The following is a 57671-nucleotide window of genomic DNA, read 5'->3' as shown; positions in this document are numbered from 1 at the left end:
TTTCTCCTTTTTAAAGCGCTTTGCGCCTGGTTCTACCGTGATCTTTACTTATGTGCATCAACAGGTGCTGGATGAACCAGCGGCCTTTTATGGAGGAGAGAAATTATTGAAGGATGTGGCCTCGTTGGAGGAGCGATGGACATTTGGTTTTGATCCCGCTGCATTACCTGAATGGTTGCGGGCCTTTGATTTTGTATTAACCGAAGACCTGGGAGCGGAAGACTACCGGCAACGTTACCTGCCGCAACGGGCTGAGAAGGGATATGAATTTTATAGGGTGGCCTGTGCCCGTCGTATGAGTACTAACGGCGAATAGCCAATAGTGCGGTTTGTTGCCAGGCTTTTTCCGTACTCCAGCCATACAATTCACGCCAGGTATGCCATTCTTCCACAAGAGAAAAACCGGTAAGGAAGGTGGTTACGCTCAACCATATACGACTGTGCAATAATATAGCAGGTAATGGCAGAAAGAAAAACAGTAAAGAAAGCAGCATATCGCCCATGCGTTCCCGTATGGCCACGTGGTTGCCATTGTTGAAAGGAAATAAAGTGGTATGACTGGTTGCCTGATGATAGATCAGGTGTAATATGGTCAGATAAATGGATAGCAGTGATAGTGTTGTTGTGAGCATCTGTACGCTGTTTGATACAAATGTAGCAGCGCTCTCAGGCCGTATGAAGAGGAGAGAGGCGGGCTGCCATGCTTTTCCGGTAAACACCCGGTAATAGTCGGTAAAGCAAAAAGCATAAAGCCGAAAGCAAAAAGCGATTGTAGCGTATTAATATTCGCTACAATCGCTTTTTGCTTTCGGCTTTATGCTTTCGGCTTAACGAACCTTTTATAAGCTTCGCGTGTTTTCCTGGTGGTGTAAGCAAAAAATAACTATTATGAAAGCAATCATCAACGCAGCGCTGATAGGCGCTTTATGCCTACTGGGTGCATGTGGTACCACCGTGAATATGACCGGTACCTGGAAAGCGCCGGAGGCTCCGGCAGACGGATTTCATAACATGTTGGTAGTGGCTGTAACGTCAAAGCTGGATGTGCAGCAAATGGTAGAAGGCAGGATGGTAGATGCCCTGAAAAGACATGGTGTGGTAGCCGCCAGCGGCCTGGGTTATTTCCCGCCGAAATTCGATCCCCGCAATGAAGCAGATAAAGCCGCTACCGCTGATAAGATGAGAGCCGCCGGATATACCTCCGTCTTAACGGTGTCATTGGTAAACAAAGAATCAGAGTCCAGGTATGTGCCAGGCAGCGTGTATGCGCCTTATCCGGCTTTCGGCTGGTATGGCCGCTTCTGGGGATACTATGGTTATATGTACAACTCCGTATATTCCCCTGGGTATTATACCACTGATAAAACCTATTTCTTGGAAAGTAATTTATATGATCTTTCACAGGATGGTAAACTGGTGTGGTCCGGACAATCAGAAACATATAATCCGAATAGCCTGGAGTCTTTCGCCAAAGCCTTTGCTGCAAAGGTTTCTACGGCACTCGATAACGCAGGATTGCTGAAAAGATAATCAGTGGCTGTTATCGTAGTAGGTATTGTCTCTTGTTATCTTACCGTCTTCCACTGTAAATACTGTGCAGATAGGGAGTTGCCATTTTTTGCCATCAGGCCCCGTGCCCGTCGATAAAAATTCAACAGTGATATGATTTTTATCGCCGTATATCGCCTGCACTTCATCATGTACATCCGGAAATATTTGCTGCAATTCGCGGTACTTCTGGATGGTTTGCGCATGGGTACGTTGCACCGGTTGCAGTCCGAGGGAAGGATCCAGGAAAGTGGCTGTATCTTTATAACAGGCGGCCATCCGGGACCAGTCGTGGTCGTTAAATGCTTCAAAGAGTTCCTTTACTACTACCGTATTGGCATTGGCAAGACTGATTTTGCCGCCGGGCTGCACACAGCTGGCAAAGGAGATAGCCAGTAGAGGGAACAGGTAATTTTTCATCCGGGATCTTTTTTTGTGCAGGTACAAAATACGAAGAAGCGTGCGAAAACCGATTTATAATTTAAATTCGTGCTTCAACTTAAATCAGCATTTATGGAGATGACACAGCCTGATCCGGCGTTATTGCAACAGTTGGTAGTGATGAAAATGCCTTTTGGAAAGTATAAAGATGTAGTGCTTTGCGACCTGCCGGTGAGTTACCTGGAATGGTTTCAGCGTAAAGGATTCCCACAGGGGAAGTTAGGCATGCTCCTGGAAACAATGCTGGTAATTAAAATGAATGGGTTATCTCAGTTACTCGATCCCCTGAAAAAGCCGCGGTATTAAACGGCGTTTTAAAGGGGGATAAACTAAATGATGAAGGGCTGTTTCTTTGATAGAAACAGCCCTTCTGATAAGATATCTGTTGGCAAGGCAGGGAGATCAGAACCAACTGGTGTTTTGTTCTTCTTCCTCCGGAGGTGCCGCTAATGCGGCAGGTGCAGCCGTTTTTACTTCTTCTGTATCGCCGGCAATGTGATGCGGTTCGTTTTTTGGTACAGGTGGTACATTTTTACGGATCGCGCCTTCTACTACCGCTCCTTCTTCAATCTCAAGTACCATCGCGTTCACGTCGCCTTTCACCAGCGCTTTGTTGCTGATATGGGCTTTGTTACTGATGTAAACATCGCCATACACTTTTCCGTGTACTACCAGGTCTGTAGCATAAATATGGCCACGTATACTTGCCGTTTCACTCACTACCAGCTTGCCGCTGGTTTTTACATCGCCCCGCACATGACCATCAATCCGTCCGGAAACAGAGGCGTCAATACTGCCATTTACGGATACGGTTTTAGGGATACGGAAAGCTCCGGGTACAATTATATTTCGGAAAAAATGTCTGACGTTGATCACGCGTTAGAGTTAGAGGGTGACAGGATTCGGGTTTATATTCGGATTAGGTGTGATAGTTGGGGCGTGTTGTACCTGATCATCAAAGGTAGAAATGATAGAGCTGGAGTTGCCCAGGTCTAATCCTACACTCCGTTGCGGCTTATTATCGGAAATCCTCAGTGAGTTGTAGAGATAGCCGATACTCATCAGTTTTTCCGGCTCGGGAGCTACCTCCACCGGGATGAAATCGCGGAACTCTTCTACAAATGCATCTGTCAGTTCACGATAGTGAGCGCCACCACCCATCAGGTAAATTTTTTCGCAGGTTTCAAAATCCAGGTCGGTGAAATAACTACGCATCAGCGGGGATACCACCTCTTTATAATATTGCGTCAGCACACCTTTACGCATGTCACGCAGATCAATGCGCTTGCGGTTGGTAAAGATGGAGCCTTTCATAAAGGCATCATCTACCTGGTGCTCGTTTTTCATTTCCAGGTAATGTTTCTGGTTCAACTCACGGGTAAGGTTGTTAATAGCATAACGAATACCATGCGAACTGAAACAGGTACGGTGAATCAAACCATCGCCGGTAGCCATGCCACCTTCAATGGTACCAAAGCCAAAGCTGATAGCGATGAAGTTATCCAGCTGAGGCTCATTAATGGTTTTCTTTAATCCAATAATACCACCCACAATTTCAGGGATCACTTCATACTTTTCAATATCAAACATGGCTTTTTTGAAAGAGCCTTTGGTATTGTATGTTTGTGTATCGTAGTCAATCAGGAAATGTCTTTTACTCAGGAACTGCTCGGCAGCCGTTTTGTAAATGTTGTAGGTAGAGAAAGGGAAGCCAACAGTTAATGCAATAGGTTGCTGTACTTTATCAATAGTATTCAACAAAGCCGCTTTGAATAATATTTCATAGTCCTCTTCCGACGGAGCCGCATTGGTGACCCTGCCCGGATTGATACCACCTCTTTTGGCCAGGTTGCCCACCAGGTACCAGGTATCGTCTTTTTTAATTTTTAATCCATTGAGAAGGTCCTTACTTGAGTTTTCTGTGTTTCCGAATGCGGTCTCAAAAACGCTTGGGAAGCTGGTTGTTGATACTTTCATAGTACTTTGTTGTTAGCCGTGACTCTCCTGCGGGAGGGTTTTCATCGGGATTGAAATAGCGGTTAAAGATAAAAAATAGTTAGAACAAGGGCATGACCACCTAACGAATTTAGGTTAAAAATAATACAGGGGCCTTGAATTTCAAAATAGAACGGCAGACATCTGCCTTCATCGGATATTCATCATAATAAAACCTCTTCCGCTACGTTATATCGGTGTCCCCTTTCCCTTGCCTATACTCACGCTCATACTTATTTGCATGAAGTACCTGGTACCGGCAGCCTGTGTTGTACTCCTGGCTTGTCATTCTTCCCAAAAGGTTTATACTGCCCCCGCTATAGGAGCAGAGGCACAATTTGACCGGGGACTACGGCCGGAGAAACATCCCAAATATCTCTTTGATAAAAAAACAATGAAAGATATGCAGCAACGGGGCAGCGTATCTGGCTATACCGCTAAACGACGTCATACCGGGCCCACTATTCCTATGCCTGGTAAAGACAGTCACGGCAACGACAGCACCGCCGTTCCGGCCGACAGCGGGCACGTGGTAACCGACTCCCTGAAAGTTCCGGCTGATACCACCCGGCAGCTCTTCTAGCCAACGCTCATATCTGTCGCGCACTTTCATACTTATTCCCTACATTTGAAGAGATTGCTTTTATTGAGTTTATGAGAAAATATTGTATTTTTTTGTTGCTGCTAATGGCGCAACAAACCTTCGCGCAAACCCCATTATATATGCCGCTGAGCACCAGGAAAGCATATGACCAGCAAACCAGATCGTATAGTGGTGCCCCTGGAAGCAAGTACTGGCAGAATAAAGCTGCCTACGATATCCGCGTCTCCTTCGACCCCACAAACAACCTGGTATCAGGCACCGAACAAATCAGTTATACCAACAATAGTCCCGATACGCTGAACATGGTTAACATAAAGCTGTTTTCCAACCTCTTTCAAAAGGGTGCTGTCAGAAGTATGGGCGTTGCCCCGGATGACCTCACCGATGGTGTCGTTATCAAAAATATGAAGGTGAATGGCACAGATAAACCTATGCCCGGTGTTCCCCGCGGTACCAATATGCCAATGAGCATCCCCGCCTTGTATCCCGGACAAACCGCCCGTTTCGACCTGGACTTTTCCTATACACTCAGTGAAAACACCCATATCAGAACAGGAGCGGTAGACAGCGGCGCTTATTTCATCGCCTACTTTTTCCCACGCATCGCGGTATATGATGATGTTAACGGTTGGGATATGATTCCTTATATCGGTACCCAGGAGTTTTATAACGATTTCAGCGATTTTCGTGTAGCCATCACCGTACCAGGCAATTACCAGGTGTGGGCTACCGGGGATCTTAAAAATACCAGCGAAGTATATAACGATAAATATGTACAACGCATTGCTACCGCTGAAAAAAGCAACGACATCATAGCGGTGATAGATAGCAATGATATCCGCGAGGGTAACATCTCCCGGAATAAAAACAGCCAGACCTGGCGCTATGAAGCTGCCAATGTCACTGACTTCGCCTTTGCTGTGAGCAATCACTACCTGTGGAACGCCACCAGCGTGGAAGTTGATGCCTCCACGAAAAGACGTACCCGCGTAGACGTTGCTTTTAATGCGGCCCACGCCGATTTCTTTGATGTGATACATTATGCCCGCGTTACGGTAGATAAAATAAGCCACTACTTCCCTAAATGGCCCTATCCGTATAACCATGAAACGGTGTTCGATGGCCTCGACCAGATGGAATATCCCATGATGGTGAACGATAATCCACTGGCTGATAAAGCCCAGGCTATTGAGCTCACTGACCATGAAATATTTCATACCATCTTCCCCTTTTATATGGGTACCAACGAAACACTATACGCCTGGATGGACGAAGGGTGGGCCACTATTGGAGAATGGATTATTTCGCCGTGTATAGACAGCACTATTGTAGATGACTATGGCATGGCCCCCTACAACTTTATCGCCGGTAAGGCCGCTGATCTGCCAATCATGACACCTTCCAATCAAACTACGGAAGCCTACGTCACAAATTCTTATCCTAAACCCGCTTTGGGGTACCTGTATGTAAAAGATATGCTGGGAGATAGTCTTTTTCTCAAAGCCCTGCATCACTATATCGCCCAGTGGCATGGAAAGCATCCGCAGCCTTACGACTTCTTCTATTGCATGAATACCGGTGCAGGCAGAAATATGGACTGGTTCTGGAAAAGCTGGTTCTTCGATAATGGCTATCCTGATCTGGGCATCAGCAAAGTAACGCAGAAGGGAAAACAGGCACTCATAGAAATTCGTTCTATAGGTAACAAACCCGTGCCTATTGATGTTACTGTTGTCTTCAACGACAATACCACCACTAAAATCCACCGGAGCATAGCGGCCTGGGAGAAAGGAAATAAAACAGTATCACTCGCATTTTCATCTCCCCAAAAAATAAAAAAAGTAATACTGGGTAGTACCTGGGTAGCGGATATTAATAAAAGAGACAATGTTTATGAAGTGAAATAATATAAGCAGAAAGCATAAAGCAAAAAGCATAAAGCTATTGAGCGAATGATCAAAGCGAATACTTATACGCTCCAATCATTCGCTCAAATAGCTTTATGCTTTATGCTTTCTGCTTTCTGCTTATTTATAACTTATCATAGTAAAGATAATACACCTTCTGGTAACTGCCACCTACTACACCCAATCCTCCCTGGGTATTGCTTCGCAATTGTATGGCCTGTATAAGGCTGTTAAGCCCTGGGTTACGCTTCACTTTTTCGTAGGTAAGCAGGAAATCATAATACTCTCTTGAAACGGATTTTACATATACCAGCACTCTTCCCACAGGAGCAATGGCTTCAGCCGGGTTGGTACTAAGGGCGGTAGCATTGATATAGAAATAGGTGGTGAGTGGTTTACCGGTTTGCGTAAAAAGGATACTGTTATAGTTCTCATTGAGTCCACCTACCTGGTTATTATCCGCATTCTCATCCTGTGTATAGCAAGGGATACGGAGGTAGTCGTTCATATAGAAACTGTCTTTCTTTATCGCAGCGCCGGGGAGGTTTTTGGCCAACTCATAGAGGTCGGGCTGTTCGCTTTTGCGATACCTTACGCCCTGGTAGGTAAACGAGGTATCTACGTCAACCGTTTGCTTCAAGGCTTCCATCACCAAATACTGTTTTACTCCCGGCAACGGATATACGGTAAAGTGAAAGCGTAATACCGGGCGGCCATTCAACAGCGACCGGAGAGTATCCAGCAGCTCCACCCGGAAGGGAGGCGGAATTGTAGCCATGGCAGTAATAGGTTTCAGTGTAGGGATATCTACCTGCAGTTTATAATTTTTACCCGCATCCAGCTTGGTTTTACCGGTATAAAGCCCCATCACATTGGAGGTATCCTTTACATATGACAGTATTTCCAGTTGTTGTCCGTTCTTGTCCAGGAGCTGCACTTTGGCATTTTCTACCAACTGAAAGCTGTTGTCGAGAAATGGTCCCGATACCGGTTTACTTTTGCCCACACGCACTTCCGGGGTACCATTGGCAACCAGTTCAGCGTAAACAACACCACGGGGAGCAGCTTTGACATGCGGCAATGGAAGTTCCTGCTCGCATCCCGGAAGTATCATACTCACCAACAACAATAATGGCAACAGGTACTTCATGATTAAAATTTGAAAGTATAACTCAGATAAGGTAATGCCCGGAACAAACTGTATTGGTATAACTGTAACGGGTATATGTCATCAAAAGCAAAATAAGAAAATTGGTCAAAGCTGACAATAAATGGATTACTACGATTATAGATGTTGTAAATGCCCCCTGAAATGACATGCTGAAAACGCTTTTCTCCTCCCAGGAGCAGCGTAGTACCTATATCCAGGTGATGTACCGGGTTTAAGCGGTAGTTATTCAGGCGGGCTATATATGGGAGATAGTTAACCTGGCTGGTAGAGAAGGGGGAATAGCGCTCATCCAGGTATCCTTTGATATTCCGGCTCCAGTCGAAGTCGGGGAATATTTGCACTGGCAGGGTAAAAGGAGCGCCAGACGCAAATTTATAAGTAGCAGAAACTGTCCACTTGGGATTAAACTGGTATTTAAGCGCCAGTGAAATATTATGTCTCCGGTCTTCTTTATAGGGGTACATCTTTCCACCGTTTATCCGGTCAAACTGCCGCCATGCCCAGGAAAGCGAATAGGAAAAGATCCCGGTGAATCGTCCCTGTGTTTTTTCCAGCAACAGTTCACTGCCGTAGTTATAGCCATTGCCGGCAATTACTTTTTTCTCCCACAAGTCCGAGTTATCAAAGATATTCAGTACCGTGTTGGTAGTCACAATATTTTTGAGTTGCTTATAATACAGGTTTACATTGAATCGCCAATTGCCCTGCCATTGACGCTGATAGGCCAGGCCATATGAAAAGGCATGTTCAGGTTTGATATTTTCCGTGCTGGGTACCCACAAATCAGTGGGTAAGTTAATGACGGGGGTGGTCAGTTGGTGTACAAACTGCGTCATTTTTGCAAACGACAATTGTATGTATTGGGATTTTGGCAATTGCCACCGCACCATTAAGCGTGGTTGTAAGCTGGTGTAGAAGGACGTTTTTTGCGCCAGCGCCCCAAGGTGTAGACCGGGTCGGATCACCAGCCGGTCGTTTAATAAACTCAGTTCATCCTCGCCATAAGCGGAAAATTCCGACATGTAATAAATGGGCGCCTTTCGCTGCATGGCTTCTCCGGCGGAAATATTGTTATGATAGGCGGTCGGTGCAAAGTTGTGATAAGTATAACTGCCTCCGAAAGAAATATGTTGCCAGTTGCTCACGTTGTATTCCGTTTCGTTTTTAATCGCCACGTCCCGCACCCTGGAAACACCTTTACCTTTTACAAATAACGAGTCGAAAAAGGAGAGAGGGATAATGGAGTTTTGTGTGAATACATTATAAAAACGGCTGTAGGTGGCAATGGTATTGGTGAATATTTTCGGACTAACCACCCGTGTCCATTTCGCTGCGGCAGTAATATTACTCCAGTCAAAATTGTAATCGTCGAACAGTTGTATTACAGGGTTCGTACTCTGGATGAACATTTTGTCCTGTCCTTTATAGAAACTGATGTACAACCGGTTCCTGTCATTAATGACCTGGTTCAGTTTGAAGTTAACGTCATAGAGATAATATTTGCCGTAGTCAGAAAGATACCTGCTACCATACAGGATATCTACCAGTGAGCGGCGAAGCGACAGGGAGGCGGAGCTTTTATCTTTTACGATAGGACCTTCCAGTAATATATTGCCGGACACGGGGCTGAGTTTAAAGCTGCCGTGCCAGTTTTTCATGTCTCCGTCTCTGGTACGGATGTCTACCACAGACGACAGGCGGCCGCCATAACGTGCCGGGAAGGCATCTTTATACAGTGATACATCTTTTATGGCATCGCCATTGAAAATAGAAAAGAGCCCAAACAGGTGACCGGTATGATAAAGCGGAACGCCGTCCAGCAGGTAAAGGTTCTGGTCAGCGCCACCGCCCCTGATCAGTAGGTTGGCGCTACTTTCCAGGGAGCTGCTGGTACCAGGGTACAGTTGCAGGGATTTCAATACATCCTTTTCTCCCAGCAAGGCGGGAAAGCCGGATACATAGCCCACGGGCATGTTGATATAGCTTTGCTGGGAGGCTACGTCTTCATGTTCTCCTTTTACCACCACGGTTTGCAGTGTACTGCGGGGCTCCAGGTGTATGTCCAGCTGTCCTTCGTCGGGCGGAGGGAGATGTTGAAACGCAGGCTGGTAGCCTACATGGGAAAACACAACACCCTGGCAGGAATCCGGTACCTGCAGGCTATAGAAACCGAATGCATTGGTTTCCGTGCCTTTGCGGGTAACAGGGTCATATACCGAAGCATTGATGATCAGTTCATTGCTGCTGGCTTCTTTTACAAAGCCACTGATGGTGTAATATTGTGTCTGGGAGTTTTCGCGCAGCAGGAATATTTTGCCATTTAACGCCGCTGCCTGGATACCGGTTCCCTGTAAAATGGTGTTTAAAATGGCGCCGGTAGTATGTTCTGTTCCATTTAACTGTACTTTTTTATTTAGGTGCAGAAAGCTGGAGCTGTAAGATATGTTGATCCCGGTACTTTTTTGAATGTGCTGTATGAAAAAAAGGATGGTACCTTGCCGGGAAGGGGGTGTATAGGCTTGTTGCAGCAAATCACTTTCATTGTTCTGTGCCTGTAGGGAAGTAGCACAGAACAATAAAACAAAACTCAGGAGGTATAAAAAACGACTAAAATTACTGGCTAATGACGATGGTATCGCCGTTTTGTTGGTATTTAAACCCAAGCAATAGTTGTAATTCATGCAAAACATCATCACAGGACTGATTCCGGAAGGTGATCGTAGCTTTTTGCTGCGAGGCTATTTCACGGTATTGATCGTCAATCCTGATTTCTTTTGCGTAAAAGTCGGCTAATTGTGGCAATATTTCAAGCAATGATTCATCATTAAATTGCAAAATGCCGGTTTTCCAGGCAATAAAATTTAAATTTTTATTATTACCGGCGTATAACTGGCCATTGCCCCAGGTTCCTTTTTGTCCGCTGCCCAGGATGAGGGCTGTTGTATCACCTTCTACGCCAAGCTTTACGCGCCCGGAAGCAACGATGACAGCGGTACTGTCTTTCCCCGTTTGCACAGTAAAAGAGGTACCCAATACTTCTATCACCGATTGATTAGGTGTTTTTACGAGGAAGGGGTGTCCGGGATCATTGGCGATTTCGAAAAATGCTTCTCCTTCCAGTTCCACCACGCGCTGATCGTGATGATAGCCGTTGATATACCGGATACGGGCGCCCTGACGCAGGGTTACTGTAGATTTATCAGGTAATTCCAGGCTTTTTATTTTACCGTCGTTAGCGGCCAGTTCATGTTTTTTCAGGGAAGAGCGACTTTCCAGCCACCATGCTCCTCCTGTTAAAAGTAATATGATAGCTGCTGCGGCAGCGTATTTGGTATAGAGTGTTTTAATCCGGGAAACAGGAGGTTGAATGGCCTGGCTGGTTTTGTTCCAGGCAGCCGTAGTATTGTATTGTCGCGAAGTGCCGGCGGCTTTGGAACTATCCTTCCAGATGGTGCTCAAAGCATTAAACTCCGCCTGGTTTTCAGGAGAGGCATCCAGCCATTTTTGTAATTCGGCAGATTCTGCGTCGGTACAATGACCAGCAAGCTTTTTAGCTATAAGTTCATATAGGTAGGTGTCTAAATGCTCCATAAGTTACATTACAGTGTGCTCTAATCAGATAACGCTCGTTAGTGTGACAACCCTCTATCAGGGCGTCAATATTTTTAATAAAAAAAGAATACTGACTGGTAAACCATATTGCAACAGGTATTTCCGCAGTAATTTAAGTGCCCGGCCCATATAGTTTTCGACCGTTTTGGCGGAAAGGCCAAGTTTGGTTGCTGCCTGTTGGTGAGTCATCCCATTGATCCTGCAACAGGTAAATACTTCACGGCATTGTGGCGGTAAGTTGGCAACGGCCTCATAGATCAGTTGCTCGTAATAAGGCCTGGCATTTTCTATCTCCCTGGCATCCGGGTCCTCCATGCTGTCACTAATCCATTCAAACCCTTTGTTACCTGCTTCTTCGGTGCCCAGCTTGCGTAATGCGGAAATAGAATTATTACGCACCGCCCTGAAAAGGTACGCTTTTATATTGGGTATACCGATCAGGTTCTGATGTTTTTCCCAGAGCCTGATAAACGTTTCCTGTACCACATCTTCTGCAGCCGCATCGTCTTTCAGAAAACTATAGGCATAGTTACATAAGTCATTATACTGTGAATGAAATAATTCTTTATATGCCTGGTAAGAAGGTGATGTAAGCATTAACCTTCACGATATTTTAATATATATGAAATGATCCTTGCGAAAGTAACTATCTTTTTGAAAAGAATAACCAATTAAGCAGTAGTAATTTATCACCTTTTTATAGATTTTTTTTTCTGAAGAAGGATAGGGGGATGAGCTTTTTTTTGCGTCATCAGGTATAACAGCCATGTATATATTTTTGTAGCAATGCTCTTTTTTTAGTTGTGTTTTTAAAACCAGGGGGTTGCATGCTGTTCTGTGCAACCCTTTTTTTATGCCGGTATCATTTTAACTAATCATGATATTGTTGTTGTATCTTTTGCAATCTATTGTAATGGCTGGTAATCCATCTCCTTTTTACCGCTGCCAAAAACAAAAAAATCAGTAGCATCAGCATAATCCGGGAAAAGACAAAATCCGTGTGAATCCGTATTTTTATACAAAACCATGCAATATGTCCGGAACCTTTTCCAAACTGAAAAACGCCTACCACCTGTTAAAGAGCATCGATTTCAATATGCTCGCCAAACTCTCTGAAAAAGTAGACCTCCCCAGGGTAATGGCCTCAGTAGCACAGATGGACGACACCCAACTGAATGGCCTGATGAAAATGCTGACCAGTCGTGGTGCCAAAAAAGCACTGCCTCCGATTGAGGGCGACTTTTACGACCTCGGCAGCAAGCTCAATGCAGACGACCGGGCGCTGCAGTTGAAAGTGCGGGCATTCATGGAAAAGGAAATACAACCGCTGGTAAATGAGCACTGGCTAAAAGCCACTTTCCCGTTTGAAATCATTTCGAAGTTCAGGGAACTCAATATTTGTGGCGTTACTTATGAAGGCTACGGCTGTCCTAACCGCTCGTTTCTGATGGAGGGGATTATTGCCATGGAAATGGCCAGGGTAGACGCTTCTATTGCCACTTTCTTTGGCGTGCAAAGCGGACTGGCCATGGGATCTATTTATATGCTGGGATCGGAAGCACAGAAGCAGGAATGGTTACCGGGCATGCAGCAGCTAAACCTTATTGGCGCATTTGGCTTAACCGAACCAGAAGTAGGCTCCGGTACTGCCGGCGGACTAACAACCACGGCTAAACGTACAGGGGATACCTGGGTATTAAATGGCCAGAAGAAATGGATAGGCAATGCTACCTTTGCTGACGTGATCGTAATATGGGCCCGGGATGTGGATGATAACCAGGTGAAAGGTTTCCTGCTGAGAAAAGATACGCCTGGCTTCAGTGTGGAAAAGATCCATGATAAAATGGCCCTGCGCATTGTACAAAACGGGCTGATTACCTTAACCGATTGTCACATTGCAGAGACTGACCGTTTGCAAAATGCCAACTCCTTTAGGGATACCGCAAAAGTACTGCAAATGACGCGGGCAGGTGTTGCCTGGGAAGCCGTAGGCTGCGCCCGCGGAGCATATGAAAACGCGCTGGCGTATACCCGTACCCGTGAGCAATTTGGCAAACCGATCGCTTCCTTCCAGTTAATACAGGGACACCTGGTAGAAATGTTATCCAACCTGACAGCCATGCAAACCATGGTATACAGGTTGTCCGAAATACAGGATGCCGGCCAGTTAAAGGATGAACATGCCTCACTGGCTAAAGTGTTTTGTACCCTGCGTACCCGTGATGTGGTAAGCCGCGCCCGTGAAGTGATGGGAGGCAACGGCATCCTGCTGGAATATAACGTAGCGCGTTTTGTTGCCGATGCAGAAGCTATTTATTCTTACGAAGGCACGAAAGAAATCAATTCCCTGATTGTGGGAAGGGCCATCACCGGGTTTAGCGCTTTTGTCTGAAAAATGTGAAATCTTTTTTATAGTTTAAGCGCCTGATTACGGAGTATACCGTCATCGTCACTTAATCCATGCCCGTTATGAATTCATCTAACCGTCGTAACTTTCTCAGGAATGTATCGCTGGGAAGCCTTGCTGCCATCAGTATTCCTGGTATTGTATCCGCCGCTGTTGCTGCAGAAAAAACAAAAAAGATAACACTCAAAAAAGAAGGTATCGTATTGTTCCAGGGCGATTCCATCACCGATGCCGGTCGTAAAAGAGACCATGAGGAAGCCAATAGCAGCGCTGCGTTGGGTAGTGGCTATGCATTGATGGCGGCATCAGGACTGTTACTCAAACATGCCGGTAAGCACCTGAAGATTTATAACAAAGGCATCAGTGGTAACAAAGTATTTCAGTTGGCCGACCGCTGGGATGTAGATTGTCTGGCTATCAAGCCGGATGTACTCAGTATCCTGGTGGGCGTGAACGATTACTGGCATACACTGAATAACAATTACAAAGGCACTATCCAAACTTACAGGGATGATTACGATAAGCTGCTGTCTCGTACCAGGGCCGCTTTGCCGGATGTACAACTGATTATCGGGGAGCCTTTTGCAGTGAGGGATGTAAAGTCGGTGGATGATAAGTGGTATCCTGCATTTGACGAATATCGTGCAGCAGCACGCGCTATCGCAGATAAATACGAGGCCACTTTCATTCCATATCAATCCATTTTTGATAAAGCGCTGCAGTCGGCGCCTGGAGCATACTGGACTGGAGACGGTGTACATCCCAGTGTGGCCGGTGCTCAACTAATGGCGGAAGCCTGGCAGCAATGCGTAAAATAATATTCCTATTTTTGCACCACGTCGCCCCGGCGTGGTGTAAAATATCCTCCTCCCAACCACTACCTAATTTTTAGATTAAGTACTTCTACTGAGATGTGAAACCCTGCAGCATAATAGCTTTGCACTCATTAACCCCTTTTGTTTCACATTAATTTTAAAGTATGAAAAAAGTATTTAAGCGTTTTGTGGGTGATGCCCCTTTATTCCTTGTTGCCATGATGAGCGTGCTGTTTTTTACGCAATGCAGAAAACACAAAGATGAGAATAAGCCTGATGGCGGTATAACCACCTCTTACCTCGTTGGCAAAAAATGGCAGACAAAAGCAATGACAGTCACCCCGGGTTTTGATGATGGCCAGGGTGGTACCATAACCGATTTATACGCCATCATGCCGGCTTGTGTAAAAGATAATTTCACCATTTTTAAAGCAGATGGTTCGGCAGTGGAAGATGAGGGCGCCGACAAATGTCCTGGTACCAACCAAACCAGAACCTATACGTGGAAATTAAAGGATGACGGTACCCTGGAAGGATTTACCATGGAAGATTTCACCGGTACTTTCAAATCCGTAAAAAACAGCGATACCAAAGTAACCATTACCGCCACCGGTAAAATGGCAGATGACAATACCGTGCGGACATTGACAATAGTAATAGAAGCGATATAAATTATTTAAGACGGTTAGCACTCAATTTCATAAGCAAGGATACCTTCAGGTACTGCATATCCTGTTGGTTATATTGGCGCCACAGCTTCCTCTTCAGGGAGCTGTCCCGTTTTAAGTGTTAGCAATAAATAACGGTTTATCAAAGAATATCTCCGGGATCTGTATGCCTGGTGGTCAGACGAGTAACACAGCTTCCTGTTAAGGAAGCTGTCCTTGTATCTGCCCATTGTATTTATTATATTTGTCTTTTTAACACTAAATTCCATTAATGAAACAACTTTGTATTTTACTTACAATGATAGGAATGACTACCGCTATTAGTGCCCAGCAACAAACCATTCACCTGTGGCCAGGTACCGTGCCGGAAGAACCTGCGGCGAAACAGGCGGCCAAAGTAACGCCTGATGGAAGTAATAATATCACACGTTTAACAGATGTTACCGATCCGCTGCTGGAAGTATTTCCGGCACCAGCCGCCAATAACAACGGCATGGGTGTAGTGATTTGTCCCGGTGGAGGCTATAGCATCCTGGCGATTAACCTGGAAGGATACGAAATAGCTGCCTGGTTTAATAAACTCGGCTATACCGCTTTTGTACTTCAATATCGTGTACCTAAAAAAGAAGCCGGTGCTTTACAGGATGCCCAACGTGCTATGCGTGTGGTGCGCAGTCGCGCCGCCGAATGGAATGTACAACCTGATAAGATTGGCATGCTTGGTTTTTCAGCCGGTGGTAGCCTGACCGCAAGAGCAGCTACGCTATATAACGTTCAAACCTATACGCCATTCGATAAAGCTGATAGCCTCTCTGCCCGTCCTGCTTTCGGAGTGCTGATATATCCTGCTTATCTTGATAACGGAAGTAACCGGACGTTGACACCGGAACTAAAGCCAACCAGTCAAACGCCTCCCATGTTCATTTTCGGCACTGCGGATGATTTTTTTGGCAACAGCGCCCTGGTAATGGCGGGTGCCCTGCGAGACGCCAAAGCTGCGGTGGAATTACATTTTTATCCGAAAGGAGGCCATGGGTACGGATTACGCCCGGGAAACCCTGCTGCAGATGCCTGGCCCGGACTCCTGGAAAAATGGCTAAAAGTGGCCGTGAAATAAAGTTTGGCGAAATTATAACTATCCGGATATAGCTTTTCAAGTAAATAATTCTTTAAATTGGCAGCGTATAAAACCTGTTACTATGGGAATTTTTGATAAGCTCAGGAACGAATTTATTGACATTATTGAGTGGACAGACCCGTCCACAGACACCATTGTGTGGAAGTTTCCCCGTTACCAGAATGAAATAAAAATGAATGCCAAGCTTACTGTGCGTGAATCACAGGTGGCTGTTTTTATGAATGAAGGTAAGATTGCCGATGTATTTCAACCCGGCATGTACACACTGACTACACAAAATATGCCTGTACTGAGTACATTACAGGGATGGAAATATGGCTTCAACAGCCCTTTTAAAGCTGATGTGTTCTTTGTGAGCATGCGGCAGTTCACTAACCAGAAATGGGGAACGAAGAACCCGGTGATGCTCCGTGATGCGGAATTTGGACCATTGCGCCTTCGCGCTTTTGGTAGCTACGCATTCCGCGTAAAGGATGCCGGTTCCTTCCTGAAAGAAGTAGCCGCTACCAACCCGGAGTTCACGGTAGAAGGCATTAACGAGCAACTGCGCAACCTGGCGGTATCCCGCGGTATGGAAGCCATTGCAGAAGCCAAAATTCCTGTACTGGACCTGGCTGCCAACTATGAAGAAGTATCCACCCAGATTACCGGTAAAATTGGATCAGAGTTCAATGAACTGGGATTGGAACTGACCAAATTCCTCATAGAAAATATTTCGTTGCCGCCTGAAGTGGAAGCTGCACTGGATAAGCGCAGCAGCATTGGCATCGTGGGCAACCTGGGAGCATATTCCCAGTTCCAGGCCGCCAATGCCATGGAAAAGGCAGCCGAAAATCCTTCCGGCGGCGGACTTGCTGCAGCAGGATTAGGTGCCGGCATGGGCGCAGCAATGATGGGACAGGTAGGTAACATCTTCCAAAACAATAATCAGCAGCCTAACGCAGGCGGTGGCGCACCACCTCCTTTGCCGACCGCCGCTCCTTTCTATGTGGCTGTAGACGGAAAACAAAGCGGTCCTTTTGACCAGGATCAACTGCGCCAACTTGCTGCTGCAGGTAATCTGAATGCACAAACACTGGTATGGAAAACCGGTATGGCCGCCTGGTCTGCCGCAGGTACCGTTCCAGAACTGGCCCCGGTATTAGCTACCGTGCCACCACCATTACCATAAAACTAAAAAAGCGGCTGTAGCCAATGTCATAAAAAGCCTACTGGCCATGGTTACAGCCGCTCCCAAAATATTCCTATGTCATTTGAGGAGAAAACAAGTGAGACGGTCAATTCACTAAAATGCCAGAACTGCGGAGCCATACTGCACTATGCCCCAGGAACCAACAGCCTGAAATGTGAATATTGTGGCACAGTAAATCAGATAGAAGAAGCCACACTACCAGCATCCATTCAGCCGGTAGACTATGCGCAATTTATTGCAGAACAAAAAAATCATACTGAAACAACGCAGGAGGCAGTAGTGGTAAAGTGTACCGGCTGCGGTGCATCCACTACCATGCTGCCCAATGTAACAGCCGATTCCTGTCCATTCTGTGCGTCTCCGCTGGTAGTAGATACCGCTCAAACAACCGCCATTCTTCAGCCGCATTATGTGCTGCCCTTCGTGGTGAAAGACAGTGAGGCCGTGCAATATTTCAGAACCTGGATGAGCAAACTCTGGTTTGCACCATCAGACATGGTTAAGAAAGTAAAAGACGGCTCCTCGCAGCAATTAAAGGGCGTATATATTCCGCACTGGAGCTATGATACGGATACTTATACCGAATATTCCGGGCAACGCGGCGAATATTATTACACCACAGAAACCTATACAGAAGAAGTAAACGGAAGAACTGAAACCCGTACCAGGCAAGTGAGACATACCGCATGGTATCCAACTTCAGGGAGGGTAAATAACAGCTTCCGGGATGTATTGGTATCAGCCAGTCCTTCGCTGCCACTAAAAATGGCGGAAATCCTGGAACCGTGGTTGCTGGATCAGTTGAAGAAATATGATGGACGCTACCTGAGTGGTTTCCGTGCTGAAATTTATCAGACTAATGCGGAACAAGCCCTGGTAGTGGCCAAGAGAAGAATGGATCCCGTTATTTGCGATGAAATCAGGGATGATATTGGGGGAGATGAACAAAGCATTGATAGCTATGATGTGGAATACAATAACCTGGGCTTGAAATACCTGTTACTCCCTGTTTGGATCAGTGCTTATCGCTATAATGGCAAACTATATCATTTTGTGGTGAATGCCTGCACCGGTGAAGTAACCGGAGATCGGCCATATAGCTGGATCAAGATTGCAGGATTAATACTGATAATTATTCTTGTTATCGTGGTGATCTATTCGTTGTCGCAATCCAAATAATTATTTTTTTCAGATAAACTGGTGACGTCGCTTGCAGTAAAATGCAAGCGGCGTCACCAGTTTTTTTTCGCGCTGTGGGGAAAACCATCTACAATATTTTGTGTTCGCTAATGTTGCGTGGCTTCTTTGTATGTCAGTCTGGTATTGTGTTTCCGTGAGCCTGCTTTTTTCCGGGTACCGTTTTTGCAAAGTTGGTTGGTATAAAACAGACACACGTATTACCAACCCAAAACAATACACAATGAAGAAGTTAGTAATCTTGTCAGCAACATTTTTAGCCGTTTGGATGACGCAATCCTGCGGCAACAATGCGAGGAATCCACAAAATGAAAAACCGGTAGACAGTGCTCAGGACATTAACCAGGCAACAAAACCAGTAGATGAGAAATCATCGCAATTTGCAGTGGATGCGGCCAATGCCGGTATGCATGAAGTGGAAGCCGGAAAATTGGCGCAGGAGAAAGCACAAAATCCGCAAGTGAAATCTTTTGCCACCATGATGGTAAATGATCACACCAAAGCAGGCGATGAACTAAAAGCATTGGCTCAAAAGAAGAACATCACACTTCCTGCAGAATTATCAACAGAAGATAAAAAACACATGGACGACATGGCGAAGAAAACGGGGAAAGACTTTGATAAACACTACATCGATATGATGGTAGATGGACATGAAAAAGTAGTGAGCGAATTTGAAAAGGCATCCGACAATGTAACGGACGATGACCTGAAAACATGGGCACGTAATACTTTACCTACTTTAAAAGCGCACCTGGATTCCGCTAAAGCCATTCAAGCCAGTTTGAAAAAATAACATAACAGATTCTTTGTGAATCATGGGAATTGCAATCATAGCTTCAAGGGCCAGCTCCTTGAAGCTTTTTTTTAATGAGGAAGGCGGGGCTTCAGCGCGCCATATACCCATGTACCTGCAATGGCGCTGAGTAAAGTAACGCCTACTACGGTAAAGCCAGAACCAATCTGTGCAAACAAAGGTCCCGGACATGCACCGGTAATGGCCCACCCCAGTCCGAATATCAGTCCACCGAAGATTTGTCCCTTGTTGAATGTTTTGGGTGCGACGCTGATGGGTTCGCCGGCAATTGTTTTTACATGAAACCGTTTGATCACTTGCAACGAAATAATACCGGTAACCACCGCAGTACCAATTACACCGTACATATGAAAAGAAGTGAGCTGGAACATTTCCTGTATACGGAACCAGCTAATCACCTGTGCTTTTACCAGCACTATACCAAAGAAAATACCTGCTATCAGAAATTTAATGTTTTTCATAATTATTGAAAGCATTTAAAGAGATAAGGGATCAATACATTGGCACTAAAGAAACCGCCGGCCATAAAGCAGCAGGTAGCTACCAGCGAAGGCCATTGAAGATTAGACAATCCCATAATAGAATGCCCCGACGTACAACCACCGGCATAGCGGGTGCCAAAGCCAATCAGGAAGCCACCGAATACAAAAAAGATCAAGCCTTTCCAGGTAAACAGGTTGGACCAGCTAAATATTTCTGATGGCAGCAAAGCACTGTAATCATGTACGCCATAAGTAGCCAGTCGTTGCTGCGTAGCCGCTGCCACCTGTATATCCTGGCCATCTTGCAGGTAATGTGCTGCCAGGAAACCGCCCAGTAAAATACCTGCTGCAAAAAACAGGTTCCAGGATTCCTTTTTCCAGTCGTATTGGAAGAAGGAAATGTTTGCCGGGAAACAGGCAGCGCAGATATGCCGCAGTGAAGAAGAAATGCCAAAGGCCTTATTGCCAAGTATTAGTAGTACCGGCACTGTTAGACCTATCAATAGCCCGGACACGGACCAGTGCCAGGGCTGCTGAATGAATTTTACCAGTTCCATAGAGATAGTTTTTTATTAGATGAATTTACGAAATTGAATGGGCATAAAGCAAAAAGCTATTGTAGCGAATGATTATCCATGTTGATAATCGCTACAATAGCTTTTTGGCTTTCAGCTTTATACTTTCTGCCTTACAGCAAATCATTATACTCCGGATGCCTTTTCATATAGGCATTCACGTACGGACAGTATGGTTTCACCTTCAGGTGTTTTTCCCGTGCATACTCCAGTACATATTTGGCCATTTGTCCCGCAATGCCTTTGCCTTCCAGTTCTGGCGGAACTTCTGTATGTACATAAGCAATGCCGCCAGGGAATAAGGTGTAGGCAATCAACGCCGTATGGCCATCTACCACCGTTTCAAACTGATGTTTGGTGGTATTGTTTTGAATGTTCAATTCCATAAAGTTGTAGCTTAAATGGGTGATGTACGGAACAGCTCCTTTGCAGTAGCTCAGGACTTGTCAGAAAATTTGATTTTTGTATGTGTACCGTCACAGTAGGGTTTGTTGGACGAGGCGCCACAGCGGCAAAAAGCGGTCACCTTATTCTTATGGGTTTCTTTGCCATTGGCATCCCGTACAACAATATTTCCATACACCAGCAACGGCCCGTTAGGCGTTGGTTCCACGATGCTTTCAGCTGTGATGTTTGGTTCTACGCCGCCTTCCGCCGCCACATCGGCGTTCATGAAATAGGTGAGTGCACCGGAAGGGCATTGCTTTACCTGTGCCACAATCTGCTCCGTGGTGGCGGCATCTGCCTGAATCCACGGCTTTTGATTGGGATTGAATACCGCAGGAAGACCATGAAAGCACACTTCTGAATGGATACAGACATTTGGCTTCCATACAATGGTCACTTCTCCGTTGGTGTAGTGTTTGGTGATGTCTTTCATGGTTTAAACAGCTTTTGTATTCACTATGATAGGGTTGGTCAGAACTTTGTGAACAGGGCAGGAGTGAGCTATCTGTAACAACCTCGCCCGCTGCTCTTCCGTTAAGTCCCCTGCAAAATAAACTTCCATATCTATGACAGTAGTCAGCGGATCTGGTTTGGCGGCGCTGTTATAACGCAACTCTACTTCGATGTTTTCCACTGGCCATTTCTTTCGATTGGCGTACATTTTTACAGTGATCGCTGTACAGGCGGCAAGACTGCTCAATAACAGCTCTCCGGGTTGTGGTCCGGTATCGCCGCCACCTACTTCTTCCGGCTCATCTGCCAGCCAGCGGTGGTCTCTTGTACTGATGGATACCTGGTAGGGATGACCTGATAAACTTACTTTTACTTCCTGATCCATGTGTATTATTTACTGAAATGATGGTGCATCCATTCCGCTGCCAGCGTAATGTCCTGTTGAACCAGGTTATGCCCCGTATTAACGGTATAGGTACTTACATCAAATCCATTAGCACTTAAGAGGGAGGCGTATGCCGCGGTAGCAGCCGGGTTGACCGTACTGTCCTGCGCGCCGGAACTCATAAATACAGGCGATTGCCGCTGCGTTTCGAAAGAGTCTTCCAGGCCACTGAGTGGCTGCATGGGACGGAACAACACCGCACCTGCCAGCAATTCGGGGTACAGCATCAGCGTGGCGCCGGCAATATTAGCGCCGTTGGAGTACCCTACTGCAATCAGTTTATTGATGTCGAAACCCTTAATAGCAGACAGGCCTTTGAGAAAATGAACCATTTCATGGGTGCGGAAATGCACGTCTTTTTCATCAAATACCCCCATGGCTAAACGACGAAAGAAACGTGGCATGCCCTGTTCTTCCACATTGCCTCTTAAACTCAGTATGTTGAATCCTCTTCCCAGCGATCCTGCCAGTGGCAACAAATCACGCTCATCTCCGCCGGTACCGTGTAACAGTAACAGCGTATAGGCGGCGCCGTTGTCAACCGGCTGGTATACATATTGCATCGGCCTGAAGTCCATATCAGTCCAGTTTTATCAGTTTTTGTACAATCTCTTCCCGCTGCGCTTCATATTGTTCCGGCAACATCAGGTGTGTCCCCAGTTCTGCCGCCGGCTCATCTACGGTAAATCCCGGGGTATCGGTAGCCAGTTCAAATAAAACGCCACCCGGTTCCCGGAAATATACGGAACGGAAGTATTTGCGATCCAGTTGTGGCGTGACGTTTAAGCCACGGTCTTCCAGCAGTTGCCGATAATGCATTTGCATAGCATCATCTTTCATGCGGAAGGCAATATGATGTACACTGCCACCAGCTACGTGACCACGAGGCTCGCCCTTGGCTTCTACCAGGTCTATATAGTTGGCGGTGTCACCGGCAGGACTGGCAAACCGGTAACGATTGGTGTGATTTTTTTCCAGTTGATATCCAAACACAGATACCAGTAAATCAGCCGTAGGCTGTATGTCTTCCAAAGTAAGGGTAACATGGTGAAAGCCACGGGTGGCATTTGCTTCTGTTACTTCGTTGGTGACCCAGGGCTGCCTGTTATCTGCTTTTTCGGGGACTGTTAACTCCACTTTTAACCCGTCAGGATCAATAAAGGTCAGGTAAATGTCGCCGAATTTGGCAGAAGGTTTATTATAGATGATATTCTCTTTTTCAAATCTTTTCAGCCAGAAATCAATACTGCCCTCGGGAATGGAATAACCCACTTCGGTGGCCATATGCGTGCCTCTACGGCCCGTCATAATATCCTGCCAGGGGAAAAATGTGAGGATAGTACCAGGTGTACCCGTTTCATCTCCATAATAAAAATGATAAGTATGCGGATCATCAAAGTTGACCGTTTTCTTTACAAAACGTAACCCCATTACCCGGGTATAAAAATCATAATTCTTCTTAGCGTTGCCTGCAATGGCCGTCACATGATGGATACCTGTTATGTCGTTCATAGTTACTCCTTTTTGAGGTTTTAGCTGCCAGCTTTTAGCTTTTAGTAAATGCAGCGCAGATTAAAATATGTTGATCCCGCTATATTTACTAAAAGCTAAAAGCTAATGGCTAAAAGCTATTTTTTAATCAACTGCACTTCGCCGTTTATTTTCACTTCGTCACTTACCATTACGCCGCCTGTTTCTGTAGCAGCATTCCAGGTGAGTCCAAAATCTTTACGGTTAATTTTACCATTGATCGTAAAACCAGCCTTGGTATTACCCCATGGGTCTTTTACCACACCACCGAATTCTACAGAAAGTTTAATGTTTTTGGTAACATCACGAATGGTGAGATCACCGTGTAATTCATAAGAACCATCATTGTCTATATTCTCATATTTGGTAGCTACAAACGTGATGTTCCGATAGGTATTAACGTCGAAGAAGTCCGGGGAACGGAGATGCTTATCGCGATCCTGGCTACCGGTAGAAATAGAATCTACATCTACGGTTGCTTTCACCTTTGCCGTCATGAAGTCATCTTCTTCGGTTTCTGCATCCACCGTGAAATCGAGAAATTTTCCGCTGACATTAGTGATCATCAGGTGGCGGATTTTGAATCCAAGTTCACTGTGACTAAGGTCGACTACCCATTGTTGTTTTGCCATAAGTAAATGTAGTTTTAAATGAATCAATAAAATGCTTGTTGCTGCGTAAGCCGCTGCAGGGCTATATCTTAACAAGTATTCTTTCTTATTGTTTAATGCTTTGATACCACAAATATCGGTAGATAGCAGCAGGGCTAAAATGGACCAATTGTCGTAATTGATGTACTATTTGTGGCAGTTGTTAAAGATAGCGATTTTCAGGTAAGTACTTTATTATCAAATTATGTATAATTTTTTTCAAATACTTCAAACATTATTCATGAAATATTGTTTGGAGGTGTTGAAGCCCGGCATGGCCTTCCTGATGAAAAGAAAACCGTATGAGATATTACCTGCTTTTAATACCGTTATTGACTGTATTACATGTGAGGGCGCAACAGAACGGACAACAGCTGACTTTAAAACAATGTTATGAACTCGCAAAGAACGGGAATACCCTCATCCAGCAGGCCCAACGCTCTTTACAGGCGAGACAATATAATCTACAGGCAGAGAACAGCAGTTATTACCCGAAGCTGGATCTCCTGGCCGGATATAATTACTTGGGTAAGCCACTGGAGATAAACCTGCAACAGGTAAAAGATGGTGTAGTCAACGGATCGTCTGCCCAAAGTGTAAATACCGCCAACGCCGTGTTCCAGCAAATCACCGGTCAGCCGCTTCCCCAAAGTGTAAAGGATGTTATCTATAATGGTACGAAAGGAATTATCAATACCTTTTACCCGGACTATAATCCCGAACTCTCCAAACAATCTTACTTTACCGCTGCACTGGCGTTGCGACAACCCATTTACCTCGGCGGAAAAATTGCTGCCGCGCAGCAGTTGGCACGTACCCAGGTAGTGGGTGGCCAATTCAATCAGCAGGTGGTGGAAAAAGGACTCTACTTCGCGATCGGCGCTCAGTATATCCGTATCCTTTATCTTAACACCATGATGGCACATGAGGAAGTGATTGTAGCGGCATTTAAGAAAAACCGCGACTACGCCACCTCCCTGAAAGATAACCAGATATTGCCTCCTTATCTGCTCAATTGGGCCAGGGTAGCCTATATACAAGCTACCAGCCGTTATAGTAACCTCGGATTGGAAAAAGAAAATGCCCTGCTGGAACTGAACAACCTCCTGGGCCAGCCGCTGGAAACGCCCATCATCATTGAGGATACCCTGCAGTATGAGCTGAAACCCGTTGCCGGCGAAGGACAGATAACGCAACTCACCAATAATCCTGCCTACCGTTTGGTGGAAAATAAAACAGACCTGGCGAATGTAGCCCTGAAAGCTTCCCGCTCACTGGCATTACCCAATATATTTGCCATAGGCAGTTTAAACCTTTACCAAAAAGATTTGCCGGTAACGATTCCTCCATGGCTCGTTGGCGTGGAAATGCAGTGGAACCTCTTCGACGGATTACAAAAGTATAAGCGTACCAAAGCTTCCAAAATGCTGGTGGAAGAAGCGCAGATGGCGGCCGCTAATACTAAAACTTCGCTGGAACTACGACTGCGTGTAGCTATGAACAAAATGAAGGCCCTGCAAAATGATGTGGCTTCTCTCGACAGTGCCCGGCAACAGGCACGGGTGACCACCACACTGGTCACCGACCGGATGCAGAATCAGTTGTCGTCCGTGAAAGATGTCAATGACGCGCTTTTACAGGAAGAAGAAATGCAGAAGATCTATTATACCGCCGTAATGGGCTACTACCTGGCCCTGGCCGAATACTGGAATGTAATGGGTACACCGGAACAATTTGCTACTTACGTTGACAGATAAACAGCATCATTCATGAAAGGCATATTCAAAAATTATTGGGCGCTGCTGATCCCCATTGCCATATTAATTATTGCGCTGTTCTTTTTTGTGAAGAAGCCGGCAACAGCAGATAAGTCGGTGATCGGGATGGTAGATGCAGACTATGTAGACGTAGCCGCTGAATTTCCCGGCCGGCTCGATAGTCTTTTAGTCAAGCAGGGAGATACCATCCGCAAAGGACAACTGCTGGGCGTACTCAGATCTACCGAAATAAATGCGATCCGCAATCAGGCGGAAGCAGCCATCGACGCCGCAAAAGGACAACTCACGCTGTTACAGAAAGGTGCCCGCCCGGAAGCCATCAAAGCCGCAGATAATCTTTATAACATCACCCAACGCCAGTATGAGCTGATGCAGAAAACCTATCAGCGCATGCAAAACCTGTTTGATGATGATGTGATTTCCGGCCAGGAAAAAGATCTCGTTTATTTTAAACTACAGGCCGCCAAAAAAGAAATGGAAACCGCCAAACTGAATATGGATATGTTGCAGCAAGGCAGCAGGCCGGAGTTGATTACTACCGCTGAAGCGATTGTACGCCAGGCGCAGCAGGGGTATGAACTCACCAAAGCCTTATCGGACAACACCTACATTCATGCTCCCTCAGATGGCATCATCACTTCCATGGTCATTGAAGAAGGCGAAATTGTAGCCATCGGATACCCGCTGATGACCATACAGAAACCAGCTACCTATCACATCACTTATAATATCCGGCAGGATGATATGAAAGATTTTCCCCCCGGCAGCAGGTTTACGATGAGGGTACCAGGCTGCGACCCGGAAAACTTTGAAGCAGAAGTAGCCAAAGTGGCGCCGTCGCTCACTTTTGCCAACTGGGTACCCGTGAAGGAAACCGGCAAATTTGAACTGCGCACGTTTACGGTCGATCTGAAACCCATTAACCAGGCAGCCATTAAAGGGCTACGCCCTGGCATGACAGCCTCCATGACCCTGCCATGATGCTACGTGCCATTACTCATATCACCCTCCGGGAATGGAAGCGGATTCTCACGCTACCAGAGCATTACGTGGTACTGCTGATATTGCCTGCACTGGTATGTTTTCTATATGGCTATATCTATAAAAACCAGTTTGCGCGCGACTTGCCTGTGGCTATCTGGGATGAGTCCAACTCGCCCTTGTCGAGGCAGTTTACCTTTATGCTGGAACAAACCGAAAGCATTCATATCACACAACAGGTACACAACGAAGCGGCGATAGAGGAGATGATGCAGCGGGGCGTTCTCCAGGGCGCCATTCATTTCCCCGCCCGCATGGATGATCATATTAAAAGCCATCAACCGGTATATATTACGTTGTATACCAATGGCGCATCCGTGGTAACGGCGAAACTGATTTATAAAGATGCCGCCAAAGTGTTGATTACGGCTGGTTCCGGCGTGGTGCTGCAGAAGTTCGTCAAAACAGGTATGCCGGCAGGAAAGGCCATGGCACTGGTGCAGCCCATCAAACTAACTTCTTATCTTTTATATAATCCACAGTTCAGTTACCTGCAGTACCTGGTGCCAGGCCTGATTGCAGTAGCGCTGCAAATGATGATCATCATGGTAACTATATTGGCCATTAACCTCGAAGGGAAGCGGGGCACGCTGACAGAACTGAATAATATTGCGAACGGCTCGGCCTCCAATGTATTGCTGGGAAAAGGATTGGCGTATCTGGGTGTCAGTTGGCTGCATTATATCCTGGTAACATGTATTGTATACCCTGTTTTCGCCAGCGGCCGTATCGGCGGGTCCTGGGCGCTGTTTACCCTTTTTAGCCTGCTCATTATTGCCTGTATCAGCATTGGCTTTATGGTGTCGGCAATAGTGAGTGATGTGATGGTGGCCTGTGACCTGGGACTGTTTTATACTTCACCCGCCTTTGTATTCAGTGGCTTTACTTTTCCCCGCTGGGCCATGCCCTGGTACGATCAGTATTATGCATGGCTGATGCCTTTCACGCCTTTCCTGGATGGATTCTTTAAAGTGTATTTTATGGAATTGCCATTGCATTATGTACATAAAGAAATAGGGCAGCTTTTCATTTATATCCTTGTCACCTTCCCGGTGGCCTTGCTATTCCTGCAACGCAGGTTGAATAAACTATCATTGGTGCATGCGTGACTTTTTTTATCATATTACCCGGTTGTTCCTGAGGGAAGTTAAGCTGGTGGCTAAAGACCATAGTCTCCTGCTTACCTTGCTGATAGCGCCGCTCCTGTATGCTTTTTTCTATGGCAGTATATATAGTTATAAGGTAGAAGAAAAAGTAACCCTGGCCGTGGCGGATGATGATAAGAGCGAATTATCCCGCACCTTCCTGCAGCAGCTGGCCAAAATGCAGATAGTTGACCTGGTGGGAGTGGTAGGTCTGAAAGATGCACAAGAGAAAATGTACTACGGCGATTGCCAGGGCTATCTCTATATTCCCGATGGCGTGCAAAAGAAAGTATTGGCTTTACAGCAGGGGGATATAGTACTGGCCGTGAATGCCGCGCGCTTCCTGCCTTCCAGCGAGTTGGCCGGCGCCATTACTACATTGGCCCTCACGGTGGGAGCGGGCGTGCGTCTGAAATACAACGAAATGCAGGGGCTGAATACCCAGATGGCGATGCGGGAAACCCAACCTGTAAACCTGGACTACCGGCCTATGTATAATTCTCGTTCCAGTTACGGCGCCTTCCTGCTACCAGGTTTGCTGGCCCTGATATTACAGCAGACTTTACTGATAGGGCTGTCCGAAAGTATGGCGCTTGACAAGGAAAGATTAAAGGTGCCGGAATTAATTAATATGGGTGGTGGTAGCTTGTCAGCTACCTTGTGGGGCAAAGGCCTTTTTTACATGGTGTTGTTTTGCTGCTATGCCTTCTTCTTCATGACAGTAAATTTTACAACCCTGAACATTCCCTTCCGGGGCCATGTGATCGACATCGTGGTAGCGTTTGGCTGTTTCTTTTTTACCCTCATTCCCCTTGGGATGTGGCTGGGCACTATGTTTCCCGGTCAGTTGATGGCAGCTCAGATGATGGTTTTTTCCACCTACCCGGTGTTCCTGATTGCCGGTTATGCGTGGCCATACGATTCCTTGCCGGTGCCGTTGCAGTGGTTATCATCAATGGTACCCACCACGCCATTTCTCCGGATCTATGAGTCTGTAGTGCAAACCGGCGGTACTATTGCTGATAATGTACCGTCTGTGCTGCATTTGCTGGCATTGTCCGCCTTTTATACCTTGCTGGCATTGCTTGGATTAAGGCGCTTGCATAAGCAACAACAATCCCTATCTTTGTAACGGATGTATGCAATTGTAGATATAGAAACAACAGGCGGCCATGCCAGCGCTAATGGCATTACGGAAATCGCCGTTTTCTTGTATGACGGAAAGGAAATCACGCAACATTACCAGACATTGGTAAACCCCGGTATCCCCATTCCTTATTACATTGAATCACTCACGGGTATCAGTAACAGTATGGTAGCAACGGCACCGCCCTTTGAGGCGATAGCTCCACTGTTGTACGACTTGTTGAAGGACCGCATTTTTGTAGCGCATAACGTTAACTTCGATTATTCCTTTATCAAACACCAGTTGGGCAATGTGGGGCTGGACCTGCAATGCAAAAAGCTTTGTACGGTACGATTGGGACGGAAAATATTTCCCGGTCTGAAATCCTACAGCCTGGGTAACATCTGCCGGCATTTCGGCATCCCCGTTAATGGCCGTCACCGCGCCGGCGGCGATGCAGAAGCCACTACAAAGCTTTTCGGCCTGTTACTGGCCAATGATAAAGAAAAACACATTGCAGCTGCCCTAAAGGTGGGATCCAAAGAACAGTTCCTGCCGCCTAACCTGCCACCGGAACAGGTTAAGTCGCTGCCAGACCGGCCCGGCGTATATTATTTCCACGATCAGAAAGGAAAAATTGTATACGTAGGCAAGGCGAAAGACCTGAAGAAGCGTGTCAACAGCCACTTTACAGGGCACAGTACCAGTCGTCAGCGGCAAAATTTCCTGAGAACTATTTATAGCATTACCCATCAGGAAACAGCTACGGAGCTGATGGCCTGTATCCTGGAATCTGTGGAAATCAAGCGCCTGTGGCCTGTTTTCAACTATTCACAGAAAAGGGTGGAGTTCCGCTACGGCTTCTACCTGTTTGAAGACCAGCAGGGTTATCTCCGGCTGGCCATCGAGAAAAAGCGCAAATATTCGCACCCTGTACACAGCTTTAACCTGCTCATCGACGGACATCGGCTGCTACGCTCACTGATTAAGGAGTTTGAGCTATGTCCTAAATTATGCTTCCTGCAAAAGGGGAGTGGCACCTGCGCCGGCGTTACTGCGGCCACCTGTAAAGGCGCGTGTGAAAAAGCAGAAGCCCCGGCTACCTACAACGAGCGTATGAAAGCGGCGGTAGCTTTCCTGCAGGAACAGCAGCCCTCTGTAATCATTGTAGACAAAGGCCGCCACCCGGAAGAAAAGAGCTGCATCCTGATGGAGAAAGGCCGCTTTTATGGTATGGGCTATATCCCTGCCAACATTGATACTTCGGAGGTCGAACAGTTCCGGGAATACCTGACGCCTTACGCGGAAAATGAAGTGATCATTGGGTTACTTCGGCCTTATGCCAGCAACAGCCGGCAGTTGACAAATGTTGGCTGAGCAGCCAGCAGCAAAAGGCAGGCATCTCCCTAAACAAAAAATTAAATCAGTATAATCAGTTTAATCCTGATCAAGAAAAAAAATCGCACAATCGCTGAAATTCAGGTGATTCCTAATTACTTTTGCACCTCGTAACAGTGATTTACTTCTTTAATTATTAATTTTTATTCATGTTAGAGTCAAATTTCAAATTGCCAGGTCAAACTGCCTTTTACAAAGGAAAAGTACGTGATGTTTACACCATTGATGACAGGCTGATGGTAATGGTAGTAAGTGATCGTATCTCTGCATTTGACGTAGTACTGCCGCGCCCGATTCCTTTCAAAGGTCAGGTGCTGAACCAGGTGGCTGCTATTATGCTGGAAGCCACTAAGGATATTATACCTAACTGGGTAAAATCATCTCCGTTGCCCAACGTCACCATCGGTTTGAAATGCGAAACTTTCCCGGTAGAAATGGTGGTACGTGGTAACCTCACCGGTCACGCCTGGAGAACCTATAAATCAGGTCAGCGTGTATTGTGCGGCGTTACGATGCCTGAAGGAATGAAAGAAAACGACTTCTTCCCTGAACCAATTATTACCCCTACCACCAAAGCGCATGAAGGACATGACGAGGACATTTCCCGTGATGAAATCATTGCACAAGGCCTGGTAAGCAAAGAAGACTACGAACAACTGGAAAAATATACCCTTGCTTTATTCCAGAGAGGTAAGGAAATGGCGAAAGCCCGTGGCCTGATCCTGGTGGATACCAAATATGAGTTCGGAAAAATCGGTGATACCATTTACGTAATTGACGAAATCCATACACCGGATTCTTCCCGTTACTTCTATGCAGAAGGCTACGAAGAAAATCAAAAAAATGGTACCCAGCAGAAACAACTCAGTAAAGAGTTCGTTCGCGAATGGCTGATGGCTAACGGTTTCCAGGGTAAAGAAGGACAACAGGTACCTGAAATGACAGACGAATTTGTAAACAGTGTAAGCGAGCGTTACATCGAGCTGTTTGAAAATATTACCGGTCAAAAATTTGTGAAAGAAGAAGTTGCGGCTGCGGATGCAGAATCCAAAATTATAGCTGCACTGAAAAGTTTATAATCATTCTAACTGCTCTGGTAGCTTTCTGCCGGAGCAGTTTTTATCCCTTTTGTGCACGATGAAAATACAATTGATCTCCGCGGCAGTTTGTTTGTTAAGCATGGGCGCCTGTAATAACGGCACCAAATCTCCCAAAGAACTAAGTAGCGCTGAAATACTGGAGCAGGCTGGAAAAGCGCCTGGTATGAATGCTGGTAACGGCACCTTTTCTGTACAAACACCCGAAGGCTGGAGTAAAAAAGATACTGTTATCAGCCGGGTGGAATATACCTTTATGATGGCTCCTGTGCAGCCAGGAAGCGCGTTTCAGGCCAACGTAAATATTATTACCCAGGAGTTGAAAAGTGGCTCTTCGTTAGATAAGTACATGGCCACTACCCAACAGGAAATGCAAAATTATTTCGACGGCTATCAGCAACTGGCAGACGGGGAACGTACGGTGACAGATGTGAAAGCTAAATGGCTGAAATGCCAGTATACACACAGGGAAACCGGTACTAAACTGAATATCATTGTTACTGTGCTGGTGAAACACAACATAGTGTACGCCATTACCATGACAACCCTCGCCGATGAACTGGAAAAATATGCACCACAACTGGATGGAATACTGAATTCCTTCGTGGCAAAGTAAAGCAGAAAGCATAAAGCCGAAAGCATAAAGCTATTGTAGCGATTGAAAAGCGCGAATAATAATTCAATACTCGCTTGTATCAATCGCTACAATAGCTTTATGCTTTCGGCTTTATGCTTTCTGCTAAATTCCATATTTTTGTCAGCAAATTGACAACTATTGAAACACCTGGCCGCACTTAATAAATATTTTCTCTCCAATAAATGGCGCCTGATTCTCGGATTGTTGTTTACCGCGATATCTATTGTATTCAGCGTTTTTCAACCCATTATGGTCAGGCAGATCTTTGACCTGCTTTCTCATAACATCGATGAATACAGGCTTTTGAGTGATACCTCGCTCAAAGGCTTATTCCGCGCAGACTTTACACATGTACTCGCATTTTATGGTGTGAGCATTCTGCTCTTTGCACTGCTTAGTGGCTTCTTTCTTTTTCTGCAAAGACAAACACTGATTGTAATGAGCCGCCACATTGAATACGATCTGAAGAATGAAATATACCAGCACTACCAGAAGCTGGACCTGAATTTCTTTAAGATGCATCGTACCGGCGACCTCATGAGCCGTATAACGGAAGATGTATCACGGGTACGTATGTACGTAGGCCCTGCCATTATGTATGCTTCCCGCACCTTGTTTCTCATCGTTATTATTGTGTACCTGATGTTACAGGTGAACCCGTTGTTGACGCTGTATACATTGTCGCCGCTGCCTTTCCTGGCACTAACGATTTACTATGTGAACAGGATTATTCACCGTAAAAGTGAAAGGATACAATCGCAGTTATCGAATATTACATCTATTGCGCAGGAGTCTTACAGTGGTATCCGCGTTATTAAATCATATATCCAGGAAGAAGCCAGCGCACGACATTTCGAGGAAGCGAGTGAAGCATACAAACAAAGCTCTATCAGCCTGGCAAAAACAGATGCACTGTTTCAGCCAACGATGGCGCTGATGATTGGACTGAGCGTAATACTCACCATCTTCATCGGCGGTATACAGGTGATACATGGCAACATTACCGTGGGCAACCTCGCAGAGTTCGTGATTTACGTCAACATGCTGATGTTTCCTTTCTTCTCCATCGGTATGGTAGCAGCAATGATTCAACGTGCCGCCGCCTCACAACAACGTCTAAACGAATTTTTACAACAGGAGCCGACCATTAAGGATCTGCCTGGTGCCAAAGCCGCGAAACTGCAAGGTGGCGTGCGATTGGAAAATGTAACGTTCACTTATCCGCATACCGGTATCACTGCCATCAGCAACTTTAACCTGGATATTGCACCCGGGCAAAAGGTGGCGATCATTGGTCGTACCGGCTCTGGTAAGAGCACGCTGGCACAACTGCTTATCCGTATGTACGACCCGCAGAAAGGCAAAGTGATGGTAGATAACCTGGATGTCAGGCAGCTGGAACTGTCCAGTTTACGTGGCCAGATCAGCTATGTGCCACAGGACGTATTCCTGTTTTCAGACAGTATTGCCAATAACATTCGTTTTGGTGATCCTTCCGCGAGCCTGGAAACGGTGCAAACCGCCGCCAGACAGGCTTCAGTAGAAAAAGATATCCTCGGCTTCAGTGAAGGCTTTGATACGGAAATAGGAGAGCGGGGTGTAACGCTGAGCGGTGGACAGAAACAACGTATTTCCATCGCCCGGGCATTGATCAAGAACCCGGATATCCTCATTTTCGACGACTGCTTATCGGCCGTGGATGCCCGTACAGAGAAGGAAATCATTGGCAACCTGTATGCCTATCTGAAAAACAAAACAGCCATCATTATTACCCATCGCATTTTTGCGTTATTTGAGTTTGATAAAATCATTGTACTGGACGAAGGAAAGATAGTAGAGCAGGGCACGCATAGCGATTTATTATCATTGAATGGTTATTACGCAGATCTGTATACCCGTCAGCAATCCGGTGAAGAGGAAAGTGTAACTGAGTAGCAATCATGTGCTTGTATATCCCCTACGGAGGCCGGTTACACGCTGGTTTTATGATTTTTCAAAATCATTTAAAAATATTTTGATATTTGTAAAACAATAGTATATTTGTTTCTTATTGTAACAGGATTTGATTCGTTAACACTTAAATCTATCAACTGTGGCGTACGAAAACAACAATCAACAGGAAAGAAACAATGATAGCATCTTTTCTAAACGATTGAAAGCGGGCAAAAGAAGAACGTACTTCTTTGATGTAAAGACCACTCGGGGAAACGACTATTTTCTTACTATAACAGAAAGTAAGAAACGTTTTAATGACAATGGTTATGACAGGCACAAGGTATTCCTGTACAAGGAAGACTTCAACAAGTTCCTGAACGCACTGACCGAAACCATCAACTATGTGAAAACAGAATTGATGCCCGATTTCGACTTCGATGCGTACAACCATGATTATGTGCAGGAAGAACAGGACGAAGCAGATGCAGACGGTGCGGAAGTACGCACTTCAGCTGTAGCTGAAGTAGTTCCTGTAGAGGCGTCAGTAGCTGCGCCAGCTTCACACAGCTCAGATGAGGTAGACAAATGGTAAGATTTTTTACTCAATTTTTTTACTTAAAATAATTGTCAACCCCCGGATTTCTCCGGGGGTTCTTTTTTAAGGTAAAAGCATAAAGCGGAAAGCTAAAAGCTATTGTAGCGAATGATTGGAGCAGATGAGTAATTCATACTCGCCCTAATCATTCGCTACAATAGCTTTTAGCTTTCCGCTTTATGCTTTTTGCCTTACGCAGTGCGCATTGTCTTCCACGCATTAATCAGCCCGTTCGTGCTGGCATCGTGGTTCAATATCACATTGTTATTTTCCAGCTCCGGCAGTATTTTGCTGGCCAGTTGTTTGCCCAGTTCTACGCCCCATTGGTCAAAGCTGTAGATGTTCCAGATGACTCCCTGTACGAAGATCTTATGTTCGTATAGGGCTATCAGTGAGCCCAGTGAACGAGGGGTGATTTTCTTCACCAAGAAGGAGTTGGTAGGACGGTTACCGCTGAATATTTTCGATGGTACAATCTTCGCCAGCTCTTCTGCAGAGGCGCCAGACTTCTCCAGTTCTGCACGTACTTCGGCTTCTGTTTTACCATTCATCAGGGCTTCTGTTTGCGCAAAGAAGTTGGATAACAACTTCACATGATGATCACCGATCGGGTTGTGGCTGATGGCAGGTGCGATAAAATCGCAGGGGATGATACGGGTACCCTGGTGAATGAGTTGGTAGAAAGCGTGCTGTCCGTTAGTACCTGGTTCACCCCAGACAATAGGACCGGTTTCATAACTAACGTTATGGCCTGTACGATCTGCCGTTTTACCATTGCTTTCCATATTACCTTGCTGGAAATAAGCTGCAAAACGGTGCATGTATTGGTCGTATGGAAGAATGGCTTCAGTAGCGCTGCCAAAGAAGTTACCATACCAAAGACCGATGAGCGCCATGATGGCCGGAATGTTTTGTTCCAGCGGTGTTTGAGAGAAGTGATTATCTACCACGTGTGCGCCTTCCAGTAACTCGGTGAAATTGTCGAAGCCAATGGTGAGGGCAATTGACAGGCCGATAGCGGACCATAAAGAATAACGGCCACCTACCCAGTCCCAGAATTCAAACATGTTTTGAGGATCGATACCAAAAGCGGTTACTGCTTTTTCATTGGTAGATAAAGCGGCAAAATGTTTGGCGATGAATTTTTCATCTGCTGCATGTTCCAGGAACCAGCTACGGGCAGTGTGCGCGTTGGTCATGGTTTCCTGCGTGGTAAACGTTTTGGAAGCAATCAGGAAAAGGGTTTCATCCGGTGTGATTTTCTTCAGTGTTTCGGCGATGTGTGTACCGTCTACATTGGAAACGAAGTAGGTTTGGATATTAGGCTTCCAGTAAGGTTTCAGCGCTTCTGTTACCATTACCGGACCCAGGTCGGAACCACCGATGCCGATGTTTACAATATAACGTATAGGCTTGCCCGTGTATCCTTTCCATTCCCCGGAATGAATCTGCCGGCAGATGTGATCCATTTTGTTCAGTACTGCTTTTACATCTGGCATTACATCACGGCCATCCAGCATCACTGGTTTGTCGGAAGTATTGCGTAAGGCCGTATGCAGTACGGCGCGGTTTTCGGTGACGTTGATTTTCTCTGCACCAAACATTGCCCTGATAGCATCTGGTACCCCACATTCATTAGCCAGGCCTAATAAGAGGTTACGGGTATCTTCAGTAATAATATTCTTGGAATAATCGAAAAGGATGTCTTCAAACTGCAGTGAGAATTGACTAAAGCGCTCTTTATTCTCCATAAACAAGGCACGCATATGTACCTTTTTCATTTCTTCAGCGTGTTTCTTTAAAGCATCCCACGATTTGGTGGTAGTTGGATTGGTAGATGGAAACATAGTAGTGTATATATTAAATGCGCGTCAAAAATAATCTTTTAGACTCAGGATTTCTGTTTCCTGTAGAATTGCCAGGAAATTGTGATGGCAATAAGGCCGATGGCGATGATGCAACTATGTACAATGGCATTCTCTTCCAGTATATCCGCTCCCTTTCTTTTCACAAGGATACCATAGAAAGCCCATACACTAACAAGTGCGTATACGATATTGTTGCGAAGCAATACCATGGCTATGCTGGACAGGGTACCCAGTCCAATCATGCCGATGGTCCAGCGGATTTGGGTGTGCAGGTTGCCTTCCCAGCCGGCATATACCAGCAGCGTAGTAACATTGGCCAGGGCCGCAATGGCCAGCCAGCCCAGGTACAGGCTGAAAGGAAAATGGATAAGCCATCTTTCCGCTACAGTAGCTGTTGTCATGCCTATGCGAAAGTTAACCTGAATAATCACCAGGGAAATGAGCAGCATAAACATAATGACTACACTAACAGGGATCAGGCGGTAGTGCCAGGCAAAAAGCCAGCAGGCGTTGGCCACAGCGGAAATGAGAAACCATTCCTTCATTTTTTGCATGAGCTGTGATAATGCGTCCGGATGTTTATTGGAGAAGGCCAGCCAGAGCTGGTAAATGATAAATGCACCAATAGAAAGATAGATCAACCCCCAGATCAAAAATGTAAAACCCGCCGGTGCGAAAAGATTGGGATACTCGGCTGAAATCTGGGCAGTGGTTTTGCCATTGATAGGAAGTGTTACCGCCAATACATTGACTGTCACCATGAGGATATAACCAAGTGTATTAAAGATAGATTTGTTCTTAAAAATGAGGGTTTCATGGCTGACCATAATGAATAAACACTTTTTGTAATATTAGCGACATGGTTACCGCGTTATTGCGCAAATATTATGCTAAAATGGACAAGTAAAACAAATGTAGCCGACATTAGCAGATATCTGTATTTTTACATACATTTGCCAGCTATGACAGCTGAGCAACTTAAAGCTATGAGGGACCGTTTATATGTCCTGGGAGGTTTTCTTTAACGTACCTGACCGATTAGCTAAAATAGAAAACGACAAACAACTAAGCCTGGCGCCCGGTTTCTGGGATGACAACGTCAGAGCAACTTCGATTCTGAAGGAAATTAAGGTAAACAAATATTGGGTGGACCTTTACGATCAGGTGAACGCGGCTATCGATGATAGTGCGGTACTGAACGATTTTTTCAAAGAAGGAGAAGCTTCCGAGGAAGAAGTAGAACAGGCGTATGGTGCTGCAGTACTGGCTTTGGACGACCTGGAATTTAAATCTACTTTAAACCAGCCGGAAGATGAAATGCCTGCAGTACTCACCATTAACTCCGGTGCAGGTGGCACGGAAAGCCAGGATTGGGCCGAAATGCTGCTGCGTATGTACCGCATGTATGGAGAGAAACAAGGTTGGAAGGTATCAGAAATTGATACACAATATGGAGATGGTGCCGGGATTAAATCCGCTACACTGGAATTTGATGGCGACTTTGCTTATGGTCACCTCAAAGCAGAAAGCGGGGTACACCGACTGGTACGTATTTCTCCATTCGACTCCAATGCACGCCGGCATACCTCTTTCGCCTCCGTATATGTATATCCGTTAGTAGACAATACTATCGAGATTGCTGTCAACCCTGCAGACCTGGAATGGGAATTCTATCGTTCCGGTGGTAAAGGTGGACAGAACGTAAACAAGGTGGAAACTGCCGTGCGTTTAAAGCACATCCCTTCCGGAATCATCATCGAATGTCAGCAGGCCCGTACACAAGGAGAGAACCGCGAAAAGGCACTCACCATGTTAAAGTCGCGCCTGTATGAAGAAGAGATCCGTAAAAGAGAAGAGCTGAAAAATGCAGCCAACGCCAACAAACGCAAAATCGAATGGGGCTCACAGATCAGGTCATACGTATTCCATCCGTATAAAATGATCAAAGACCACCGTACCGATTTTGAAGTAGGTAACGTAGGGCCTGTAATGGACGGCGATCTGAACGGATTTATCAAGGCTTACCTGATGATGCAGAAGGAAGAGGACAATAATTAATAAGGATCTACTAATTATTATTAAGTCAGAAGGCTTTGTAACCATTAATTTTGCTGCGGAAACAAAACACGTAGTCATTTGTTTATTTGGTTGTTTACAGTCGGGGTGTTTTCACCAGGCCTGTAAATAGCCAAATAAACAAATATAAAATCAGGTTACAATGAATACAGGATACTTTGAATACGCAGCACCAGCCAATGAGCCTGTGTTATCTTATGCGCCAGGTTCCGCTGAAAGAATTGCCCTAAAGAAACAACTAGCCGCATTTAAGGGAGAAGTAGCTGATATACCCATGTACATCGGCGGTGAAGAAATCCGTACCGGTAAAACGGTAGATCTGCGCCCTCCGCATGAAATCAAACACAAATTAGGTCATTTCCATATGGGTGACGCCACCCACGTTAAAGCCGCTATCAAAGCTGCTTTGGAAGCCCGTGAAAAATGGGCCAATATGGATTGGGAACAACGCGCCGGCATCTTCTTACGCGCTGCTGAACTCCTCGCTACCAAATATCGCTATCATATCAACGCTGCTACCATGCTCGGTCAAAGCAAAAATGCTTTCCAGGCAGAAATTGACAGTGCTTGTGAACTGATAGACTTCCTCCGCTACAACGTACACTTCCTGAGCGAGATTTACCGCCAGCAGCCTGTATGTGCGCCAGGCATCCACAACCGCGTAGAATACCGTCCCCTGGAAGGTTTCGTACTCGCTGTTACACCTTTTAACTTTACCGCTATTGCCGGCAACCTGCCTACTTCCGCCGCCATGTGTGGTAACGTTGTAGTGTGGAAACCCGCCAACACACAGGTATTTGCGGCTCAGATCATCATGAAAGTGCTGATGGAAGCAGGATTACCAGCCGGTGTTATCAACCTGGTATATGCAGGTGGTCCATTGATCGGCGACATCTGCTTCGCAGATCCTCATTTCGCAGGTATCCACTTCACCGGTTCTACCGGCGTATTCCAGACTATGTGGAAAACGATCGGCGAAAATATTCACAAATACAAAGCCTACCCACGCATCGTAGGGGAAACAGGTGGTAAAGACTTCGTGCTCATTCACAAATCAGCCGATGTAGATATTGCTGTTACCGCCTTAGCCCGCGGCGCTTTCGAATACCAGGGCCAGAAATGCTCTGCTGCCTCCCGTGCATACATACCAAACAATCTTGCTGACGATATAAAATCAAAATTAGTTGCCGAACTGAAAACCATGAAAATGGGTACCACAGAAGATTTCAGCAACTTCATCAATGCAGTAATCGATGAGCGCTCTTTCGATAAAATTGCGCAATACATTGACAATGCGAAGAAAGATCCTTCCGTAAAAATTATTGCGGGTGGTAACTACAACAAAACAGAAGGTTATTTCATTGAACCTACCGTCATTGAAACCACCGATCCCAAGTATGTTACCATGTGCGAGGAAATCTTCGGCCCTGTGCTGACGATCCACGTATACGAAGCAGATAAGTTTGAGGAAATCATGCAGGTAGTAGATACCACTTCAGAATACGCATTAACCGGTGCCGTTATTGCACAGGACCGTTATGCAGTGGAACTGGCTACCCGCAAACTGGTGAACAGTGCAGGTAACTTCTATATCAACGATAAACCAACCGGCGCAGTAGTAGGCCAGCAGCCATTTGGCGGTGCCCGTGCTTCCGGTACAAACGATAAAGCCGGCTCTATGCTGAACCTCTACCGTTGGTTGAGTGCAAGAAGTATCAAAGAAACTTTTGTACCTGCTACCGATTACCGGTATCCGTTCCTGAAAGAAGCTTAGTAAATGTTCATGATTTATATGTAGGCGGTGGATGTATATCCATCGCCTTTTTTGTACCTTGCACCCTCATTTTAGCATCATGGAAACTACGCAGGCAGAGATAATTGAAACTTACTTCTCAGAATACCATAAACAACGCCGGGTGGCCGACCTCGAGCAGCGACTCATTGCCGGCGGTACACCTCAGCCCGAAGCCAGTATAGCAGCTGCCAGGGGCTTTGATCAGTATTTCGGTAAACAGATGCGTACAACCGGTATCAAAGCCGGTGTTTTCCTTATCGTAGCATTTATATTCCTGATCCGCGTGATTACACTCACCAACCGGGAAGAAGGCAGTTTCATGCAGGTATCGTTTTCCCTTGCACTGGTAGCCTTTGCGCTGGTACGCGGCCTGATATGGGGTATACAATTGTTTGCCCTGAAAGAAGAAATTAACTCGTTTAAAGATTTAAGACGTTTATAGTATTGTTGCTATCCCGTCTTGAGCTAATCCCGGGATAAGTTAAATAACACCTCCCCAAAATATCACTCCGCAAATACTATTACCGGTTCTCGTATATCCTTTCCCGTAGGAGGGAAATATGTTGTGGCAATATTTACTGAAGATGACCACATGGTTTGGCAGACAGCGCCTTCACTACCTGGCGGATCACTACCTCAGGTAAAATAATGGAAGAGCATCATGCGGTGAACTAGTTATTGCATTTTTTTCAGGGCAGCCAGCGCTTCTGTGACGTGTTTCTCGCCATCGCGCAGGGAGTTAAACTCATGCACCACAATGCCTCTTTTATCCACGATATAGGTTACGCGACCGGGTATCACAAACGTTTTAGGCACACCAAACAATTTACGCACTTCATTTTTAGGATCACTTAACAGCGTAAACGGAAGGTTGTGATGCGTCGCAAAACTTTTATGAGAAGCCACACCATCTGAACTGATACCAATTACCATCGCGCCATACTGCTGGAAATCCTGGAAAGAGTCACGGAAGGAACAAGCTTCTTTGGTGCATACACTGGTTTCATCTTTCGGATAAAAATAAATCACCAGTGGTTGTTTCCCCAAAACAGTAGTTACATCAAAGGTTTTTCCATTTTGGTCCTGTAGAGAAAAGGCGGGTATTTTATCACCTGTTTTAATTTGAGCGTCTGCGTTGGTACCCCAGAGCTGGAAGAAAGCGGCCATAGCTATTATTGACTTAAGGAGATTCATATCATAAATATAAGCTAAAAGCAGAAAGCTGAAAGCAAAAAGCTATTGACAAAATCCGCTTCGATCATCCGCTTTAATAGCTTTTTGCTTTCAGCTTTCTGCTTTTAGCACCTCAAAATCAGCTATTTCTCACAATCAGCTTTTTATCTGTTGCATTTAATCATTATTTTTGGCACCTAAAACGTTGTGTTTTGAAAACCATACTAAACGGCAAGCAGATGGCTATCACGATAGACAGGCTTTGTCACCAGTTGATAGAAAATCATTTACAGTTTGAGCAAACGGTGCTGATAGGACTGCAACCCAGGGGGATTTATTTATCTGGCAGAATTCACCAGACCTTATTGAAATTGGTACCAGGCGCGCATATTGACTACGGTAAACTGGATATCACCTTTTACCGGGACGACTTTAATCAAAGCAAAACGTTACATGTACCCAGCGAAACAAGCATTGATTTTTCTATAGAAAATAAAAAGGTAGTGTTGATAGATGACGTATTGTATACCGGTCGCACCATCCGGTCGGCCCTGGATGCAATGCTGGATTTCGGCCGGCCTGCTTCGGTAGAGCTGCTTACGCTGATCGACAGACGATTCAGCAGACAGTTACCTATTCAGCCGGACTATACCGGACGGACTATAGACGCCCTCATTTCCCAGAAAGTAAGGGTATTATGGAACGAAAGAGATGGTAATGACGAAGTAATTCTAATTGACTAATATGAATCCGGATTTCAGAATTCAGATTTCACCCTTTATATTTGCACATTAATGTCACTTTCTGTAAAACACTTACTCGGAATTCGCGATCTGCAGCGCCAGGATATAGAGCTTATTTTTCAAACAGCCGACCAGTTTAAGGAGGTTTTACAAAGGCCTATTAAAAAGGTTCCTACGCTTCGCGATACAACTATTGTTAATTTATTTTTTGAGAATTCTACCCGCACACGCATCTCTTTTGAGTTAGCGGAAAAGCGGCTGGGTGCAGATACGGTTAACTTTTCTGCTTCCGGCTCCTCCGTATCCAAAGGGGAAACGCTGATTGATACGGTGAACAACATCCTGTCCATGAAAGTGGATATGGTGGTGATGCGCCACTCCGCCAGCGGCGCACCGCACTTCCTGGCCAAGCACATCAACGTGCCTATCCTCAATGCAGGTGATGGTATCAATGAACATCCCACCCAGGCACTGCTGGATGCCTTCTCTATCCGCGAAAGACTGGGTAGCGTAGAAGGTAAAAAGATCGCCATCTGCGGAGATATTATGCACTCCAGGGTAGCTCTCTCCAATATTTACTGCCTTAAAAAACTGGGCGCTGAGGTAACAGTAGTAGGCCCGCCTACACTGATCCCTAAATACATGGCCGCTGCACTTGGTGTAAATGTGAGCTATGATATCCGGGAAGCGCTGCAATGGTGCGATGTAGCCAACGTGTTGCGTATTCAACTGGAAAGACAAAACACGCCTTTATTCTCTTCCCTCCGGGAATATTCCCTTGCTTACGGTGTAAACCGTCAGCTCCTGGATAGCCTGAATAAAGAAATTGTCATTATGCACCCCGGGCCCATTAACCGCGGGGTAGAAATAAATTCGGATGTGGCAGATTCAGGTCAGTCCATCATCCTCGACCAGGTAGAAAATGGTGTGGCAGTTCGTATGGCTGCGCTGTACCTGCTGGCAGGAAAGAAATCGGAGTAGTATATTCTTTTATAAAGATAAAAAAGGACAAAGGGAAGATAGAAGCCACATCTGGCAGCTATCTTCCCTTATCTTTTTATCTTCTTTATCAAATAATAAAAAACAAAAACTAAAAGCTCACTCCTAAGCCCAGGGTATAAGAACGGAAAAACGGATATACGTTCCCGTTATATCCATCAGCCTGTTCAGGGTCATAGTATCTTATTTTCATCTTCGTATTTTCCCATAAATCCTGCCCTGAAAAGTAAACACGCAAACTGGTAATCTTCACTTTTTGTAGCCAGTGACGGGGAATGGTATACCCCAGCTGCAGATTTTTAAGGCGGATATAAGCGCCGTTCATTACCCAGTGTGAAGAGGGCACCGTGTTCTGCTGGTCGTTCATATACAAACGAGGAAACAACGCATCGAGATGTGTGGGCGTCCAGTAATCCTGGTTGATGTCCCATGGCTGCTGCCAGGTGCCTGTAAATGGCACATTATAACGGGGATCCGGCATTACCTTGCGTTGTGCTACGCCCTGGAAGAAAACAGAGAAATCAAATCCTTTCCAGGCGAAGCCTGCGTCTATACCATAGGAGAATTGCGGATCGGTGCTGCCCAGGTATACCAGGTCGGCATTATCAATTTTATGATCGCCATTGACGTCTTTATACCGAAGGTCACCGGGGCCTGTTTGCGGATGTTGAAAGGCATGCTGGCTTACTTCAGCCGCAGTTTGGAAATAACCTTCCGCCTGGTAGCCAAATAAAGAAGAGTAAGGATACCCCGCAATACCCTGGTTCCAGCCGGCCTGCGGTACTACATTGTCGTTGCGCAACACTTTATTCTGGCTATTAAACAGGTTAGCGTTGATATACCAGGTAAAAGGACCCCGGTCGTCCCGCCAGCCGGCATTGATTTCCCAGCCCCAGGTTTTCATTTCTCCACGGTGAAAATCGATGGGCCATGCGCCCGTAGTGGATGCCGTTAATACAGGGATTTGCATGTCCCGGTTTCGCTTCACAAAATAATCTGCAGCAATGGTCAACCTTCCGCGGAAAAGTGTGGCATCCCACCCATAGTTGTAGGTAGAAATGTTTTCCCATCCTTGTGCCTGTATCACCGGGTTCTTATAAACAAAGGGCAGGAAGGGCCTGTTGTAATTAAAAGTAAAAATCCGGAGCCGCTCATCATTCGGGATGCTGTTCCAGCTGTTTACATTACCCAGCCGGCCCCAGGACCAGCGTAGTTTAAAGTCGTTGAAAAACGGCAGGGCATTGTTAAACCACGTTTCATTATTCAGGCGCCATCCGGCAGAGAAAGAGGGAAACGCCTGCCACTGTGTACCGCCGGGAAAGGAGGTACTGTACTGCGTTAGCCGGGCACCAATCAGGTTGGCTTCCAGCAGGTAGCGGTTATCGTAGTTATAATTTAATTTGCCAAAGAAAGATTGTATAGACCCCGAGGCGGCCAGCAACTGCGTATATTCGGGAACGTTAGAGAACCTATCCTGCTGAATCGCTGTTGTTGGAACATTATAGGCTGCCGCTGTATTTTGCGTGGTGTTATAGGTTTCCTGTGTATAGCCACCAAGCAGGTGAATATTGTGTTTTTCCTTTTTCAGATCATAGTCCGCCAATAATTGCAGGTTGCCGCCTTTAGCTATCAGCTTACTTTGCTGCAGGAAATTATCCGGTTGTACCAGCGCAGCTGTGTCCACACGATTCCATAGGGCAATGGTATTTCTTCCCAGGTTATCCTGCAGGGTATGCTGCTGCGGACTATACACCAGTCGCAGTGTAAGCCCCTTCACGATGCTGTCGATGCGTAAGGTGAATACTGCATCCACATAGTTATTTTTCTCATCGCGTTCGCCGCCATTCTCCAATATCGCATAGGTTGGTGCACCGCCGTAAGCATAGTGATTCGTATTAGGCACATATACTGGTACATTTCCCGGGCCCCTGTAAAGGCCTGCCAGCAACCCGTTAGGGCCTTCTACCGTTTGCGAAGGGGAGAAGGTGTTGGTTTGTGCATAGGATAAGCGGGTTTCCAGGCTCACATGTTTGCTGAACCGGTTGTTCATATTTGCCCGGGCATTCACCCGATGTGTTTTATCAGGGCCTATGGCAAAAAGTCCCTGTCGCCCGAAATATCCTAAAGACACAGAGAACTGGTTGCTACTATCGCCACCTTTAACGGATATATTGTAGTTCTGGACGCCGGTTTTACTTTTGGTCAGCACGGAGATCGGATCAAAATTATAGTAGTATTTATAGTAGTCCGGGCGTTGATAATCGATGGCGTAATGGTTGCCGGACTTCATCAGGGCTATTTCTGCGGGATCCCAGGGCGCAAATTCACCGGCATTGGTGGCCGCTTCGTTCTCCATAGTGGCTGCTTTCCAGGAAGGTACCCGGTTCGGCAGGCGGATAGGTGTTTCGAAGCCGGCGAGGGTATTGAAGTCTACTCTCAGCTTACCGGGTTTGCCGGTACGCGTGGTGACCAGCACCACGCCACCCGCGCCACGGGCGCCATAAATAGACGCAGCGGATGCATCTTTGAGAATAGACACGGATTCTATATCGTCCGGGTTGAGTACGGCCAGGGAGCCAGGTACACCATCTACAATAATAGGGGTATTACCGGATGCTGAGCTGGCGCCTCTTACCTGGATATTAAAGCCTTCGCGGCCGGGTTGTCCGTTGCTGCGGGTTACTACCAGGCCGGTGGCGGTACCTTGTAAGGCTGCCATCACATTAGCTACGGGTCTACTTCTCAGCCGCACGCCATCTACCTGGGCGATGGCGCCGGTAATGTTGGCGCGTTTCTGCAGGCCGTATCCCAGTACCACCAGCTCATTAAGCTTACGCAGATCTGGCTCCAGCACCACGGTAATGTTTCTGCGTTCCCGCACATATACCTCTTTGGTTTCGTAACCAATCAGCGACACCTGCAAGGTAGCCTGTGCATTGGCCAGGTCCAGCTTAAATGTCCCGTTTTCCGCCGTGGCTGTGCCATTGGTGCTGCCTTTTTCGCGGATAGACACCCCGCTGAGTGGCTGCGTACCGTCGGTGACCATGCCGGTGATACTCCATTTGTTATTGTCTGTATTGTTGTTGGGAACAGGCGTTACTTCCGGTGTAACGGCATTGAGCGGGATGACGATAATCTGTCCGTCTTTTATTTCTACTTTATACTTAGATGAAGGAAAAATGCTGGGAAGTACTTCCGTAAGCCTGGCATTATGTACATGTAAACTTACCCCATGGCGGCTTTCCAGCTCTTCAGATGAAATCGCGAAAGTATATTTTGTTTGCTTTTCTATTTCCCGGATTACCGTTTTCAGGCTCGCATTGCTGACTTGTAGTGTAATTCGTTTCGGAGGGGCAATAGGGTTTTGGGCCATAGCAACAGCATTGGCCAATACCAGGATAACAATAAAAATAAAATCAGGCACGCACCCAAACCTGGTATTGGAGTAACGCGCCTGTAGCAATGATTGCTGCATAAGCAAAGAGTCAGGCGCGTATTAGTAGATGTCTACCAGGTCGTTTTTATGCGTGATATTAATTTGAAGGGTCTTTCTCATAATGTCCAGCACCTCATCCAATGACATATTGGGGAAGGTAGCCAGCAGTTTTTTATCAGCCAGTTGCTGATTGCTGATCTTGATCTGAACATGATAGAAATCTTCCAATGATTCCGCTACTTCATTCAGCGGCGTGTCATCAAAAGTAAGGGTCCGGGTTTTCCACGCCAGGATATTATTATTCTTTTTGTGTATGCGGGTGTCAATTTCGCGGCCATTATGCTTCAGAGAAGCTTCTTCACCAGGAGTGAGGATTACTTTTTTCTCTGTGCCTTTATAGGCGGCACTTACTTTACCGGATTGCACAAATACTTTTACTGCGCTGTTAGCTGCTTTCACGTTGAAGGCGGTACCCAGTACCTGTACTTCCACTTCGGGCGCGTTCACGATGAAGGGGAGGGCATCATTTTTTGTGACATCAAAAAAAGCTTCTCCCTTATCTATTTTTACTAAGCGGTTAGCTTTACCAAATCCGCGGGCATAACGTACCTGTGTATGTGCATTCAGGTACATCATAGAACCGTCCGGCAGTTTCAGGCTATCCTGTTGCTGTGCGGTGGCGTAAGTCTGGTAGCCACCAGGCCCCAGCCAGGTCCAGGTACCGGCAATAGCCAGCACGGCTGCCGCTGCCCACCAGTAGCGGCGTTTCATTTTAATAACGCGGCCACCATTATTATTAGTAGCAGGGGCTGTTGTAGTAGTAACAGGCACTTCGTCCAGCATGGTATTCAGTTCCTGCCATTTTCCGTTGGTGTCGAAAGCAGAAGGAGCGGGGAGAGGATCTCCATGCCACATGGCTTTCATATCCAGGAAAATATCCAGGTTGCCAGCATCCTGTTGTATCCAGTCATTGAGCTGTTGCTTGAACTGCTCGTTTTCCGGATCCTCCAGGTAACGGACTACTATATCTATGTCTGTTTGATTATTCATGGCTACTTATTAGTAATACAACCAGTGTATGTGATACCACTAAGCGATCTGAAAAAAAATTTCAAAACGATCAGGATTTATTAATCAGGTCTACGCGCAAACGTTTCAATGCGGTAGTTAAATGTGCATATACGGTATTAATAGAGATGTTGAGTTGTGCAGCGATTTCGGCGGGTGATAAGCCTTTGAGGCGACTCATTTCAAAGACACGGCGACATTGATCTGGTAATTTTTCGAGTGCACTATGATATTGTGCTTCCAATTCTTTATGTTCCAGCAGTTGATGATTATTTTCTGCGGGGTCGCTACGCAGCATTTGTTCTTTAGTATATACTTCCTGGCGTTGATCTTTTTTCAGGCGGTTTAAACAGGTGTTGACGGTTGCTCTCGCCAGGTAATGATTAATAGGGGCTCTTTCATCCACATTTTCCGCACCTTTCCACAAGTTGAGGAATACATCCTGTACCATATCATTCGCGTCATCTTCATTCTTTACATACCTTACTGCTATATTATACATAGAAGGGGCGAACTGTTTAAAAACAGCTTCAAATACATCTTTATTTCTGCTCCGGATGCCTTTTACTATTTCGTCATTACTCAATTGCAACATGCTTTTGATCTTTTGTATTTGTTTCCGTGGTGCGAAGATAATTTTTAAAATTACTAATTACGAACGCTTACCTGTAGATGGCTCCCATTTCTTTTTTTCACTTTAACATTTCTTTGACTAATGGTAAGTGAATGTCTGGATGTATTGTTATTATACGGCAGCCAACGATGAGGGCATATATCAAAAACCATGCACTTCTGTTAAGGCCGGAAAAGAGTCATCATTAAATTTTAACCATACAAAAAATTGAATGCCATGAAAAAATCAATTGTAGGAATGCTCGCATTAGCAACAATGGTCGTAGGAATGTCCGCCTTTAAAAGTGCTGACGTAGTTGCAGTAAAGTCTGTTGACAGCACCGCCGCAATGGTGGATTCAGTAGCAGGTGTAGATTCTCTGGTTCGCCTGGATTCTATGAAAATGTACGGATTGGATTCTTTGCAAAGCATCGACTCCCTGCAAAGTCTCGATTCTTTAAAGGGTACCGACTCCTTAATGAGATTTGATTCCCTGATGAGATTTGATTCTCTGCAACGTGTAGACTCCTTACAGGGCACTGATTCCCTGCAGCGTGTAGATTCTTTACAGGGTACTGATTCCCTGAAAAGAGTAGCTGTGGAAGCTGGTTCTATCAGTGGTAAAATTACACCCGCTGATGGTGCTGCAGAAGTAGAAGCAGATAACGGTACCGATAAATTAAAAGGTGCGGTATCTCAGGGTGCATTTACCATCCCTGCTGCAAAAGCCGGTACTTACACCGTTACAATTCTTGGTAAAAGCCCTTATAAAAATGCCATCATTAAAGAAGTGAAGGTAGAAGACGGTAAAGCAACCGATCTGGGCGAAATCAAACTTGAGCAATAGTCTGAATTAAAATGAAATAGCAACCAACAACACAACATCAATCAATATGGAAACCCCATTTTGCTTGATCCAGGGGGACCTACTACGGTCCCTCTTTTTTTGCCTGAAAAACATATGCTGTTTTATTTATATGGATAAATAACGCAGATAACTGTAAATTGGCGGCATAAACTTTACATATATTCATGCGTACCATCATTTTGCTTACCGTTTCCAACACTTTTATGACTTTCGCCTGGTATGGGCACCTGAAACACCAGGATGTAGCGCTCTGGAAGGTGATCCTCATTAGTTGGGGCATTGCCTTTTTTGAATATTGCTTCATGGTACCAGCCAACCGCTACGGTATGCAGGATGGCTTCAACGGGTTTCAGTTAAAAACGATCCAGGAAGTAGTTACCCTCACTGTTTTTAGCATTTTTGCAGTCACCTTCCTGAAAGAACCCCTGCGCTGGAATTACCTCGTGTCGTTTTTCTTCCTCATCGGCGCCGTGTATTTTATGTTCAAAAAATAGGGGAACATCAATACTGTTATATTAGGGATAAACATATTATATAAAAAAAGATCTAAAACAATATTAATTTAATATGAATCCGTATTATCTTTAGGGATCAACTTTCAACCAAAAAAGAAATCATTGAGGGAAGAAGCTAATATACAGCTACTGGTGGAGCGGGTGGCCTCTTTAGGCGATGAGCAGGCTTACAAAGCATTGTTCAGATTATTTTACAAGCCATTGAGTCAGTTTGCCTATTCTATCATTAAATCCTGGGAGTCGGCAGAAGAAATTGCGTCAGACGTATTTATGAACGTCTGGAACCACCGGGAGCGCTTGCTCCAGGTGGAAAATCTCCGGGTTTACCTCTATGTATCTACGAAAAATATTGCACTCAACTACCTCAATAAAGCTGCCCGAACTCAACATTTCAGTTTAGATGAGCTGGCAGTGGACTTTAGCGTCAGCTATGCCACACCGGAACAAATCTTCATTTCCGGCGAAATGGTGAAACGGATTGAGGCCGCCGTCAACGCCCTCCCGCCAAAAAGAAAAATGATTTTCAAACTGATCCGTGAAGATGGCCTTAAATACAAAGAAGTAGCCCAGATCCTCGATATCTCCGTGAATACCATTGATGTACATATGGCCCAGGCCCTCAAAAAAATCAGCGAGGTAATCAACCTCTCCTTCGTCAAAACAAAATAATTTAAATTTTTTTTTAGCCGGAGTAGTAGATTTTCAAAATCTGCTTGTCCTTCTATATAATCATGCTTTTGTATCGCACATGGAACAGGAAAGAATATGGCTTTTGATGGGAAGAAAGGTATCGGGCGAAGCCACGATGGGGGAACTGCGTGAGCTCGAAGAGCTGCTGCAGAAGGATCCTGATCTGAGATACAAACTTTCCGTTTTAAGCAACTGGCCACTGCCAGCACATAGCGAAGAATGGAATCAGAAAACAGACGCCGCGTTGGAAAGACATCTGCAGAAAATGGTAGTGACACTGCCCTCCGCAGAACTTCCGGTAAAAACAACCGGCCGTAATATCCGTAAAATAGTAGCCGCACTTAGCGTACTGGTATTATTACTGGGCAGCTATTGTGTGTACCTGCTTGCCAATAAATCGCCGCTGAAGCACAACGAAAAGGCAATGGCGGCCATTTTTACCCGCGATGGGGTTCGCTCTAAAGCACAATTACCCGATGGTACCGAAGTATGGCTCAATGGAGGCAGCCGTTTAACCTATAATCCTGACATGAACAACCTGGACAACCGGGAAGTTACACTGGAAGGAGAAGCTTTCTTTGATGTGGCAAAAAACGCCACAAAGCCATTTTATATCCGCACCGCCAAAATGGGTATTAAAGTATTAGGTACTTCATTTAACGTGAAAGCCTATACGGAGGATCAGACTTCAGAAGCGACCCTGATTACCGGCGCCGTGGAAGTAACCCTGAACGATGGACTGGAACGTAATGTGAAACTGTTGCCCAATCAGAAAATTGTGTTACAGCATGCAAATGGTACCCAATTAACCCAACCCAACCTGGTAGCGGGTTATAGGGTAGAAACGCTCCATAACAACCAGGCAGACAACCTGGTGGCGGAAACTGCCTGGAGAGATAATTACCTGGTATTTGATAATGATAAATTCGAAGATATTGCCCTTAAAATGGAACGCTGGTATGGGATTCAGATACATCTCAGCGACAAGCTGAAAAGCTTCCACTTTACCGGCACATTTAAAGACGAATCGTTTCCGGAAGTACTGGAGGCGCTGAAGGTTACAACATCATTCCATTGCCGGATAGCAGGTAATGAAGTATTTATTACCCAATAGACGGTTGGAAAAAAACAAAAATTGATACCGCTCATATAAAAAAAGGGCAAATGCTGCAAACATTTACCCCTTTTGTTGAGATCAAACGGCAGTTAGCTTCACTTGGCAATGTAGTCCTGTCGTAGTTTTATGACCTTTTACAACCTAAATGTATGGAAAAAATTCATACATTAAGCAATCCTTTTGCGTCTGAAAACATTGGGAAAAGTTGTACTGATAATGAAACTGGTGTCCTTTATTATTCTTATTACCTGTTTGCAAATAACAGGAGATGTCTTCGGTCAAACGGATCGTCGCATCTCCCTCAAAGCAGATTCATTGCCATTGACCAAGCTGCTAAAGCTGATCGAAAAGAAAAGCGGTTGTCGTTTTGTATACCGCAACGATCTGCTCCCAGCCAACAGCAGAGTGTCAATTGATGTGAATAATGTTTTGACAGAAGATATTTTGAAGAAAGTATTGAAGAATACCGGTCTCACTTTCAGGCAACTGTCTGCTAACCTGGTGGCCATTACACCAGAAGAAAAAGTGATGACAGGTATTCGTATATCCGGAACCGTAACAGATGTTTTCGGACATCCATTACCGGGTGTGAGTTTGCGTATTGCAGGCCTGAATAAAGGTACTACCACAGATGAAACAGGTTCGTTTCATCTGGAAGCACCCGCTACAGCGACATTGATTTGTTCTTTTATTGGTTATGAAGAACAGAAAGTGCCGGTAAATAACAATACCCACTTTAACATCACGCTGAAAGATGATGCGAAAGGATTGAATGAAGTGGTGGTAGTGGCCTACGGCGTGCAAACAAGAAGTTCTTTGACAGGATCAGCTACTATGGTAAATGCTTCATTGTATGATAAAGCACCCCGTAGCAGCTTCCAGGAAAGCTTACAAGGCAATGTAACAGGATTACAATCTACCAACGGCTCCGGTCAGCCCGGCTCCGTACCGAGTATTCATATTCGTGGTATAGGGTCTATTACTGCTGGTAGCTCACCTCTCTACGTAGTAGACGGTGTGCCCGTAGTAACAGACAATCTCACCGACTATAATGTAAATTCCCTGGCAGGAATCAATAGTGCCGATATCGCCTCCATTTCTATTTTGAAGGATGCCGCTTCTGCTTCGATCTATGGCTCCCGCGCAGCCAATGGGGTAATATTAATTACCACCAAAACCGGCAGCTCCGGCAAAACAAAGATCAGCGCCTCCATACAAAGGGGCAGCAATCAGCTCACCATTCCCCGTGCTAACTACCCGCTCAATACCAAAGAGATGTTAGAACTGCTGCGGGAAGGTTGGGCCAACAAAGCAGATGGCTCCGGAGAAGCAGGCTTCCAGCGGGAAATCAAAGCCCGTGGAGTAGATACCACCGTAAATACGGATTGGATAAAGGAACTCACCCGCCATGGAAGCTACACACAGGCAAATCTATCTGCCGCAGGCGGTAGCAATAAAACTAAATTTTATGTCTCCGGGGGATACTACGATTCCAAATCAGCCCTCAGAGGAGTGGACTATAAACGTATGACCGGCAAGCTAAACCTGAGCAATCAGGCTACGAACCGTTTATCGTTTGATGTGAACCTGTCCCTGTCGTACCAGCGCGCCAACGCGGTGGCAGATGTGGGACTCATGGGAAACCCCGTACGTTCACTGGTCCGGATTCAGCCCTGGCTGAAGGTTTACAACAAAGACGGCAACTACGATTTCAGTTATAACAATACCTTTAACCCGGTAGCGATATTGAATGGAAACTCCCGGACAGGCAGCACATACGGCCTGCTGGGAGGAGCCGCTGCCAAATACACATTTACCGATTTCCTGTCTTTCGAAACGAAGATCAGCCTCGACCTCAACTATGCCCGCAGCAATCTCTTTTTTGCGCCGGGCTTTGCTGATGGACGAAATACCAACGGCTGGGTATCAGTCAATAATACGCTGTGGAACAACTGGGTATCTACCAATATCGTGCGGTTCAACAGGCGCTGGGGCAACCACGGTATCAACACTTTCATTGGTTACGAAGCACAGAAAACTACCAACAACGGCAACGCGTCAGAAGCATCTAACCTGCTCCCCGGACTCGAAGCCCTGGCGGATGCTTCCAAACCGGAGAGTATAACTTCCGTGTCTAACGCCAATTCATTGACCGGCGTGTTTTTGAATAACAGCTACGACTACCGGCAAAAATATTATCTCACAGCCTCCATCAGGAGAGATGCTTCTTCCAGATTCGGCAGCGAACGGAGAAGCGCTACCTTCTGGTCGCTGGGAGCCGCCTGGAATATTTACAGGGAATCATTCCTGCAACCAATCACCGGCATCAACGAATTAAAGATAAGAGCGAGCTACGGCAGCAACGGAAACCAGGCTATTGCCAACTATGCAGCTTTATCACTGTATAGCCCGGGAAATGACTACGATGGGAAACCGGGGTACGTGCTAACGCAATACCCCAATTCCTTTCTGACCTGGGAACAAAACAGGCCATTCAATATAGGACTCGATTTCGCGGTATTGAAAAATCGCCTGTCAGGTACTATTGAATATTATAACAGAACCACTTCCAGGTTACTGTTGAATGTGCCGGTATCTTCTTCAAATGGTATTACCACCGTTTTTAGAAATAACGGAGAGATGAAAAACAGCGGCATAGAAATAAGCCTTTCTTCCCGCAATATCATCGCGAAAAAAGAATATGATTTCTCATGGCGTACAGATGTAAATTTCTCAACGCTGAAAAATATTATCACCAGGCTGGATAACCAGATCACTGACCTCAATTTCAGAAGAGAAGTAGGCAGGGACTTTTACCAGTTCTACACCGTGGGCTTCGCAGGCGCTGACCCACAAACCGGGGAAGCACTTTGGTATAAGGATGCTTCTAAATCCACTACCACCAAATCGTACGGCGAAGCACAACGCTTTTTCCAGGGAAGCGCCCTGCCGAAATTTTATGGTGGCGTTACCAACTACTTCAGCTACAGGCGCTTTGAACTGAGCTTCCAGTTCTTCTACAACTGGGGCAACAAAGTATACGATAACTGGGGACCATTTACGGAATCAGATGGCAGCGGCGGATTTGGTGGCGGCGCTAAAATGTCGCGCCTTACTTACGAAAACCGCTGGCAGCATCCGGGAGACATCACCACCGTTCCTAAAGTAGTGTTTGGTGGCACCCAATCGGGATTAAGTAACCAGGTGTCCTCCCGCTTTCTTTATGACGACAGCTTCATCCGGCTGAGAGATATTATGTTGTCCTACAGCCTTTCACCGGCCTGGTTAAACAAGGCCAACATCAATGAAGTGAAAGTATACCTGCGGGGCAATAACTTATGGACCTACATAAAAGATGAACGCCTGACCATGGACCCGGAAGTGCCTGTAACAGGAGACTACGACCAACGGCCACCGGTATTCAAAACATTTTTGGTAGGACTGGATGTAAATTTTTAAAGTATTCATGCGGAAGACGTACACATATGGTATCATAATATGGCTGGCAGGCTTGTTGACCTCCTGCAGCAAGGACTTTCTGGATTTAAAACCGGATCAGTCTGCAGAAACAGGTAAAGCGATCAGGGATTTACCCGGATTAAGGTCGGCAACAAACGGCATGTATTCATTAATGCAAAGCCCTAACTATTACGGCCGTACGGTGCCATTATTACCAGACCTGCGATCCGATAATAGTTTTATCAGCGTGATCAACACCAATCGTTATCGTAACCAGGACCAGTACATCGTTACCGCCAATGATGTGTATACTACCGATTCATGGAACATATTATACAGTGTAGTAGCCAATGCCAATATGGTGATTGCAAGAGGACCGCAGGTAACGCTGCTGCCTTCTTCTACAGATAGCGTGGAAGCAAAACAACTGGTGGCAGAGGCATACGCCGTCCGGGGACTGGCATTTTTTGATTTGTCACGGATGTATGCACAACCTTACAATTTTACATCGAACGCTTCCCATATGGGAGTACCTATTGTAACGATAACCAATGTGGATTCAGTGCAATCGCCCTCCCGCAGTACGATGAAAGATACTTATACGCAGATAATCAGCGACCTGAGAACGGCTATTCACAAATTTGAAGAAAGCGGCTCCACCGCTTTTTCATCCGGCAGGATCAATGTGTATTCCGCGAAAGCGCTGTTATCAAGAGTATTGCTGTATAAAGAAGATTGGGCTGGTGCAGCCGCTTTAGCCAACGACGTCATCAACAGCGGGAAGTATTCACTGCTGGAGAGAGATAAACTGGTGAGCAGTTTTAAAATGACTGGTAACGGCGAAACGATTTTTGAAATTATTAATACGCCGGTAGATAATGCCGGTACCGATGGACTGGGATATCTATTCAACCAGGACGGCTACGGCGATGTGCTGGCGACGAACAACGTATATAATATTTACGCAGCAGGTGATGTACGGCGGAACTTTTTGAAGAAGAGTAAAAGGGCAGGGAATGGAGGAGAGAATCCGGCAAACGTGATCACCAAATATAGTGATGTAGCGGCCTTCTCCGAAGGCATTAAAGTAATACGACTGGCAGAATTGTACCTGATCCGTGCGGAAGCACAGGCACACCTTGGAAAAGCTCCGGAAGCGCAGGCTGATCTGAATGTTGTGGCACAACGTGCCGATCACGATGCCTTACCGGTAACCGTTACCGGGCAGGAACTCCTGGATGCTGTGCAGTTGGAAAGGCGCAAGGAACTTGCCTTTGAAGGACATCGTTTATTTGATTTAATACGAACAAAACAATCATTCGTCAAATACCTGGCGAGCAATAAAATTATACCCGTGGCATGGCCCAGTACCAAAGTAATACTGCCCATTCCTCAAAGAGAACTGGATGCTAACCCCAATATTCGCAACCAGCAGAACGAAGGATACAAATAAATCTAAACCGCCTTTGTTAATAATTGGTTTTTGCTTTAAAGCTGGTTGGTTTTTTGCTTATGAAGAAATAAAGTCCTGGTTGGTCCAACCGGGACTTTTATTTTTTACACCACTCAACCAATTTCTGCTTTCCTGCCACCAATTAATTACTACTTTTGGCAATCCGTAAATTCACGCATCATCAAATGATTATAAGACGTTACACCGCCCTGATTATCATTTTATTATCAGCATGGGGTTTTCCTGCCATGGCGCAACCATCGCCGGTATGGAATGCTGCTGATATTAAACTGCAACTGAAAAAACTGGATACGCTTGGAAGCGTATTGTATATTGCCGCCCATCCCGACGACGAAAATACCCGCCTGTTGGGCTACCTGGCCAAAGAGAAATTATACCGCACCGGATACCTTTCTTTAACCCGTGGGGACGGCGGACAAAACCTGATCGGCAATGAACAGGCCGAGTTACTGGGATTAATCCGCACCCAGGAGTTACTGGCGGCCCGCCGCATTGATGGCGCAGAGCAGTTCTTTACACATGCACAGGATTTTGGGTTCTCTAAAAATCCACAGGAAACATTTACCATCTGGGATAAAGAAAAGATTTTGGCAGATGTGGTATACATGATCCGCAAATTTCAACCGGACGTGATCATCTGTCGTTTTCCCGCGGATAGTCGCGCAGGGCACGGACATCACACTGCTTCTGCAATGCTGGCCGAAGAGGCCTACACTGCAGCCGCAGATCCCAACCGCTTTCCGGAGCAGTTGTCGCTCGTGAAACCCTGGCAAGCCAAACGCATTCTCTGGAATACCTTCAATTTTGGCAGCATCAATACCACCTCCGACGACCAGTTTAAGATGGACGTGGGCAGCTTTAATCCCCTGTTAGGGAAGGGCTTCGGTGAAATAGCCGCTGAAAGCCGCTCTCAGCATAAAAGCCAGGGCTTT

At 45.8% G+C, this 57671-nt stretch carries 55 protein-coding genes (2 of these 55 cut by a window edge); 33 read left to right on the top strand and 22 right to left on the bottom strand.

The window, feature by feature from the left end; translation table 11 throughout:
* On the top strand, positions 1-316 hold the end of the coding sequence (locus tag J7623_RS21530) for an SAM-dependent methyltransferase (RefSeq protein WP_291924256.1). The gene continues 566 nt to the left of window position 1, outside the view; only the last 316 of its 882 coding nucleotides appear in the window; the start codon falls outside the window, past its left edge; the stop codon is at positions 314-316.
* Here the strand turns inward: J7623_RS21530 and J7623_RS21525 are convergent.
* Complete coding sequence (locus J7623_RS21525; protein ID WP_291924254.1) at positions 303-632, bottom strand: hypothetical protein; 330 nt, start codon at positions 630-632, stop codon at positions 303-305. The two genes, J7623_RS21530 and J7623_RS21525, sit on opposite strands and share 14 nt — an antisense overlap.
* A gap of 256 nt (positions 633-888) precedes the next feature.
* Here J7623_RS21525 and J7623_RS21520 point away from each other — a divergent pair, with 256 nt between their 5' ends.
* A complete protein-coding gene (locus J7623_RS21520) occupies positions 889-1530 on the top strand; it encodes a hypothetical protein (protein WP_291924252.1) in 642 nt (213 codons plus the stop codon).
* Here the strand turns inward: J7623_RS21520 and J7623_RS21515 are convergent, their stop codons facing one another.
* A complete protein-coding gene (locus J7623_RS21515) occupies positions 1531-1968 on the bottom strand; it encodes a nuclear transport factor 2 family protein (protein WP_291924250.1) in 438 nt (145 codons plus the stop codon).
* A gap of 93 nt (positions 1969-2061) precedes the next feature.
* On the opposite strand from J7623_RS21515, the gene J7623_RS21510 reads away from it, so the two are divergent.
* Positions 2062-2295 (top strand): DUF3820 family protein, encoded by a 234-nt coding sequence (locus J7623_RS21510; protein WP_291924249.1) that lies wholly within the window; start codon positions 2062-2064, stop codon positions 2293-2295.
* Positions 2296-2391: 96 nt separating this feature from the next.
* Here J7623_RS21510 and J7623_RS21505 read toward each other — a convergent pair whose 3' ends face one another.
* Positions 2392-2865: a polymer-forming cytoskeletal protein gene (locus J7623_RS21505; RefSeq protein WP_291924248.1), complete on the bottom strand. Its 474-nt coding sequence runs from the start codon at positions 2863-2865 to the stop codon at positions 2392-2394.
* Between the two features lie 9 nt (positions 2866-2874).
* Entirely contained in the window at positions 2875-3966 is a 1092-nt protein-coding gene (locus J7623_RS21500) for a ParM/StbA family protein (protein ID WP_291924247.1), read from the bottom strand.
* Between the two features lie 259 nt (positions 3967-4225).
* Here J7623_RS21500 and J7623_RS21495 point away from each other — a divergent pair, with 259 nt between their 5' ends.
* Positions 4226-4567: a hypothetical protein gene (locus tag J7623_RS21495; protein ID WP_291924244.1), complete on the top strand. Its 342-nt coding sequence runs from the start codon at positions 4226-4228 to the stop codon at positions 4565-4567.
* A gap of 71 nt (positions 4568-4638) precedes the next feature.
* Positions 4639-6495, top strand: coding sequence for a M1 family metallopeptidase (locus tag J7623_RS21490; RefSeq protein WP_291924242.1), 1857 nt, complete (start codon positions 4639-4641; stop codon positions 6493-6495).
* 124 nt (positions 6496-6619) lie between these two features.
* Here the strand turns inward: J7623_RS21490 and J7623_RS21485 are convergent, their stop codons facing one another.
* The 4 genes from J7623_RS21485 to J7623_RS21470 are packed head-to-tail and all read right to left on the bottom strand — an operon-like array spanning position 6620 to position 11875.
* Positions 6620-7645 (bottom strand): DUF4249 family protein, encoded by a 1026-nt coding sequence (locus J7623_RS21485; protein ID WP_291924240.1) that lies wholly within the window; start codon positions 7643-7645, stop codon positions 6620-6622.
* Between the two features lie 2 nt (positions 7646-7647).
* On the bottom strand, positions 7648-10329 hold the full coding sequence (locus tag J7623_RS21480; protein ID WP_291924237.1) for a TonB-dependent receptor: 2682 nt from the start codon (positions 10327-10329) through the stop codon (positions 7648-7650).
* On the bottom strand, positions 10280-11257 hold the full coding sequence (locus J7623_RS21475) for a FecR domain-containing protein (RefSeq protein WP_291924235.1): 978 nt from the start codon (positions 11255-11257) through the stop codon (positions 10280-10282). Before J7623_RS21475 ends, J7623_RS21480 begins: the two co-directional genes overlap by 50 nt.
* Before the next feature lie 57 nt (positions 11258-11314).
* Complete coding sequence (locus tag J7623_RS21470) at positions 11315-11875, bottom strand: RNA polymerase sigma-70 factor (protein ID WP_291924234.1); 561 nt, start codon at positions 11873-11875, stop codon at positions 11315-11317.
* Between the two features lie 436 nt (positions 11876-12311).
* Here J7623_RS21470 and J7623_RS21465 point away from each other — a divergent pair, with 436 nt between their 5' ends.
* From J7623_RS21465 to J7623_RS21435, 7 genes are all read left to right on the top strand, one after another.
* Complete coding sequence (locus J7623_RS21465) at positions 12312-13670, top strand: acyl-CoA dehydrogenase family protein (protein WP_291924233.1); 1359 nt, start codon at positions 12312-12314, stop codon at positions 13668-13670.
* 77 nt (positions 13671-13747) lie between these two features.
* Positions 13748-14503 (top strand): SGNH/GDSL hydrolase family protein, encoded by a 756-nt coding sequence (locus tag J7623_RS21460; protein ID WP_291924232.1) that lies wholly within the window; start codon positions 13748-13750, stop codon positions 14501-14503.
* 161 nt (positions 14504-14664) lie between these two features.
* A complete protein-coding gene (locus J7623_RS21455) occupies positions 14665-15171 on the top strand; it encodes a hypothetical protein (RefSeq protein WP_291924230.1) in 507 nt (168 codons plus the stop codon).
* 268 nt (positions 15172-15439) lie between these two features.
* Positions 15440-16285 carry an alpha/beta hydrolase gene (locus J7623_RS21450; protein ID WP_291924228.1) on the top strand — a complete coding sequence of 282 codons (846 nt, stop codon included), beginning with the start codon at positions 15440-15442 and terminating at the stop codon, positions 16283-16285.
* 82 nt (positions 16286-16367) lie between these two features.
* Positions 16368-17477 carry an SPFH domain-containing protein gene (locus tag J7623_RS21445; RefSeq protein WP_291924227.1) on the top strand — a complete coding sequence of 370 codons (1110 nt, stop codon included), beginning with the start codon at positions 16368-16370 and terminating at the stop codon, positions 17475-17477.
* Positions 17478-17552: 75 nt separating this feature from the next.
* On the top strand, positions 17553-18677 hold the full coding sequence (locus J7623_RS21440; RefSeq protein ID WP_291924225.1) for a hypothetical protein: 1125 nt from the start codon (positions 17553-17555) through the stop codon (positions 18675-18677).
* Between the two features lie 241 nt (positions 18678-18918).
* Positions 18919-19491, top strand: a complete 573-nt coding sequence (locus J7623_RS21435) for a DUF4142 domain-containing protein (RefSeq protein WP_291924223.1) — start codon at positions 18919-18921, stop codon at positions 19489-19491.
* A 71-nt stretch (positions 19492-19562) separates the two neighbouring features.
* On the opposite strand, the gene J7623_RS21430 is transcribed toward J7623_RS21435, so the two are convergent.
* The 8 genes from J7623_RS21430 to J7623_RS21395 form a co-directional block, all read right to left on the bottom strand.
* Entirely contained in the window at positions 19563-19973 is a 411-nt protein-coding gene (locus J7623_RS21430) for a DUF6691 family protein (RefSeq protein WP_291924221.1), read from the bottom strand.
* Between the two features lie 2 nt (positions 19974-19975).
* Entirely contained in the window at positions 19976-20551 is a 576-nt protein-coding gene (locus tag J7623_RS21425) for a YeeE/YedE thiosulfate transporter family protein (protein ID WP_291924219.1), read from the bottom strand.
* Between the two features lie 131 nt (positions 20552-20682).
* On the bottom strand, positions 20683-20955 hold the full coding sequence (locus tag J7623_RS21420; protein ID WP_291924218.1) for a GNAT family N-acetyltransferase: 273 nt from the start codon (positions 20953-20955) through the stop codon (positions 20683-20685).
* Between the two features lie 50 nt (positions 20956-21005).
* On the bottom strand, positions 21006-21449 hold the full coding sequence (locus J7623_RS21415; RefSeq protein ID WP_291924216.1) for a (4Fe-4S)-binding protein: 444 nt from the start codon (positions 21447-21449) through the stop codon (positions 21006-21008).
* A 3-nt stretch (positions 21450-21452) separates the two neighbouring features.
* Complete coding sequence (locus J7623_RS21410; protein WP_291924215.1) at positions 21453-21854, bottom strand: OsmC family protein; 402 nt, start codon at positions 21852-21854, stop codon at positions 21453-21455.
* 5 nt (positions 21855-21859) lie between these two features.
* On the bottom strand, positions 21860-22492 hold the full coding sequence (locus J7623_RS21405; protein ID WP_291924213.1) for an alpha/beta hydrolase: 633 nt from the start codon (positions 22490-22492) through the stop codon (positions 21860-21862).
* 1 nt (position 22493) lies between these two features.
* Positions 22494-23426, bottom strand: coding sequence for a ring-cleaving dioxygenase (locus J7623_RS21400; protein WP_291924211.1), 933 nt, complete (start codon positions 23424-23426; stop codon positions 22494-22496).
* A gap of 116 nt (positions 23427-23542) precedes the next feature.
* Entirely contained in the window at positions 23543-24076 is a 534-nt protein-coding gene (locus J7623_RS21395) for a YceI family protein (protein WP_291924209.1), read from the bottom strand.
* A gap of 320 nt (positions 24077-24396) precedes the next feature.
* Between J7623_RS21395 and J7623_RS21390 the strand changes: the two genes are divergently transcribed.
* The 9 genes from J7623_RS21390 to J7623_RS21350 all read left to right on the top strand — a co-directional run bounded on the left by J7623_RS21390 (position 24397) and on the right by J7623_RS21350 (position 34843).
* Positions 24397-25851 (top strand): TolC family protein, encoded by a 1455-nt coding sequence (locus J7623_RS21390; RefSeq protein WP_291924208.1) that lies wholly within the window; start codon positions 24397-24399, stop codon positions 25849-25851.
* A 12-nt stretch (positions 25852-25863) separates the two neighbouring features.
* Positions 25864-26853 (top strand): HlyD family secretion protein, encoded by a 990-nt coding sequence (locus J7623_RS21385; RefSeq protein WP_291924207.1) that lies wholly within the window; start codon positions 25864-25866, stop codon positions 26851-26853.
* Entirely contained in the window at positions 26850-28022 is a 1173-nt protein-coding gene (locus tag J7623_RS21380) for an ABC transporter permease (protein WP_291924206.1), read from the top strand. The genes J7623_RS21385 and J7623_RS21380 overlap by 4 nt, the downstream gene beginning before the upstream one ends.
* Positions 28015-29190 carry an ABC transporter permease gene (locus tag J7623_RS21375; protein WP_291924205.1) on the top strand — a complete coding sequence of 392 codons (1176 nt, stop codon included), beginning with the start codon at positions 28015-28017 and terminating at the stop codon, positions 29188-29190. Before J7623_RS21380 ends, J7623_RS21375 begins: the two co-directional genes overlap by 8 nt.
* Before the next feature lie 3 nt (positions 29191-29193).
* Positions 29194-30561 (top strand): exonuclease domain-containing protein, encoded by a 1368-nt coding sequence (locus tag J7623_RS21370; protein ID WP_291924204.1) that lies wholly within the window; start codon positions 29194-29196, stop codon positions 30559-30561.
* 170 nt (positions 30562-30731) lie between these two features.
* Positions 30732-31661 carry a phosphoribosylaminoimidazolesuccinocarboxamide synthase gene (locus tag J7623_RS21365; protein WP_291924203.1) on the top strand — a complete coding sequence of 310 codons (930 nt, stop codon included), beginning with the start codon at positions 30732-30734 and terminating at the stop codon, positions 31659-31661.
* Positions 31662-31719: 58 nt separating this feature from the next.
* Entirely contained in the window at positions 31720-32295 is a 576-nt protein-coding gene (locus J7623_RS21360; protein ID WP_291924200.1) for a DcrB-related protein, read from the top strand.
* Positions 32296-32454: 159 nt separating this feature from the next.
* Positions 32455-34251 (top strand): ABC transporter ATP-binding protein, encoded by a 1797-nt coding sequence (locus J7623_RS21355; protein ID WP_291924199.1) that lies wholly within the window; start codon positions 32455-32457, stop codon positions 34249-34251.
* A 157-nt stretch (positions 34252-34408) separates the two neighbouring features.
* Entirely contained in the window at positions 34409-34843 is a 435-nt protein-coding gene (locus J7623_RS21350) for a DUF3276 family protein (protein WP_291924197.1), read from the top strand.
* A gap of 194 nt (positions 34844-35037) precedes the next feature.
* On the opposite strand, the gene pgi is transcribed toward J7623_RS21350, so the two are convergent.
* The gene (pgi, locus tag J7623_RS21345; RefSeq protein WP_291924196.1) at positions 35038-36693 is read right to left on the bottom strand and encodes a glucose-6-phosphate isomerase; all 1656 of its coding nucleotides are present in this window, start codon (positions 36691-36693) and stop codon (positions 35038-35040) included.
* A 44-nt stretch (positions 36694-36737) separates the two neighbouring features.
* On the bottom strand, positions 36738-37541 hold the full coding sequence (locus tag J7623_RS21340) for a hypothetical protein (RefSeq protein ID WP_291924194.1): 804 nt from the start codon (positions 37539-37541) through the stop codon (positions 36738-36740).
* Positions 37542-37676: 135 nt separating this feature from the next.
* Between J7623_RS21340 and prfB the strand changes: the two genes are divergently transcribed.
* The 3 genes from prfB (at position 37677) to J7623_RS21325 (ending at position 41027) form a co-directional block, all read left to right on the top strand.
* Positions 37677-38772, top strand: a protein-coding gene (gene prfB, locus J7623_RS21335) for a peptide chain release factor 2 (RefSeq protein ID WP_291924192.1) whose coding sequence is annotated in 2 segments (ribosomal slippage) — positions 37677-37736 and positions 37738-38772 — 1095 coding nt in all. Because the reading frame shifts where the segments join, the coding sequence is not laid out codon by codon here.
* Between the two features lie 160 nt (positions 38773-38932).
* Positions 38933-40564, top strand: a complete 1632-nt coding sequence (gene pruA, locus J7623_RS21330) for an L-glutamate gamma-semialdehyde dehydrogenase (RefSeq protein ID WP_291924190.1) — start codon at positions 38933-38935, stop codon at positions 40562-40564.
* A gap of 79 nt (positions 40565-40643) precedes the next feature.
* On the top strand, positions 40644-41027 hold the full coding sequence (locus J7623_RS21325) for a hypothetical protein (RefSeq protein WP_291924188.1): 384 nt from the start codon (positions 40644-40646) through the stop codon (positions 41025-41027).
* Between the two features lie 233 nt (positions 41028-41260).
* Here J7623_RS21325 and J7623_RS21320 read toward each other — a convergent pair whose 3' ends face one another.
* On the bottom strand, positions 41261-41779 hold the full coding sequence (locus tag J7623_RS21320; RefSeq protein WP_291924186.1) for a peroxiredoxin: 519 nt from the start codon (positions 41777-41779) through the stop codon (positions 41261-41263).
* A gap of 191 nt (positions 41780-41970) precedes the next feature.
* Between J7623_RS21320 and pyrR the strand changes: the two genes are divergently transcribed.
* Positions 41971-42501 carry a bifunctional pyr operon transcriptional regulator/uracil phosphoribosyltransferase PyrR gene (gene pyrR / locus J7623_RS21315; protein ID WP_291924184.1) on the top strand — a complete coding sequence of 177 codons (531 nt, stop codon included), beginning with the start codon at positions 41971-41973 and terminating at the stop codon, positions 42499-42501.
* Positions 42502-42552: 51 nt separating this feature from the next.
* The gene (locus tag J7623_RS21310; protein WP_291924181.1) at positions 42553-43482 is read left to right on the top strand and encodes an aspartate carbamoyltransferase catalytic subunit; all 930 of its coding nucleotides are present in this window, start codon (positions 42553-42555) and stop codon (positions 43480-43482) included.
* A 109-nt stretch (positions 43483-43591) separates the two neighbouring features.
* Here the strand turns inward: J7623_RS21310 and J7623_RS21305 are convergent, their stop codons facing one another.
* From J7623_RS21305 to J7623_RS21295, 3 genes are all read right to left on the bottom strand, one after another.
* Complete coding sequence (locus tag J7623_RS21305; RefSeq protein ID WP_291924180.1) at positions 43592-46975, bottom strand: TonB-dependent receptor; 3384 nt, start codon at positions 46973-46975, stop codon at positions 43592-43594.
* Between the two features lie 21 nt (positions 46976-46996).
* Positions 46997-47986 (bottom strand): FecR domain-containing protein, encoded by a 990-nt coding sequence (locus J7623_RS21300; protein ID WP_291924178.1) that lies wholly within the window; start codon positions 47984-47986, stop codon positions 46997-46999.
* A gap of 70 nt (positions 47987-48056) precedes the next feature.
* A complete protein-coding gene (locus J7623_RS21295; protein ID WP_291924176.1) occupies positions 48057-48599 on the bottom strand; it encodes an RNA polymerase sigma-70 factor in 543 nt (180 codons plus the stop codon).
* 255 nt (positions 48600-48854) lie between these two features.
* Here J7623_RS21295 and J7623_RS21290 point away from each other — a divergent pair, with 255 nt between their 5' ends.
* The 7 genes from J7623_RS21290 to J7623_RS21260 form a co-directional block, all read left to right on the top strand.
* Positions 48855-49463, top strand: coding sequence for a hypothetical protein (locus J7623_RS21290; RefSeq protein ID WP_291924174.1), 609 nt, complete (start codon positions 48855-48857; stop codon positions 49461-49463).
* Positions 49464-49648: 185 nt separating this feature from the next.
* Positions 49649-49978 (top strand): DMT family protein, encoded by a 330-nt coding sequence (locus J7623_RS21285; protein WP_291924172.1) that lies wholly within the window; start codon positions 49649-49651, stop codon positions 49976-49978.
* A gap of 123 nt (positions 49979-50101) precedes the next feature.
* Positions 50102-50668, top strand: a complete 567-nt coding sequence (locus J7623_RS21280) for an RNA polymerase sigma-70 factor (RefSeq protein WP_291924171.1) — start codon at positions 50102-50104, stop codon at positions 50666-50668.
* Positions 50669-50774: 106 nt separating this feature from the next.
* Complete coding sequence (locus J7623_RS21275; protein WP_291924168.1) at positions 50775-51803, top strand: FecR family protein; 1029 nt, start codon at positions 50775-50777, stop codon at positions 51801-51803.
* Between the two features lie 183 nt (positions 51804-51986).
* Positions 51987-55265 carry a SusC/RagA family TonB-linked outer membrane protein gene (locus tag J7623_RS21270; RefSeq protein WP_291924166.1) on the top strand — a complete coding sequence of 1093 codons (3279 nt, stop codon included), beginning with the start codon at positions 51987-51989 and terminating at the stop codon, positions 55263-55265.
* Positions 55266-55272: 7 nt separating this feature from the next.
* Complete coding sequence (locus tag J7623_RS21265; protein ID WP_291924164.1) at positions 55273-56718, top strand: RagB/SusD family nutrient uptake outer membrane protein; 1446 nt, start codon at positions 55273-55275, stop codon at positions 56716-56718.
* A 185-nt stretch (positions 56719-56903) separates the two neighbouring features.
* Positions 56904-57671: the 5' end (the start) of a PIG-L family deacetylase gene (locus J7623_RS21260; RefSeq protein WP_291924162.1), read on the top strand. It continues 1713 nt past the right edge of the window; 768 of the gene's 2481 nt are visible here — the first part of the coding sequence; its start codon is at positions 56904-56906; its stop codon lies beyond the right edge, outside the window.

Source organism: Chitinophaga sp. (genome assembly GCF_017745275.1).
Taxonomy (GTDB): domain Bacteria; phylum Bacteroidota; class Bacteroidia; order Chitinophagales; family Chitinophagaceae; genus Chitinophaga.
Note: the sequence above shows the minus strand (reverse complement) of the source record. Positions and strands in the feature narration are given on the sequence as shown.

What these genes read in the sequence shown, in the direction of transcription:
- J7623_RS21525 (WP_291924254.1), bottom strand. Translation starts at nt 632, where the DNA reads ATGCTCACAACAACACTATCACTGCTATCCATTTATCTGACCATATTA.
- J7623_RS21520 (WP_291924252.1), top strand. Translation starts at nt 889, where the DNA reads ATGAAAGCAATCATCAACGCAGCGCTGATAGGCGCTTTATGCCTACTG.
- J7623_RS21515 (WP_291924250.1), bottom strand. Translation starts at nt 1,968, where the DNA reads ATGAAAAATTACCTGTTCCCTCTACTGGCTATCTCCTTTGCCAGCTGT.
- J7623_RS21510 (WP_291924249.1), top strand. Translation starts at nt 2,062, where the DNA reads ATGGAGATGACACAGCCTGATCCGGCGTTATTGCAACAGTTGGTAGTG.
- J7623_RS21500 (WP_291924247.1), bottom strand. Translation starts at nt 3,966, where the DNA reads ATGAAAGTATCAACAACCAGCTTCCCAAGCGTTTTTGAGACCGCATTC.
- J7623_RS21495 (WP_291924244.1), top strand. Translation starts at nt 4,226, where the DNA reads ATGAAGTACCTGGTACCGGCAGCCTGTGTTGTACTCCTGGCTTGTCAT.
- J7623_RS21490 (WP_291924242.1), top strand. Translation starts at nt 4,639, where the DNA reads ATGAGAAAATATTGTATTTTTTTGTTGCTGCTAATGGCGCAACAAACC.
- J7623_RS21485 (WP_291924240.1), bottom strand. Translation starts at nt 7,645, where the DNA reads ATGAAGTACCTGTTGCCATTATTGTTGTTGGTGAGTATGATACTTCCG.
- J7623_RS21475 (WP_291924235.1), bottom strand. Translation starts at nt 11,257, where the DNA reads ATGGAGCATTTAGACACCTACCTATATGAACTTATAGCTAAAAAGCTT.
- J7623_RS21470 (WP_291924234.1), bottom strand. Translation starts at nt 11,875, where the DNA reads ATGCTTACATCACCTTCTTACCAGGCATATAAAGAATTATTTCATTCA.
- J7623_RS21465 (WP_291924233.1), top strand. Translation starts at nt 12,312, where the DNA reads ATGTCCGGAACCTTTTCCAAACTGAAAAACGCCTACCACCTGTTAAAG.
- J7623_RS21460 (WP_291924232.1), top strand. Translation starts at nt 13,748, where the DNA reads ATGAATTCATCTAACCGTCGTAACTTTCTCAGGAATGTATCGCTGGGA.
- J7623_RS21455 (WP_291924230.1), top strand. Translation starts at nt 14,665, where the DNA reads ATGAAAAAAGTATTTAAGCGTTTTGTGGGTGATGCCCCTTTATTCCTT.
- J7623_RS21450 (WP_291924228.1), top strand. Translation starts at nt 15,440, where the DNA reads ATGAAACAACTTTGTATTTTACTTACAATGATAGGAATGACTACCGCT.
- J7623_RS21445 (WP_291924227.1), top strand. Translation starts at nt 16,368, where the DNA reads ATGGGAATTTTTGATAAGCTCAGGAACGAATTTATTGACATTATTGAG.
- J7623_RS21440 (WP_291924225.1), top strand. Translation starts at nt 17,553, where the DNA reads ATGTCATTTGAGGAGAAAACAAGTGAGACGGTCAATTCACTAAAATGC.
- J7623_RS21435 (WP_291924223.1), top strand. Translation starts at nt 18,919, where the DNA reads ATGAAGAAGTTAGTAATCTTGTCAGCAACATTTTTAGCCGTTTGGATG.
- J7623_RS21430 (WP_291924221.1), bottom strand. Translation starts at nt 19,973, where the DNA reads ATGAAAAACATTAAATTTCTGATAGCAGGTATTTTCTTTGGTATAGTG.
- J7623_RS21425 (WP_291924219.1), bottom strand. Translation starts at nt 20,551, where the DNA reads ATGGAACTGGTAAAATTCATTCAGCAGCCCTGGCACTGGTCCGTGTCC.
- J7623_RS21420 (WP_291924218.1), bottom strand. Translation starts at nt 20,955, where the DNA reads ATGGAATTGAACATTCAAAACAATACCACCAAACATCAGTTTGAAACG.
- J7623_RS21415 (WP_291924216.1), bottom strand. Translation starts at nt 21,449, where the DNA reads ATGAAAGACATCACCAAACACTACACCAACGGAGAAGTGACCATTGTA.
- J7623_RS21410 (WP_291924215.1), bottom strand. Translation starts at nt 21,854, where the DNA reads ATGGATCAGGAAGTAAAAGTAAGTTTATCAGGTCATCCCTACCAGGTA.
- J7623_RS21405 (WP_291924213.1), bottom strand. Translation starts at nt 22,492, where the DNA reads ATGGACTTCAGGCCGATGCAATATGTATACCAGCCGGTTGACAACGGC.
- J7623_RS21400 (WP_291924211.1), bottom strand. Translation starts at nt 23,426, where the DNA reads ATGAACGACATAACAGGTATCCATCATGTGACGGCCATTGCAGGCAAC.
- J7623_RS21395 (WP_291924209.1), bottom strand. Translation starts at nt 24,076, where the DNA reads ATGGCAAAACAACAATGGGTAGTCGACCTTAGTCACAGTGAACTTGGA.
- J7623_RS21390 (WP_291924208.1), top strand. Translation starts at nt 24,397, where the DNA reads ATGAGATATTACCTGCTTTTAATACCGTTATTGACTGTATTACATGTG.
- J7623_RS21385 (WP_291924207.1), top strand. Translation starts at nt 25,864, where the DNA reads ATGAAAGGCATATTCAAAAATTATTGGGCGCTGCTGATCCCCATTGCC.
- J7623_RS21380 (WP_291924206.1), top strand. Translation starts at nt 26,850, where the DNA reads ATGATGCTACGTGCCATTACTCATATCACCCTCCGGGAATGGAAGCGG.
- J7623_RS21375 (WP_291924205.1), top strand. Translation starts at nt 28,015, where the DNA reads ATGCGTGACTTTTTTTATCATATTACCCGGTTGTTCCTGAGGGAAGTT.
- J7623_RS21370 (WP_291924204.1), top strand. Translation starts at nt 29,194, where the DNA reads ATGTATGCAATTGTAGATATAGAAACAACAGGCGGCCATGCCAGCGCT.
- J7623_RS21365 (WP_291924203.1), top strand. Translation starts at nt 30,732, where the DNA reads ATGTTAGAGTCAAATTTCAAATTGCCAGGTCAAACTGCCTTTTACAAA.
- J7623_RS21360 (WP_291924200.1), top strand. Translation starts at nt 31,720, where the DNA reads ATGAAAATACAATTGATCTCCGCGGCAGTTTGTTTGTTAAGCATGGGC.
- pgi (WP_291924196.1), bottom strand. Translation starts at nt 36,693, where the DNA reads ATGTTTCCATCTACCAATCCAACTACCACCAAATCGTGGGATGCTTTA.
- J7623_RS21340 (WP_291924194.1), bottom strand. Translation starts at nt 37,541, where the DNA reads ATGGTCAGCCATGAAACCCTCATTTTTAAGAACAAATCTATCTTTAAT.
- pruA (WP_291924190.1), top strand. Translation starts at nt 38,933, where the DNA reads ATGAATACAGGATACTTTGAATACGCAGCACCAGCCAATGAGCCTGTG.
- J7623_RS21325 (WP_291924188.1), top strand. Translation starts at nt 40,644, where the DNA reads ATGGAAACTACGCAGGCAGAGATAATTGAAACTTACTTCTCAGAATAC.
- J7623_RS21320 (WP_291924186.1), bottom strand. Translation starts at nt 41,779, where the DNA reads ATGAATCTCCTTAAGTCAATAATAGCTATGGCCGCTTTCTTCCAGCTC.
- J7623_RS21310 (WP_291924181.1), top strand. Translation starts at nt 42,553, where the DNA reads ATGTCACTTTCTGTAAAACACTTACTCGGAATTCGCGATCTGCAGCGC.
- J7623_RS21305 (WP_291924180.1), bottom strand. Translation starts at nt 46,975, where the DNA reads ATGCAGCAATCATTGCTACAGGCGCGTTACTCCAATACCAGGTTTGGG.
- J7623_RS21300 (WP_291924178.1), bottom strand. Translation starts at nt 47,986, where the DNA reads ATGAATAATCAAACAGACATAGATATAGTAGTCCGTTACCTGGAGGAT.
- J7623_RS21295 (WP_291924176.1), bottom strand. Translation starts at nt 48,599, where the DNA reads ATGTTGCAATTGAGTAATGACGAAATAGTAAAAGGCATCCGGAGCAGA.
- J7623_RS21290 (WP_291924174.1), top strand. Translation starts at nt 48,855, where the DNA reads ATGAAAAAATCAATTGTAGGAATGCTCGCATTAGCAACAATGGTCGTA.
- J7623_RS21285 (WP_291924172.1), top strand. Translation starts at nt 49,649, where the DNA reads ATGCGTACCATCATTTTGCTTACCGTTTCCAACACTTTTATGACTTTC.
- J7623_RS21275 (WP_291924168.1), top strand. Translation starts at nt 50,775, where the DNA reads ATGGGAAGAAAGGTATCGGGCGAAGCCACGATGGGGGAACTGCGTGAG.
- J7623_RS21265 (WP_291924164.1), top strand. Translation starts at nt 55,273, where the DNA reads ATGCGGAAGACGTACACATATGGTATCATAATATGGCTGGCAGGCTTG.